The organism is Tahibacter sp. (assembly GCF_032229445.1).
Classification (GTDB): domain Bacteria; phylum Pseudomonadota; class Gammaproteobacteria; order Xanthomonadales; family Rhodanobacteraceae; genus Tahibacter.
Map to the genome: position 1 here is coordinate 1 of NZ_JAVTWC010000086.1, position 45106 is coordinate 45106.

General features: G+C 66.8%; 35 protein-coding genes and 1 pseudogene. 10 read left to right on the forward strand and 26 right to left on the reverse strand.

From position 1 onward, the window contains the following. The 3 genes from RUU78_RS14910 to RUU78_RS14920 form a co-directional block, all read right to left on the reverse strand. Positions 1-806: helix-turn-helix domain-containing protein (locus RUU78_RS14910; protein WP_313917955.1), on the reverse strand; the 806-nt coding region annotated here is incomplete at its 3' end. Between the two features lie 147 nt (positions 807-953). After that, positions 954-3035 carry a winged helix-turn-helix domain-containing protein gene (locus RUU78_RS14915; RefSeq protein WP_313917957.1) on the reverse strand — a complete coding sequence of 694 codons (2082 nt, stop codon included), beginning with the start codon at positions 3033-3035 and terminating at the stop codon, positions 954-956. A gap of 795 nt (positions 3036-3830) precedes the next feature. Beyond that, positions 3831-4088: a hypothetical protein gene (locus RUU78_RS14920; protein ID WP_313917958.1), complete on the reverse strand. Its 258-nt coding sequence runs from the start codon at positions 4086-4088 to the stop codon at positions 3831-3833. Between RUU78_RS14920 and RUU78_RS14925 the strand changes: the two genes are divergently transcribed. Together RUU78_RS14925 and RUU78_RS14930 are read left to right on the forward strand one after the other, a co-directional pair. Next, entirely contained in the window at positions 4069-5229 is a 1161-nt protein-coding gene (locus tag RUU78_RS14925) for a serine hydrolase domain-containing protein (RefSeq protein ID WP_313917960.1), read from the forward strand. The two genes, RUU78_RS14920 and RUU78_RS14925, sit on opposite strands and share 20 nt — an antisense overlap. A 63-nt stretch (positions 5230-5292) precedes the next feature. Further along, complete coding sequence (locus RUU78_RS14930; RefSeq protein WP_313917962.1) at positions 5293-5913, forward strand: GPP34 family phosphoprotein; 621 nt, start codon at positions 5293-5295, stop codon at positions 5911-5913. Positions 5914-6011: 98 nt separating this feature from the next. On the opposite strand, the gene RUU78_RS14935 is transcribed toward RUU78_RS14930, so the two are convergent. The 8 genes from RUU78_RS14935 to RUU78_RS14970 all read right to left on the reverse strand — a co-directional run bounded on the left by RUU78_RS14935 (position 6012) and on the right by RUU78_RS14970 (position 16041). Continuing rightward, positions 6012-7070: a TonB family protein gene (locus RUU78_RS14935; protein WP_313917964.1), complete on the reverse strand. Its 1059-nt coding sequence runs from the start codon at positions 7068-7070 to the stop codon at positions 6012-6014. 294 nt (positions 7071-7364) lie between these two features. Then, on the reverse strand, positions 7365-9647 hold the full coding sequence (locus RUU78_RS14940) for a glycoside hydrolase family 44 protein (protein ID WP_313917966.1): 2283 nt from the start codon (positions 9645-9647) through the stop codon (positions 7365-7367). An 89-nt stretch (positions 9648-9736) separates the two neighbouring features. Then, positions 9737-10780, reverse strand: a complete 1044-nt coding sequence (locus RUU78_RS14945; protein WP_313917967.1) for an SRPBCC family protein — start codon at positions 10778-10780, stop codon at positions 9737-9739. A 354-nt stretch (positions 10781-11134) separates the two neighbouring features. Beyond that, positions 11135-11641 (reverse strand): met regulon transcriptional regulator MetJ, encoded by a 507-nt coding sequence (gene metJ, locus RUU78_RS25680; protein ID WP_343232317.1) that lies wholly within the window; start codon positions 11639-11641, stop codon positions 11135-11137. A 1124-nt stretch (positions 11642-12765) separates the two neighbouring features. After that, the gene (gene gcvH, locus RUU78_RS14955; RefSeq protein WP_313917968.1) at positions 12766-13164 is read right to left on the reverse strand and encodes a glycine cleavage system protein GcvH; all 399 of its coding nucleotides are present in this window, start codon (positions 13162-13164) and stop codon (positions 12766-12768) included. A gap of 82 nt (positions 13165-13246) precedes the next feature. Beyond that, complete coding sequence (gene gcvT / locus RUU78_RS14960) at positions 13247-14332, reverse strand: glycine cleavage system aminomethyltransferase GcvT (protein WP_313917970.1); 1086 nt, start codon at positions 14330-14332, stop codon at positions 13247-13249. A gap of 308 nt (positions 14333-14640) precedes the next feature. Then, positions 14641-15072 (reverse strand): NfeD family protein, encoded by a 432-nt coding sequence (locus RUU78_RS14965; protein ID WP_313917972.1) that lies wholly within the window; start codon positions 15070-15072, stop codon positions 14641-14643. Positions 15073-15084: 12 nt separating this feature from the next. Continuing rightward, positions 15085-16041, reverse strand: a complete 957-nt coding sequence (locus RUU78_RS14970) for an SPFH domain-containing protein (RefSeq protein WP_313917973.1) — start codon at positions 16039-16041, stop codon at positions 15085-15087. A 160-nt stretch (positions 16042-16201) separates the two neighbouring features. On the opposite strand from RUU78_RS14970, the gene RUU78_RS14975 reads away from it, so the two are divergent. Continuing rightward, positions 16202-17497 (forward strand): outer membrane protein transport protein, encoded by a 1296-nt coding sequence (locus tag RUU78_RS14975; protein WP_313917975.1) that lies wholly within the window; start codon positions 16202-16204, stop codon positions 17495-17497. A 145-nt stretch (positions 17498-17642) separates the two neighbouring features. On the opposite strand, the gene RUU78_RS14980 is transcribed toward RUU78_RS14975, so the two are convergent. The 10 genes and pseudogenes from RUU78_RS14980 to RUU78_RS15025 form a co-directional block, all read right to left on the reverse strand. Next, positions 17643-20480, reverse strand: a complete 2838-nt coding sequence (locus RUU78_RS14980) for a hypothetical protein (RefSeq protein ID WP_313917977.1) — start codon at positions 20478-20480, stop codon at positions 17643-17645. 146 nt (positions 20481-20626) lie between these two features. After that, entirely contained in the window at positions 20627-21484 is an 858-nt protein-coding gene (locus tag RUU78_RS14985; protein ID WP_313917979.1) for a hypothetical protein, read from the reverse strand. Positions 21485-21497: 13 nt separating this feature from the next. Continuing rightward, positions 21498-24539 (reverse strand): protein kinase, encoded by a 3042-nt coding sequence (locus tag RUU78_RS14990; protein ID WP_313917981.1) that lies wholly within the window; start codon positions 24537-24539, stop codon positions 21498-21500. Between the two features lie 179 nt (positions 24540-24718). Next, on the reverse strand, positions 24719-26023 hold the full coding sequence (locus RUU78_RS14995) for an ATP-binding protein (RefSeq protein WP_313917983.1): 1305 nt from the start codon (positions 26021-26023) through the stop codon (positions 24719-24721). Between the two features lie 314 nt (positions 26024-26337). Beyond that, a pseudogene (locus RUU78_RS15000) lies at positions 26338-26532 on the reverse strand (hypothetical protein); the annotation flags it as partial. Continuing rightward, a complete protein-coding gene (locus tag RUU78_RS15005) occupies positions 26454-27794 on the reverse strand; it encodes a sigma-54 dependent transcriptional regulator (RefSeq protein ID WP_313917985.1) in 1341 nt (446 codons plus the stop codon). The pseudogene RUU78_RS15000 and the gene RUU78_RS15005, both read right to left, overlap by 79 nt. A gap of 175 nt (positions 27795-27969) precedes the next feature. Then, the gene (locus tag RUU78_RS15010) at positions 27970-29199 is read right to left on the reverse strand and encodes an ABC transporter permease (protein ID WP_313917987.1); all 1230 of its coding nucleotides are present in this window, start codon (positions 29197-29199) and stop codon (positions 27970-27972) included. 180 nt (positions 29200-29379) lie between these two features. Continuing rightward, positions 29380-30687, reverse strand: a complete 1308-nt coding sequence (locus RUU78_RS15015; protein ID WP_313917988.1) for an ABC transporter permease — start codon at positions 30685-30687, stop codon at positions 29380-29382. A 9-nt stretch (positions 30688-30696) separates the two neighbouring features. Continuing rightward, a complete protein-coding gene (locus RUU78_RS15020) occupies positions 30697-31419 on the reverse strand; it encodes an ABC transporter ATP-binding protein (protein WP_313917991.1) in 723 nt (240 codons plus the stop codon). Positions 31420-31478: 59 nt separating this feature from the next. Next, positions 31479-32756, reverse strand: coding sequence for an HlyD family efflux transporter periplasmic adaptor subunit (locus RUU78_RS15025; protein ID WP_313917993.1), 1278 nt, complete (start codon positions 32754-32756; stop codon positions 31479-31481). Between the two features lie 280 nt (positions 32757-33036). Here RUU78_RS15025 and RUU78_RS15030 point away from each other — a divergent pair, with 280 nt between their 5' ends. The 3 genes from RUU78_RS15030 to RUU78_RS15040 are packed head-to-tail and all read left to right on the forward strand — an operon-like array spanning position 33037 to position 35596. Continuing rightward, positions 33037-33618 (forward strand): sigma-70 family RNA polymerase sigma factor, encoded by a 582-nt coding sequence (locus tag RUU78_RS15030; RefSeq protein ID WP_313917996.1) that lies wholly within the window; start codon positions 33037-33039, stop codon positions 33616-33618. Next, positions 33588-34307, forward strand: coding sequence for a hypothetical protein (locus tag RUU78_RS15035; RefSeq protein ID WP_313917998.1), 720 nt, complete (start codon positions 33588-33590; stop codon positions 34305-34307). The genes RUU78_RS15030 and RUU78_RS15035 overlap by 31 nt, the downstream gene beginning before the upstream one ends. A gap of 8 nt (positions 34308-34315) precedes the next feature. Next, complete coding sequence (locus RUU78_RS15040; RefSeq protein WP_313918000.1) at positions 34316-35596, forward strand: PDZ domain-containing protein; 1281 nt, start codon at positions 34316-34318, stop codon at positions 35594-35596. 174 nt (positions 35597-35770) lie between these two features. On the opposite strand, the gene RUU78_RS15045 is transcribed toward RUU78_RS15040, so the two are convergent. From RUU78_RS15045 to RUU78_RS15060, 4 genes are all read right to left on the reverse strand, one after another. Next, positions 35771-36355: a hypothetical protein gene (locus RUU78_RS15045; RefSeq protein ID WP_313918001.1), complete on the reverse strand. Its 585-nt coding sequence runs from the start codon at positions 36353-36355 to the stop codon at positions 35771-35773. Positions 36356-36525: 170 nt separating this feature from the next. After that, on the reverse strand, positions 36526-36726 hold the full coding sequence (locus RUU78_RS15050) for a hemin uptake protein HemP (protein ID WP_313918003.1): 201 nt from the start codon (positions 36724-36726) through the stop codon (positions 36526-36528). A gap of 319 nt (positions 36727-37045) precedes the next feature. Further along, on the reverse strand, positions 37046-37663 hold the full coding sequence (locus RUU78_RS15055) for a glycoside hydrolase family 25 protein (RefSeq protein ID WP_313918004.1): 618 nt from the start codon (positions 37661-37663) through the stop codon (positions 37046-37048). A gap of 132 nt (positions 37664-37795) precedes the next feature. Then, a complete protein-coding gene (locus tag RUU78_RS15060) occupies positions 37796-38626 on the reverse strand; it encodes a PhzF family phenazine biosynthesis protein (RefSeq protein ID WP_313918006.1) in 831 nt (276 codons plus the stop codon). 138 nt (positions 38627-38764) lie between these two features. Between RUU78_RS15060 and RUU78_RS15065 the strand changes: the two genes are divergently transcribed. The 4 genes from RUU78_RS15065 (at position 38765) to RUU78_RS15080 (ending at position 43156) form a co-directional block, all read left to right on the forward strand. Next, positions 38765-39778, forward strand: coding sequence for a hypothetical protein (locus tag RUU78_RS15065; RefSeq protein ID WP_313918008.1), 1014 nt, complete (start codon positions 38765-38767; stop codon positions 39776-39778). After that, positions 39775-40743 (forward strand): hypothetical protein, encoded by a 969-nt coding sequence (locus tag RUU78_RS15070; RefSeq protein ID WP_313918010.1) that lies wholly within the window; start codon positions 39775-39777, stop codon positions 40741-40743. The genes RUU78_RS15065 and RUU78_RS15070 overlap by 4 nt, the downstream gene beginning before the upstream one ends. 320 nt (positions 40744-41063) lie before the next feature. Then, entirely contained in the window at positions 41064-42158 is a 1095-nt protein-coding gene (locus RUU78_RS15075) for a hypothetical protein (protein ID WP_313918012.1), read from the forward strand. Further along, a complete protein-coding gene (locus RUU78_RS15080) occupies positions 42158-43156 on the forward strand; it encodes a hypothetical protein (protein WP_313918014.1) in 999 nt (332 codons plus the stop codon). The genes RUU78_RS15075 and RUU78_RS15080 overlap by 1 nt, the downstream gene beginning before the upstream one ends. Positions 43157-43520: 364 nt before the next feature. On the opposite strand, the gene RUU78_RS15085 is transcribed toward RUU78_RS15080, so the two are convergent. Then, positions 43521-45106 (reverse strand): Ig-like domain-containing protein (locus tag RUU78_RS15085; protein ID WP_313918016.1); only part of this gene is annotated, 1586 nt, incomplete at its 5' end.

Here is a 45106-nt window from a genome sequence, read left to right on the forward strand (position 1 = left end):
TTCTCGAAGGAGCTGGCGCCGGCGATCTCGCTGATCGCCAGCGGCGAGCAGCGCACAAGCCGGCGTGCGCGTTCGAGGCGCCGGTCGACGAGGTATGCATGCGGCGTATCGCCGTAGACCGAGTGGAACGCGCGGATGAAATGCCACGGCGAATAGCTCGCGACACGCGCCAGCTCGGGAATGTCGAGTTCCTGCTCACAGCGGGTGGCCATGAGATTGCGTACGCGCTGCAGACGCAGGAACACATTCTGGCGCTGCGCCAGCGTACGGCCGGGACAGCGTTCGATCATCGCCGCGAATTCGGACTGCAGATCGACCACGCTGCCGAGCAGATCGTCGACTGCGCTCTGCAGCGCGTATTCTCCGCGGTTTTCCAGCGTCGCGCGCACGATGCGCAGCGCGAGCCTCCGCAGCGTCGGTGCCGCCGCATGCCAGGCCGGCACGAGACTGGGCTCCGGCGCGAGCGCGCCGCCGGCGCGGATCAGTGCGCGGCGCCAGACGCTGCGCTGTGCCAGCAGCACGATCCAGAGCGAGGTTCCACGACCCGTCGCCTGCAGGCGCTGGTCGGCTTCGCTGATCAACAGTTGTCCGGGTTCCAGCGTGAAGCCGCTGTCGCCATTGGCCAGACGCAGCTTGCCGCGCAACGGCAGCCAGATGCCGCCACCGTCACCGGCCGTCGCGAGGGTTGCACCGCGACCGCCGCCCACGATCGCGAGCAGGTTCTCGCCGCAGCGCTGTCGCAGTGCATCGACACCGCCGAGTTCCAGTCGCCCGCCATGTCGCAGTGTTTCACCGATGATTCTCATGTCGTCTCCTTCGCCCGAATCTGGCGGCAAGGAATACGGCGGAGCTTCGGCGCCCGTCCCGAAATCGTGTGAGCGGCCGACGAGATTGTGCTTAGAAAGCGGTGAAATATCGGCGGGATTTTGCATCGCCGCTCATCGGCCGGCGTTTCAGTGCTGGCCACGCAAGAACCGCAACAGACCGATATCGGTGTCGTTGCGGGTAATGCGGATGAGGACGAGCCGCCGTGCATCGGCAGAAACGTCGAAGCTGCGATGATCGATCGCGTCCCGCGTGCGCCAGATGATTTCGTCCATGCCGCCGGCGAGCGCGCGGCGGCGTAGCAGTATCTCGTCGGGGTTCTCCTCGACACTGTCGAAGTACCACAGGGCGCCATTGCGCACATGCCACGCAAAGCGGTTGCCGACCAGGGCGAGGACGGGCTCCTGCGCCTCGTCCTCACCGAGTACGCGCACGCCGCCGCCGTCGGCGCGGCTGTAGTAGATGCGCCCGCTCGCGGCATCGGCCTCGACCGCGGCGACGCGCTCGCGCAGCAGGCGCGCCGGCGCGTGCGGTTGCGCAACATGCAGCAGCCGCGGAGTGCGCGTGTGCCGGTCGATCAGCAGATAGCCGGCGCGCGGCGCGTAGGTACCGAAACGCACGTCGATCGTCGGGTCCGACACCACCTGCTGGGCCTGGCTGTCAAGATCGATTTCGACCAGCTGGCCGTGGCCGTCGCGCCGCCGCGTGACCACCAGGCGGCGCCCGTCGATGCTCCATTGTGGATAAAGGAATAGCGCGTCGTCGTGCGTCAGCACATTGCTCTGTCGCGTTGCGGCCTCGTACAGCCATAGCTGCGGGCGGCCGCCGCGATCGGACACGAAGACGATCCGGCTGCCGTCCGGCGACAGGGCCGCGTAGCTGTCGCTACCCGTCGACGGTGCCAGTTCGCTCGTGCCGCGCTCCTGCGTGTCGAGCAGCAGCCCCTGCATGATCGAACGCGTACGCGGCACCTCGTAGGCGAGCGCGTCGCCGCGTGCAGCAATATCGGGCATCTGCGCCGGCGTAACGCCGAGGGCGCTGACGCGGCCGTCGGCGAGATCGACGCGATATAGCGCCTGACTTCCCGCGTGATTGGACGCAAATACGAGGCCGCTACCGTCGGGCATCCAGTCGAAGCCGCGGATCAGCGCGGCGAGATGGGTCAACCTGCGTACCTCGCCGCCGGTCGCGGCAACGACGTAGAGATCGCAGTACGGCGACAGGCCGCGGCGAAACGCGATGCGCCTGCCGTCCGGCGAGTAGTGCGGCGCGAGATCGTGCTCGGCCGTGTCGAAGGCGTAGTCGAACGGCTGCGCCTCGCCGCCTTCGACGGAACGCAGCGCCAGGCGCGCGGTGCCGGGTCCGTCGAAGCTAGCGATCGCGAAGCTGCGGCCGTCCGGCGACCAGTCGAAACTCTCGAACATGCCGGGCGCGCAACGGCCGCGCACACGTTCGACGCCGCCCAGTGCGTCCACCGTGACGATGCTGCAGCGCCGCTCCTCGTGGCGCACGAACGCGAGCTGCGCACCGTCGGCCGACCAAACCGGCCAGGATTCCTCGCCGATGCCCTCACTCGGCAGCAGCGTGGTCGATGCGTTGACGCCGCGCACCTGCACGCGCTGGCGTCCGCTGTCCGGATCGAGTGCGACATAGGCCAGGCGCGAACCATCGGGCGTAAGGCGCGGCGTGGATTCGGCACCGGGTTCGGCCGTCAGCAGCAGCGGTGCGCCGGTCACGGCAGCCGTTGCCGTGCCGTCGCCGCGCCACAGGTGCACCACAGCGACCAGCGCGACCAGCGCCAAAGCGGCACAGGCCGCGACGAGCCAGTACCCAGTACCTGCCGCGCGTGGCGTTGCACCCGCGACCTGCGGCAGCGGCGCAAACGTCACTTCCGGTGCATCGCGTTCCGCGGTTGCGGTCAGCAACAGGCTGTCGTCCCATTCCACGCTGGCGAGCAGGCGATAACCCAGCCGCGGCACCGTCTCGATGAAGCGCGGCGTGGTGAGGTCATCACCGAAGACGCGGCGCAGCTCCTTCACCGCCTGGGTCAGCACGTCGCCGTCGCCGGCCCGCCCCGCCCACACGCGCTGCAGCAGTTCTTCACGCATGCGCGTGACGCCGGGCTCGCGCGCAAGTTCGAGCAGCACACCGATCGCCTTGGGGGTGATGCGCTGTGACTCACCGTCGCCATGAACGCGCAGGGCGCCCACGTCGACGCGCCGCCCTGCGATGCACAGGACTCGGCGCAAACTCGGATCGGCTATCGCTTCGGGTCGCATCGGTCGAATAACGAAGACTTTCGTAGGTTGAACCGAGCATGCCACAAACTCGTGGGTTCGGCACAACTGACGCGCAACGCATGCAACAGACCTGACGCAATACCGCGCGGCGGACGACTCGCCCGCCGTACAGCGCGAACAAAAAAGCGCCACTGCAGCAATGCAGCGGCGCGCAAGCAACCCGATTGCCACGCGGGTGATCGCGCGACCGTCACAGTGTCGCGCACCGCCCGCCAGCGCAGGTTGCGTTTGCTGCGGGCATCGCGGAGTCATGGCCGTTGCTCACGAAACACGCCAGCAAGCACTGCACGTCATGCCCACCGCCTCTGCGTGCGCACAGCGCTGTTGCCACGCTCTCGCGCCGGCTGCGCTTGACCCGCATTTCTCACACCCCTTCTACTGCGGCCGCCGATACGCTCGCCCTGATGCGCGCTGCTCCCTCGTGCCGCCTCGACGTAGCGTCGGCTACGCCTTCGCCGTCACTGAAGTCCGCGGCGCGCACCAGGACGGCGTCTCGACGGCCTCGCTACGAACGGGTGCGAGAAATGCGGGTTAACTCTTTTCTTACCCGTAAACCCGCATGTTGCCGGCATCCTGCGCCGTTGTGACGCGCGCGCATCTGCACGACAATGCCTCCGGCGCGACCAGCATCAGACCAGCCCATGCTTTCGAGTTCGACGTTTTCCGTTTCGCCGTCACGCGCGTTCTGCCGCGCGGGCGCACACTTCATTCCCTGTTTCGGCACGGCCGCATGACGCGGCTGTCGATCCTGTCCGTGTTGGCGGTCCTGGCCTTGAGCCTGGGATTTGCGGGCATCCCGGACGCCCGCGCGGCGGCCCAGCGCAGCGGCACGCGCGCCGCGACCTCTGCCAAAAAGCCGTCCCGGAAAGCACCGGTCCAGAAACGAGCCCCGGCAAAGAAAGCCATCGCACCAAGCAGGCGCGCCCCTGCAGTCGCGGCGGTCATGCCGGTGGTCAGCGGCACGATCTCGCCGAAGGCCGGCCTGAGCGTCGCGGCCGACGTGAATCTCTGGCTCGATTCGATCGAATCCTCGGGACAGGTCGCGGGTCTCGCCGTAGCCGTGGTGCAAGGCGATCAGGTGCTGCTGCAGCGCGGCGTCGGCTTCGCCGATGCGAACAACGGCACGCCGGTGACGCCGGATACGGTATTCCGTCTCGCCTCACTGTCGAAGTCGTTTGCGACCACGCTGGCCGGCATGCTCGTCGACGACGGCTACATCGCCTGGGACAGCCGCATCGGCGGTATCCTGCCGACCTTCGCGCTGAAGGACGCCAGCGCAGCGGAAAAGCTCAGCGTGCGCGACATCCTGAGTCATCGTGTCGGCCTGCCGCACAATTCCTACGATCATCTGCTGGAGCAAGACGAACCGTATCCGCTGCTGGTCGACCGTCTGCGCGAAATCGACCCGATCTGCGGCGTCGGCGACTGCTATAGCTATCAGAACGTCGCCTTCAGCCTGCTCGGCGACGTGACCTACGCGGTAACCGGCGATTTCTTCTACCACCAGGTCGAGAAGCGCATTTTCCATCCGCTGGGCATGACGACGGCGACCTACGGCCGCGACGCACTCGAATCCAGCCGCGAATGGGCCAGACCACACTCCCGCAGCGGACGCCGCTGGCTGCCGTTCCAGCCGCGCGAAAACTACTATCACGTAGCACCGGCCGCTGGCGTCAATGCCAGCATCAAGGACATGAGCCAGTACCTGATCGCACAGATGGGGGGACGCCCCGACGTGTTGCCGGCGAACTTGCTCGATACGCTGCACCGTCCCGTGGTCGCCACCCCGACGGAGATGACCTCGGCACCATGGCGCCGCGGCCGCCTGCGCGACGCACACTACGCCCTGGGCTGGCGTGTGTTCGACTATGCCGGCGAGACCCTGGTCTTCCATGCGGGCGCCGTGCAGGGCTACCGCGGCGTCATCGCCTTCCTGCCGCAACGCCGCTTCGGACTGGTCATGCTGTGGAACTGCGAGACCTCGCTGCCGACCGGCCTGCTGCCGATGGCGATGGACCGCTACCTCGGGCTGCCGCAGGTCGACTGGGCTGGCGTCGAATTGCTCGAGCGCAGCCGCATGGCAGCCGGCGGCGCCGCGCGCTGACGCGATAGCCGGCTCAGCCATTTCTCGCCATACTGGTTCGCGTGGTACGACCAGGGGCTTGCGGTGCTGATCGCTGAACATTTCTTGCTGTTGGCGCTGGATCCCGTGTCCGGCCGCATCACGCTGGCGCATCGCGACACGCGCGTCGACATCGTCTGCGCCGCCGGGTTGCTGATTGATCTGATCGTGCAGCGGCGTCTTGTGCCCTTCGCGCCCGGCCGACTGCAGGTCGATGCGAGCCTGCCGTCCAGCCACGTCTTGCTCAACGCCGCAGCCACTGCGCTGGCCGCAAAACCCGGGGCCAACGCCACGAACGCCTTGCGCCACGTCGCGCGCCGCCTTGCGCCGCTCACCGACGACCTACTCGAAGGACTGTACCGGCGCGACTTCCTGCACCGGGTGCGCGACTGGCGCTTCTGGCGCAGCGACGCGCTGCGCTATCCGCTACGTTCGCTGCAGGCGCGCAACGACGCGAGCGAACTGCTGCAGCAGGCCTGCGACGGTGCCGGCGGCACAGCCGGCCTGGGGCTGCTCGTACTCGCCGACGTCGCTGGCGTCATGACCACGCACCTCGACGCACGGCAGCACGAACGCGCGAACCGCCTGCTGCTGGGTCTCAATGGTGTGGCCTTCGACGAGGAACTCGGTGGCATCGCGCTGATACGCGACGCCCTGCTGGCCTGAGCCGGCGGCCACCACCGGGAATGCGGCAATGGCTCCGATGCTGCAAAAAGAAAAAAGCCGACATAGCCGGCCTTTTTCTGGTGACGCGAAGATTCGCTTTACATCTTGAATTCGATGCGGCGGCGGATCGTCGCCTCGACCGCGGCACCGTTGCGCATGGCCGGATTGAAACTCCAGCGCTGCACGGCGTCGAGCGCAGCGCGGTCGAACGTGCGCGGCGGATCGGCATCGAGCACGCGCGCGTTGGCGACGCTGCCGCTGCTCGTTACGGTGAACTCGACCTGCACCCAGCCTTCCTGGCGACGGCGCAGGGCGGCATTCGGATACTGCGGTGGCACGGACTTGACCAGCACGGCATCGCGCGACTCGCCGACCGGCGCCGCGGCAACCGGTGCGGCGACGGCGGGCGCGGGTGCAGCAGTGTCGGGCGCTGCGGGTGTCGCTGGACGCGATCCGGCGCTACTGCTCGCGGCGGGCGCTGTACCGGCGGTGTCCGGTGAGGCGGTCGTGCCTGCGCCGGTCGCCGGAGCCGCAGCGGTCGCGGCCGGTTCGGCGGCGCGGCGGCGCGCGGCCTCCTCAGCGGCGGCAGCCTGCGCGGTCTCGCGCTCGACGATCTTGCGCTGCGCATCGAGCTTGGAACGCAGGATCGTCAGGGTGTAGTTGTTCGGATCGGCCTTGGTCAGCAGTTCGATGACGCGGTTGGCGTTGTCAATGTTGCGCGCGTTGATGTCCTGCTCGGCCGCGCTCGCGGCGAAGGTGAACAGTTCGCGCAGCGCATCCTGGGCGCCGCTGTTGGTCGGTTCCTTCTCGAGGATCTTGAGATAGAACTCCAGCGCGTTGTTGCCCGGTGGCGAGACCAGGCGCTGCTCGTTGAGCGCCGTGCGCGCTTCCTTGAACAGCTGGTCGACGGTAAGCGTGTTGAGCTTGTCGAGCGTTGCCGGATCCGGCGTCACGATGACGGGACCGACTCCGGGTGTCGTCTGGCCGGTTTCCGTGGGCGGTGGCGCGACCTCGGGGATCACGACACCGGGCGTGCGCAGGAAGAAGTACCAGGCACCAGCGCCGAGCGCTGCGAGTACGACAACTGCACCAAGGACCTTGGGAGCGGCATTGCCGCGGGCGTGACTCAGGGAACGCAGATCGATTCGAGCAGCCATGGTTTCTCGTCGCAACAGAGGTTTACCGGGAATCCGCGCTCCCTCGATGCCACTCCTCTGCGCAGCCATGCGGCTTTCGCCGTGCGATCCCCCATGGCCGCGTCGCGCGGATGACTCCGAATGTAGCGCATTTTGCGACGAGTGTCGCAAGCGTCATGCCAACGGCTTCGCAGTCCGCCGCGCGCCGCCCTGCTAGCCGACGGAAGTGACGATGACGGTCAGATTGCGTCGCTGACGGGCAAAACCCATCGTCTGCGCAGTCGGCGCCCAGGCAGCAGGCTTCGTCGTGACGGGCTACCGCAGCAACTCGAATGCATCGGCGAACAGACGGTCGCTGCCTGCCGGATCGGGCAGCACGACGAGAGTCGCCGAACGTGCCGGAATCGCGGCGAGGCTCAGCGTGGTTCCGCTGATACTGCCGCTGCCAGCCGCCGCGAGATGATGCGAGCCATCGAAGCGCCAGGCATTCCAGCTGCCGCTCATCGGCGCGGATACGCTGACGTTGACGTTCTGCGGTGACGTCGACTTGTTGAACAGCAGCAGGTAGAGCCGCTGGCCGCTGCGATGGATCGCATACGCGGACAACGCCTCGGCGTCGCTCGCGGTCGTGCGCACGTAGTCGCCTTCGACGCGACTGAAACTGCCGTCGTAATTCAGGTACAGCTTGAACGCGTCTTCGGCATAGCTGCCCGCCGCTGGCGCGACCCAGCGCATGGCGGCGTCGACACCCTCGCGCGCGAATATCGCGAGCGCCTCGGCCTGCGCCAACGCACCCGTCGCGCCTTGATCTGGGCCCCAGTTGTATTCGCTGATCGACAGCTTGGTACCCGGACAGGCCTGCGCGATCCATGCTTTGGCGCGCGGTATCAGTCCCGGCTTGCTGTAGTGGTAGCCGTCGCTGTCGCCGAGGTCGGCAATCCAGGATTCCGACACATAGTTCGCGTCATAGAGTTCGCGCAGCGAACGCAGGCGCTTGGCCGCAACGGCCGGGCTCTCGGAGTAGCCGAGGTTCGCGCCATTGAAATCGACGATGCCGTCGCCCTGTGGGTAGTAATGCAGGTCCAGATAGTCGACCAGCCGCACGCCGCTGCTGGCCTGGTAGGCGCAGACCTGCTCCAGGTACCACTGCACGAACGGCTTGCCGCCGTGTGCAGCGCGGTCTGGCCCGGACAGGCAGTTGCAGTCCTGCGCATCGGCAGCCGATGTGAACAGATCCGGATAGCCCCAGGTGACCGGTCCGAAAATACGTGCGCCGCTCTCCTGCTGTTTGATGCGGATCGCCAGATCGCGGCCGCGTGTCCAGACCTCGTCGAAGGTCGGCGCCTGCGGATGCACGTCGCGATGCGTGGAATTCCACAGCATGGGTTCGTTATCGAGCGCGTACAGGCGCACGCCACCGGAGGCCGCAGCGCCGTAGCGTGTTTGCAGGTGCGCGATCCACGGCGCCCAGAATGCCGGCGTCACGTCGAACGAGGTATCGCTGCGCGCGTTGTTGACGATGCGGTGGCGCGGCTGCCCGTTGACCGTGGCGTAGTACTGGCAATAGCGGTTGCCCTGTGGATCCAGGCGCGTGTTCTGCGCCGGATCGCACTCGCCGTTGCCGGCGTCGGCCGTGCACCAGCCCGCCGAGCCGGGCTCATCGCATTCGTCGCGCAGCTGCGGCCCGTATTTCGCCTGCGAGTACCCCCAGCGTTTGTTGCTGCGATCGTCCAGCGGTGCCACGCCGATGCTCGGTATCGACAGCAGCGCTTCGCCGCCGTGCGTACGCGTGAGGTCGATGAAGGCATCGGCCGAATTGCCAACCGGCGGATTGCCGCTGCCACCGGGAGTGTCAGGAATGTTCTGCCAGTACCAGTCGCCGGCAGTGCTGTGCACGTCAGCCTGCCAGTTGTAGCGCGTGGTCGAATTGCCGCCCCAGCGGCGCAATGGATAGCGCACGCGGGACAGCGCCGTACTGTCGCCGTAGCTCACGCCGAAAATCAGCGGACTGACAGCGCGGCGATCCTGCAGCAGATCGATGGCGACGTTCTGCGAGCCGGATGGCGGCGGTGTCGTGCGTGCGCTGAAGCGCACCGTGTCCAGATAGAGCTGCGCCTGTGTCGCGCCGCTGAAATCCATGAGTTGCACGCGGTTGAAGCTGCCGGACGTCAGCCCCGTGGCAGCCGTGAATGGCAGCGTGACCTGATGCCAGGTCGCCGCGACGATACCGCCCGCCGCATACATCGCGACATCCACGTCGGCCAGTGCCGTCGTGCCGTTGAGCAGGCCAAGACGCAGGCTCTGCCCACCGCTGCTGCCGCCATGGATCCAGAATGTCAGCGACGCGTAATTCGCGGCGTCGTAGCTGTTGACCGGATCGGCGAACAGCAGGCCGCCCCAGTTGCGCGGCAGGAAGCGGACCGAACTGCCGCCGCCCTGCACCGGCGTTGCATTGGCGAGCGAATAGTCGGCGGCCGCGGCCCAGCTCCAGTCCTGGAACGCCGGGTTCAGTCCGTCTGCATAAAGATCCAGCGCATTCTGCGCGCACGCGTCCGCGGCAGTCATCACCAGCAGGAACAGACTGACGCGTGCAGACATGATCACCTCCAGGGGACAACGGCCAGCTTAGCGTCCCGCCCAACGGCGTACGTGGCCGCGGTCACATCCCCGCAGGAATTCGCGCACTCTCAGGGTGCGGATGTCGCCTGCAGCGGAATCGCTATGCGCACGGTGCCCTGCAGCAAGTCGGCGCCTTCGGCATATTCCTCGATGAGCAGATCACCGGCCCGCAGGCCCTTGATCTGCATCCATACGCGCAACTGCTCGACTCGCTTGCGCCGCTCAGCGGCGCTGCCGCTGTGCTCGATCATCGCCGCGCGCGTCGCAGCGAGTTCATGACCGCGTATGTCGGTATCGTCGGGCATCACGTCGTAGTGCGCGGGCAGCGCGAGTTCCGCCAGTTCGTCGTCTGCATCGCGCAGACGCGTCACCGTCAGCGGACGGCCGCGGATGGTCAGACCGTGTTGCGCGGCAAACTGCGTAAGCAGAGCAAGTCCGGTTTGCCAGCTACGCTGCGTGGCGGCATCGTCGATTTCTTCGCCGAGGTCGGTGTAGATGAGCTTGCGTGACGGCAGGTCGGCGAGCTGCGGGGCGAGGCCGGCAATGTCGACGTTGGGAAAACTGTCGACGATCTGCTTCAGGTTGGACAGGCCGCGCTCGAAGTCGGCGCCGACGAGGCGATCCATGAACAGCCCCATATAGCGGCCGATTGCATTCCAGCCGAAACGCTGATCGAGATGCAGCGGCAATTCGCTGTCGAGATTCCAGGTCACGCGGGTCTCGCCGCTTTCGGTGCGCAGATCGAAGCGGGCGACAGACTTGCCGCGAACGCCGAAATCGAGATCCAACGTGACCGATTCGTCGGGCACGACGGCGACGATGGCCTGACTGCCGGTGCCCACATCGCTTTGCTGGCTGACCCAGGCCAGCGTCGCACCGACACCGCTGTCGGGGCCGCCGAAGGTATAGCTCGCCGCCGGATCGCGCGCGAACCACGGCGACCACTCGTTGAAGCGGCGCAGATTGGTCAGCAACAGGTGGATCTGCGACTTGGGCCGCGCGATCGTGATCGAACGCTCGACATGGACGCGATCAGGCAGCACGAAGGCGATGCCGGCCAGCAACAGCACGAGCACCAGCAGCAAACCCACCAAGCGCGTGAACAGGCGCATGAAAGACTCCGGAAACCGCGGCGATGACCGATGCTAGCCCTATGTGCAGCCGGTTGTCGCCTGGGCGCCGTGGCTGCGCCGCGACGAATCGGCATAGGACCTTGGAGAAGACCGCCTCCGAGGAGCCCCCTCCGCACGACCGGACATGCGAGTCCGCATTCGGCGCGTGGAACCGCTGGGAGGACTTGCACCTGTTGGAGTGCGCCCGTGCCGGGCGCTTAAACGAAAAACGCCGCTTGCGCGGCGTTCTCGTTCGTCGAGGATAAGTCCACCCCCTGCGCTGGGCACCGCAGGGAGGGCAAATCCGAAACGTCCAGCTGGTTGTACTTCTCGTAACGGTGCAGCGTGAAGCGATTACTTCGCGGCGGGCTTGGCAGCCTTGGTCGCGCGAGCGGCCTTGGCAGGTGCCGCCTTCTTGGCAGGGGCCTTCTTGGCGACTGCCTTCTTGACCGTCGCCTTCTTGGCGACCTTCTTCGCCGCTACCTTCTTGGTCGCCGCCTTCTTGGCGACTTTCTTGGCCGGTGCAGCCTTGGCCTTTACTACCTTCTTGGCCGGGGCCTTCTTGGCAGTGACTTTCTTGGCCGCTTTCTTCGCGGCAGGTTTCTTCGCGGTTGCTTTCTTCATGGCCATACGTCTTAGCTCCTCGTCAGTTGGCAGTGGTTGCCCAGTAAAAGCGTGCAGAAACGCCTCGCACAGCAGATCGCTGTTGGTAGCGTGGCGGAGGTTGGCGACCTGCCGCCGCGTACGTTCGTCAGAGAGCAGTCGGAGTATGTGCATCGGGATCGAAACGGTGATCTTTCGGACCGCTTCCGACTTGCTCCCGTGTTCGACATACGGGTCGATGTACTTGCCTTCCGACATATCTCCATTACGCGCGCGTTTCAACGGCGCGAAAATTATTCCTGTCGTCCGGCACTGTCAACAACTTTTCGATACGCGACAACCACATGCACGAAGACGCGATCGCTTTCAGCATGCGTCGAATGCACATGCGGTGAGTGTGCCGCCGTTGCGCCGCGCGCGCGCGGAGACGTCCAGCCGCCTAAATGGATAGGGTGCCGCCGCGCGTCCGCGTACCGGCAGCTGCAGCGGACGCGAAAGAAAACCCCGTCTTTAGCGTGGCCATATTCGAATCCACTACTATATTTAGTTACCTTGCCATAAATGATGCGTCACGCGCACCAACATCCGGTAGCGCGCGCCCGCCGGACACGCGCCGCGCCCTCGAGCGCGACACCGAACTCGCGATGGCGGTACGACGAAGGCGCAAAAACATTCAGCTTGCGGACTGCTTACCGGGTCGGCGCGGACGGATTTGCGCGAAACTGCGCAGCGTTGTTCGGCGTGCGAGCACACATCGAACGAGCGATCACCAGACCTCGCGCGTCACGCGAACGATGGAGAAATCGTCGAGCGATGCCACGCATGCCGATGATCTCGACGAGGTCGCCGCGGTGGTGCGACATGGTGTGGCGCTAGCCCGCCGTTCTCACACCCGTTCGTAGCGAGGCCGTCGAGACGCCGTCCTGATGCGCGCCGCGGACTGAGTGACGGCGAAGGCGTAGCCGACACTACGTCGAGCCGACACGAGGGAGCAGCGCGCGTCAGGGCGAGCGTATCGGCGGCCGCAGTAGAAGGGGTGTGAGAAAGGCGGGCAAGATGGATCGCTGCGCCAAACGCGATGCTGGCGTGAATGCCCCGGCGAATTCGCGAGTCGTGCCACGACGATGCCAGCCGCGCTCGTCACCCTCCAGCCACGCTCGAACTCCGCAAGCAAAACAGCGCGCGCTTGGGAGCACCACGCGTCGAGCAGCGGCATGCGTCCCGTAAACGCATCCGTGACCGCAGGCGTCATGCCTATCGACGCGCGACGCGTTCTGCAAACGAAAAGGGCGCGTCCTCGATGCGCGACACATCCCCCACCAAACGAAAGGGCGCGCCTCTCGGCGCGCCCCCTGGAAGACCGCAGACCGGAGCGATGCCGATCATTCGTCCTCGTTGTCTAGCTGTTCCCCGTAAGCGTCCGGTGCGAGCAGGTTCTCCATGTCTTCCTGCAAGTTCGTCGGACGCACGACGACGATCCAGCCATCGCCATAGGCGTCTTCGTTGATGGTCTCGGGCTTGTCCGACAGCGCCGAGTTCACCTTGATGACCTCGCCGGCAACGGGCGCATACACGTCGGAGGCGGCCTTGACCGACTCGACCACGGCGCAGCCAGCACCGACTTCGAGGGTGTCGCCGACGTTGGGCAGCTCGACATAGACCAGATCGCCGAGCAGGCCCTGGGCATGGTCGGAGATACCGATCGTGACGGTACCGTCGTCTTCGACGCGCGCCCATTCGTGGGATTTCATGAATTTCAGGTCGCCGGGAATTTCGTTCATGGTCATGTCCTGTCAGGTAGGCACCGCCGCGCGATTCTACACGCCGACGGCGGGAAGCAATCAGTGGAAATTCGAACCGAGCTCAGACGCCTTCGCAGGCCTTGCCATCGCGCACGAACGGAAACTTGACCACGCGCACGGGCACCAGCTTGCCGCGGATATCGACCTGTACCGCACCGGGCTCACCAGCCGGAATGCGCGCGAACGCGATTGCTTTGCCGAGCGTGGGCGAGAAGGTGCCGGAAAGGATTTCGCCGTCGCCGTTAGCCGTCACTACGCGCTGGCCATGGCGCAGTACGCCCTTGTCGTCCATGACCAAGCCAACCATCGCGCGCGGCGCGCCGTCGGCCTTCTGTTTTTCCAGTACAGCGCGGCCGGTGAAGTCACGACCGTCGTCGAGCGCGACAGTCCAGGCCAGCGCAGCTTCGTAGGGACTGACGGTATCGTCCATGTCCTGGCCATAGAGATTCATGCCGGCTTCCAGGCGCAGCGTGTCACGCGCGCCGAGGCCGGCCGGTGCGACGCCCGCCGCGTGCAGCCGGTGCCACAGTTCGACCGCCTGTTCCTGCGGCACGATGATCTCGTAGCCGTCCTCGCCGGTGTAGCCGGTGCGTGCGATGAACAGGCCATCGCCTTCGCACGCGACGAACTTGCCGATCTTCGCGGCCTTGGCCGCCGTCTCCGGCGACAGCAGGCCCTGCACCTTGGCGCGCGCATTCGGTCCTTGCACCGCGATCATCGCGAGCTCGGGACGCTCGGTCACACGCACATCGAACGCCTTCGCCTGCTGTTCGATCCAGGCCAGATCCTTGTCGCGCGTCGCCGCGTTGACGACGAGACGGAACCACTCCTCGCCCTGGAAGTAGATGATGAGGTCGTCGATGACGCCGCCGTCGGCATTGAGCATGCAGGTGTACAGCGCCTTACCCGGCACCTTGAGCTTGTCGACGCTGTTGGCGACGAGGTTGCGCAAGAACTCGCGCACGCGGGCGCCCTGCAGGTCGACCACCGTCATGTGCGACACGTCAAACATGCCGGCGTCGCGGCGTACGGCGTGGTGCTCTTCGATCTGCGAACCGTAGCTGATGGGCATGTCCCAACCGCCGAAGTCGACCATCTTGGCACCGAGCGCGCGGTGGGTGGCGTTGAGTACGGTCTGCTTGCTCATGGAAGGGTCCAGCCGGGGGAGGCGCGCATTATCGCGACGGGGCTGCGCCAATCCAAGCGCATTACGCATGCGGTCGCGCGGCGATTGCACCAGCGCGCGAAGCCACCGTCGGCCATACGCCAACCACGGTCGCCGCATTCGCTGGCGCCGGCCGCATGACCATGCCGTACTTTTGCGGCGGCCTGAGGGCCCGGCAGGCACACCTTACCTATGTCTTCGGCGGGCACACGTTACTCAACGTGTGGCGTTCGCTCCCGCGACTGCATCGGCTTGTTCCGGCCGAACTCGCGCTGCAGGCATCGGCCGTACTATTCCGCCGCTTGCACGTTCAAGGTCGAGCCGTCGACACTGACCACAGCCACACGCGCGCCGGCGGGGAGATCCGGCCCCGCGACCAGCCACAGCGAATCGCCCACGCGTGCCTTGCCACGACCGTTTTCGATCGCAGTGTCCAGCACGTAGCGTTGGCCGATGAGCTGCTCGGCTCGGCGATTCAGCGTGGACCGGGGATCGGGACGCAGCGAACCGCGCGCGAGGCGCCAGTAGCCGATACAGGCGGTGAACGCGAGCACGACGAAGATCACGACCTGGGTCAGCAGATTCATGCCGGGGAAAAGCAGCAGCAGACTGCCGACACCGGCCGCGGCAAGGCCTATCCACAGCAAGAAAAATCCCGGCAGCACGATCTCGGCCGTGATCAGCAGCAGCGCGGCGATCCACCACACATGGACGAAATTCATGCGCACTCCAGTTCAGTCCTGCGGTTTGGCCGGCGGCCGCTTACCGTCGACCGCAGCACCGGTGGTACCGGCCGACCGGGCGAGCTCGGCGATGCCCGCCAGTGAACTGAGAATGCCGGTCGCTTCTATCGGCATCATCAGGATCTTCTGGTTCGGCGCCGTTGCGACCGCCTTGAACGCTTCGACGTATTTGCTCGCGACGAAATAGTTCAGCGCGTTGATGTCGCCCTTGGCAATCGCCTCGGACACCATGATGGTCGCCTTGGCCTCGGCTTCGGCCAGGCGCTCGCGGCCTTCAGCTTCGCGATAGGCCGCTTCGCGGCGGCCCTCGGCCTGAAGTATCGCCGCCTGCTTCTCGCCCTCGGCACGCAGCACTTCGGACTGGCGCGCGCCCTCGGCTTCGAGCACAGAGGCACGCTTGTCGCGCTCGGCCTTCATCTGCCGCGCCATCGATTCGACGAGGTCGCGCGGCGGCTGGATGTCCTTCAGCTCGATGCGGTTGACCTTGATGCCCCAGGGATGCGTGGCGTCGTCGACGACGCGCAGCAGCTTGGCGTTGATCTCGTCGCGCTTGGACAGCGATTCGTCCAGGTCCATCGAACCGATCGCGGTACGGATGTTGGTCATGACAAGCGCGATCGTGGCCTGCTCGAGATTGGATACCTCGTAGGCGGCCTTCGAGGCATCGAGTACCTGGAAGAACACCACGCCGTCGACACGCACGACCGCGTTGTCCTTGGTGATCACGTCCTGGGACGGGATCTCCAGCACCTGTTCCATCATGTTTATCTTGCGGCCGATGGCCTGCACGACAGGAATCAAGATGTGGAAACCCGGCGACAAGGTGCGCGTATAGCGGCCGAACTGCTCGACGGTCCACTCGAAACCTTGCGGCACCGTACGCATGGTCTTGAACAGGAAGATGACCGCAACGACCAGCAGGACCACCGCAACCGATCCACTACCCATGACGTCTTTTCCCCTGTTTCTGCGTTATGGCTGAAGAAGTATAGGCCAGGACGCCGCGTTCGCCGGCTCACAGTGGACATAACTCGGTGTTAACATCCGCCGCGTATGCCGTCGCCGGGGGCGACCGCTGCGCTCTATTCCTTTTGGGGAGATGACAACCATGAAGCGTGTTCTTTGCATGGCCGTGAGTGCCGCTCTGCTGGGCTGCGCGGGCAGCGCGTTCGCAATCACCGACTCGGAGACGAACGCCAGCATCCCGTTCAGCTTTTCCAGCCCCGGCGCCCGCAGTCTCGGCATGGCCGGTGCCTTCCTCGGCCTCGCCGATGACGCAACCGCCGCCTATACGAATCCCGCCGGCCTGACCCAGCTGGTCCAGACCGAGATCTCGCTGGAGGCGCGGCACACGTCGTACAGCACGCCTTTCATCGACGGCGGCGAAGCTCCGATCGCCGGGTTCAACGCAAACGGCCTCAACATCAACGAGGCTGACAGCTCCAACACCAATCTGTCGTACCTGTCCGTCGTCATTCCGCACGACCGCTGGGCGTTCGCGTTCTACCGCCACGAACTGGCCCGCTTCGAGACCGACTTCAGCTCGCTCAACGGCGCGATCGTCGACGAATTCCGCCTGTTCCCATTCCGCTCGATCGCCGACCTGAAAATCGTCAGCTTCGGTGCGGCTGCGGCGTTCAAGGCCAGTGATCGCGTGTCGCTCGGCTTCGGACTGTCGCGTTACGACTTCCGTTTCGATACTGCGACCGTGCGCATCGACGACGTGGACCAGGGCGACCTCAGCATTGCCTCGCGCCAGTTTCAGAATGGTGACGACAATGCCTACGGCTTCAATCTCGGCGCGCGCTTCAAGCTCAGCGATTCACTGAGCCTCGGTGCCACCTATCGCAAGGCGCCGCGTTTCGACTATCGCGCTGTCAACGTGCTGTACAGCGACGTCGACGGCAATCCGCTGCCGTCGCCGCAGGTGATCGCTTCGTTCGACAAGGTCCGCTTCGACATTCCGGATATCTTCGGCGTCGGCCTTTCGTGGCGTCCGACCGATGCGTTTGTCGTCAACTTCGATGTGGACCGCGTGCTGTATTCGCAGCTGACCGACGACGTCAATACGCTGTTCGACATCCAGGACGCCGCCAACCAGCTGAAACTGGAAGACGGCACCGAAGTTCACCTTGGCGCAGAATATACTTTTGCAAACATGTCGGCCCCGTTCAGCCTGCGCGCCGGCATGTGGCACGACCCGCGTCATTCGGTAGGTTTCCGCGGTGCGGTTTCCGACGCCCCGGACGCGGTGCTCGCGACGCTGTTCGCCGGCGGCCGTGGCTCGGAGAATCATTTCACCTTCGGCGGCGGCTGGGCGTTCAAGAGCTTCCAGCTCGATTTCGGCGCCGACATGTCAGACGGCCTCGATACCTACTCGATGTCGGGCGTATACCGCTTCTGATCGAGACGACCTGCGTGGAAACAATAACGGCGCCCCAGGGCGCCGTTATTGTTTCTGCCCTACCGATCGAGCGAAACGACTGCCACCGGGCAGGCCGTGTCGGGAACGCTCGGGAAAGGGGCGCGCCCCCTTTCCCGATGGAGCGTCAGTTCACGCAGGCCCGTCCGGCGAGCTCGGTCAGCCGCACGAGCGAGGCACTGCCGGCGGCATACCCGCTGAGGGCCGGCGCGTAGCTGACGTCGAGCGTGTTGTTCGAGGTGAAGCGCAGCGTTGCGCTGCCCCAGCGCGTCTGCGTGACTGCATCGGCGACGAAGTTGAACGGGAATTGCGCGCCGCTACCGCCGCCTTCATACAGATCCACGCGCACTACACCGTCGGCAGCACTGCCGACGCCACTGAGCCACAGCGGGCTGCCATCGGGACGATAGGTATACCAGTACGTCACGACAGCACGGCTGTTGCCCTGCTCGATGACCTCGAGATTGAAGCCGTAGCCCGAACGTGTCGGTTCGAACCAGACGCCGCTATAGCAGGCCTTTATGGTCTGCGAGGTCACGTCGGACTGCACCAGCGCGGGCGCGGTCAGACGACGCAGCGTCATGCTGCCGGCGGAGAAGCCGAACGCCGTCGGCAGCCACTGCACGGACGCCGTGTCATTGCCGGAGAACGTCATGCGCAGCCGGCCCCAGTTGCTGTTGGTGCCGCCACCCGGACCGACCGGAAACGCGGTCGAGCGCGTACTGAACACCGGAATGTCGAGCACATTGCCGCTGGCCCCGCCGACGCCCTGCAAGAACAGCGGCTGGCCATTAACGTACAGATACCAGGTCAGGTAGTAGCGGCCGTCCGGCAACGCCTCGACCAGGAAGCCGTGGCCGCTCTGTCCCGGATTGAACCAGTTGCCGCTGAAAGATGCGTCGAGTGAAGTCGGCGTGCCGTTGGCAACGTTGCGCGGATCGTCCTGTACGTAGATGTCACTGTTGGCGTTCGGGTCGTTCGGGTCGATGTTGGTCGCAGCGGACTGGAACACCAGCGACGTGCCTTCGCAGTTGATCGCGGGACTCGTCGACGGACCGTTCGCATCGCCGCCGCCGCCGGTGGCCAGCGCACGCCGCGTCTCACCACTCTGCGCGTCGACGAGGAAGACGTCCTTGTTGCCACCGATGTCGCCGGACATAAGGTCGCTCGCGGTGGAGCCGAACGCGACAACGCTGCCATTGCAGGAAATGGCGGGATCGTCCGCGTCGCCGTTGGGCTCGCCGCCGCCGCGATTGCGCACGCCGAACAGACCGTTGCCGATGTCCTTGGGCTGTCCCGCATCCAGACCAATCGCCGCACCGCCCGGCGTGTAATAGATGTATACATTGCTCGCGCCGCTCGTGAGTCCAGCGACGAGGTTGGTCGCGCGCGACGCGAACGTGACGCGCTGCCCGGTGAAAGAAACGGAAGGCTTACCCGCGTCAGCGTTGGCCGCGCTGCCGTCCGCCCCCTGGCTAAGGCGTTGGAGCTGACCGGTCGTGAGGCTCTTGCGCACGAGCTGCCAGGTCGCGGTGCCGCCGAGGTTGGCCGCACGCGTGCGGAACACGACGGACTTGCCATTGCCCGCGATCGCCGCATCGCAGCTCGGGCCGTTACCCGGCACGCCGGCGAAAGTGGCCGACACCATTGTGACCGCACGCGTGCTCATGTTCATGACGAACACGTCCTTCGCGCCGTTGGTGTCACCGCTGACCCAGTTCGAGGCCGACGAGCAGAACGCCATGAGCGAACCATCGGCAGACATGGTCGGTCCTTCGGCCGGGCCGGACAGTGCCTGTCCGTTCGGCGCGGTCGTCGTGCAGATCGGCCGGAACAGGCCGTTCGGCGGCGCACTGCAGAGCTGGCCGGTTTCTCCGGCCTTCGGCAATTCGCCAGCTCGGCTGGCGACGGGCTCGTAGATGAAGGCGAAGGCGCGGCCGTTCGCAGAAATCGTCGGCGAAGAGCTGATGCCGCGCAGTGCGCCGGCGCTACCGACACTGACGACCCGCGCGGATCCATCGCGGCGGTCCTTCAGCACAACGTCGGTGCCGGACGTGTTGCCATCGTCGTCGGCAAGGCCGCGCTGACGCGTGGAAAACAGCACGAGCGAACCGTCGCCACTGATCACCGGCGTGACTGAGTCCAGCGTCGTCGGCGCACCGCTGCGGGTCACGCTGAGCGGACGCGAACGCCGCGCAGTGCCGATCAGTTCGCTCGTCGTCAGCACGAAACTCGACGACAGGATCGAGAACGTCGTACGCGCCGTCGTGAGCACCGATTCGCCGGAGGGAATCGCACCGAGTCGCACCGAAATCTGGCACGTGGCGCTCTCGCCTGCGCCCAATCCGTTGGGCAAAGACCACGTCACCGCGCTGCCGCTGGCACTGGCGCAGCTGCTGCTGACGAAGGACAGCTCCGGCGGCAGCGTCAGCGTGGTGGTCGGGGCGGTCAGGCGGAAACCGCCGTTGTTGTTGAGCGCGGCGGTGTAGCTGAACGGTATGCCGGGCCGCACAGGTCCGGATGTGCTCGCCGACAGACTCAGCGCCACACGCTCAGCGCTCGGCGCCTCGACCACGATCACGTCGATGCTGGAGGTCACTGCAGGTCCGCCGCTGGTCAGGCACGTCACCTGAAAGTGGTAGGCGCCCGGGGTGCCAAGGAAAAAAGTATACGCATGTGGCGAAGCACAGCTCGCAAAACCGCTGCAGGCCGGCGCTGTCGTGCCGGCGCCAGGATCGGTCGGCCAATCTTCGAAGCGAACACCAGACGGAAACGTGCTGCCCGCATAGGTGCAGACCTGGGCCGTAGCCGCCCAGCTGAGATTTGCTCGGGAACCGACCTCAACCGTTCCAGGCGCATCGCCTTCGAGCCGGTCAGTGAAAGAAGCCGGCGGATTGCCCGCGGTCGCCGTGCCGCACAACAGGCCGCCCACAACCACCCAGGCCAACACAATCAAAGCGCGCATAGTGCCTCCCTTGCCAGATTGCCCGCAGACCCCCTGCGCTGGCACCACGCTAGCGCAGACGACGACATACCGCAACGCAACGCGAGACCGCGCCGACTGCGAACACATCAGCCAATACGCACTACGTGGTGCAAAGACGACAGGGATCAGCGCGTCGCGCTGTAGAGGCTGCGGAACCGCGGCGAGAACAGTGCCGGGTCCGGCACGAGGCTGGGATTGGCGGCGCGCACCGCGCGGATGTCAGCACGCGCCGCATCGAGGCCGGTGGCAGAATTGTCGATCTCGGCCTGGATCTGGCGCGCGGCCGCGCGGATCAGGTAGGCCTGGGCGCGAGATCGCGCATCGGAGAACGAATCCGGATTTATACGCGCGACATCGGCGTAGCGGCCGCCGAGATAGTTGCGGAACGCATCGAGCAACGTCGCCGGCACACGTTGCGCAAGCGGTGTTTCCGCCGGCTTCGGCGGCGCCTTTGGTGGCTCGGTCTTGGGCGGTTCGGTCTTAGGCGGTTCGGTCTTGGGCGGTTCGGTCTTGGGCGGCTCGATTTTTGGCGGCGGCGGCCGGGGCGTCTCGCGGCCGCCGTCGGGCGTCGTCGGCGTGGTCGTGCCTGTGTCAGGCCGGGGATCGGTCTTGGGTGGGTCGGTTTTCGGTTGCTGCGCCACGCGCGTATCGCAGGCGGCGGCATTGCGATCCTGCTCGGCCTTGAGATTGGGTACGCCCGCGATGACGCCACTGTTGGCAGATGAGCGCCACTGCGCCAGCGCGGTGGCGCAGTCGCCCTGCTTGAACGCGGCGAGACCGAGGTAGAACTGCGGTACGTACGGCTCCCAGCGCTGGCCATACAGGCGCACGCGAGGGGCCGCGGTCGGGTTGTCCTGGATCGCCTCCTGCATTCGCTGGCGCACCGTTGCCCAATCGCCATCCTTCGCGGCCTCGAGGCCACGGCTGTAGCTGTCCTTGTAGTCGGACAGGGCCGGCGACGCTGCGAGCAGCGTCACGAGCATGGCGACGCCCCCCTTACCAGCCCGCACGTGAGAAATAGTCCTCTGCCGAGATGGTCGGGAACGCCGCGTTGGCCACGGCGCGACGCTGCGCCTCCACTTTGGCGATGACCGTCACCGGCTTGCTCGCCTGCGGATGACGGAACGTGATCACGTAGTTGCCGGCCGGCAGCTTGAGTGCGAACGGCGTGCTTGCCTCGCCCGGCAGTCCGATCGCCTTGCGATTGCCGTCGACGATGGATTCGACCTGTGCCCAGGGCTGCGCGTTGAGCACCAGTTCGCCCTGCAGCGCGGCCAAGCGCTCAGCCTCCACTTGTTCCAGCTTTTGCCTCAGTGCGGGCGCGTCACGCAGCAGCGTGGTGGCGGCCGGCTCGGCGGCGAGCAGTTTCTCGTTGCTGCGCACGAACCCGGTCAGCGCATCGAAATCGATCAGGCTCGTGGTGGCGCGCTGCGCCGCGGCAACCGTTTCGACCAGCCTCGTGCGCAAGGCCAGTGCTTCCGCATCACGCGGATCGGCCGCGAGCAGCGACGCGAGCGAGGCGGCGGCCTGGCCCAGCGCGTCGGCGCGCACGGGCGTCGCACCGATCGCGTTGGCGATGCGCTCGCGCGAGGCCTTGGCGTCGGCCTCGCGCTGTTCGCCCTGGGCTTGCGCCTCGACTCGCACGAGCAAGGTCTTGAGCGCCGCATCCGCCGGAAATGCCGCCGTGCCGCTGCGCGCGAGCGCGAGCGCCGCCGCCGTCTCCTTCGCCGCGGCCTTGGCTTCAACGCCCTCACCGACGCGCCGGGGCAACTCGGCCAGCAGTTCGCGCGCCTCGGTGTTCTGCGGATCGAGCTTGAGCACATTGTCGAGCGCATCGCGCGCGCTGCTGCCGGCCGGACTCAGATAACGCTGCTCGGCGATCGCCTGCTTGGCCTGCGACAGCGCGCGGCCGATATCCACGAGACGCTGGCCCAGGCGTTGCTCGATCTCGGTCTTGAGCGCGGTCGCATCAGCGCGCGAGGGATCGGCGCGCAACGCGAGTTCGGCGCGCTCCAGCGCACGCTGCGGCGCATTCGCCGCGGACTGTCGGGCTTCCGCCACGAGCGCCGCCGCGAGCTGGCCAGCGAAGGTTTTTACGCGCGCATCCTCGGGCGCGATCTCGCGCAGCTGGCCCAGGCTGGCCAGGGCATTCCCCGCACTCGGCTCGACCAGTCTCCCAGCCTTGAGCTCACCTTCGCCGCGCTGCAACAACGCGACGACCTGCTTTTCGAGGCCTGCCGCCTGCTGCGCCTGCGTCGCATCGGCGGACAGCGCAGTGAAGGCGGCCTCCTTGCCCAATTCGGGACGCAGACCGATCAGCAGCAGGTTGGCCCGCTCGCTGTTGCCGGCCGCGAGCGCTTCGCGCGCCGGTGCGAGCTGGGCAAGAATGAAAGCGTCCATGCGCTGCCGGACGGCGGCATCGTCCGGGGCCAGCTCGCGCGCCTTGACCAGCAGCGCGTAGCTGCCGTCCGGACCGAAGGGCTTGCCGACCTTGTCCGCGGCTACGGCGCCGGCGAGCAGTTGCTCCAGCTGTTTCTTGCGTTCGTCCGCCGCGACCGCCGCATCGATGCGCTGCTTGAGCGCGGCGAGGTCCGCGTCTTCCTTGCGCACGAACAGGGCCTGATCGGCCTTGTCGCGAGCCAGGTTGAAATCGCCCTTGGCCAGCGCCGCCTCGGCCTCCGCGCGCATGGCCTGCGCGATGCGGTCGAGCAGTGCCTGGGCGGCCTCGTTCTCCGGATCTTTCTGCAGCACTTTCTGCAGCACTTCGTAGGCGTTGTCGCCGGGCGGCGAAACCAGCTTGCTCTCGGCCGCCATGCGTTCGGCGTCCTTGACCCAGTAGCCGACCAGGGCACGCTCTTCGGACGACAGACCCGAACCCGCCTGCCAGCGCCAGATGCCGACACCGATGAGCCCCACCAGCAAAATGCCGGCTGCCGCCAGCCACGGCCACAGCAGCGGCCGGCTGGGGGCAGACCGTGACGGCGGCGGCACAGTCGCCGCCGCAGGCCGGCGCGGCGGCGGACGCGCCGGCGACGACGCGCCGCCGGTCTTGCGGGCGGCGACATCCTGCGGCCGCGGCAGCGGCGCCGATGCCGACAGCGAGCCGGCGTTGCGCAGGCCGCTGCCCGACGGATCGCTCGCGGTGAAACCGAGCTGGCGCAGTTGCTCTGACGAGGTCATGCCTGGCGTCAGCTGCAGGCGCATGAGCAGCGTGTCGCTCGCGATCACGCGCTGCTTCAGCGCGACGACGAAATCATGCAGGGTCGCGTAGCGCTCGTCGCGATTCTTCGCGAGCATCCGGTCCAGCACGACCTGGAAGTGGCTGAACTCCGCGTCCAGCGGCGGCGCCGGCTGGGTCAGGTGCGCCATCATGACCGCGATGGGCGTGTCGCCATTGAACGGCGTGCGGCCCGAGAGCAACTCGTAGAACATGATGCCGAGGCTGTACAGATCCGAGCGGCCGTCGATGTCGCTGCCGCTGATCTGCTCGGGACTCATGTAGTTCGGCGTGCCTACCAGCATGCCGGTCTGGGTCAGCCGCGTCGCCGCCTGGTCCTGCTGGCGCGCGATGCCGAAGTCGGTCAGGACCGGCGTCGCCGCATCGCGGAACATGATGTTGGCGGGTTTGAGGTCGCGATGGATGATGCCCTGGCTGTGAGCGAAATCCAGGGCGCCGGCGATCTGCACCACGACGCTGACCGCTTCGGCCAACGACAGGCCCGCCTGCATGCGATCCGACAGCGTGCCGCCCTCGAGGAATTCCATCGCGATATACGCGACGTCCTCGGTGGACACGATGTCATACACCGCGACGATATTGCGGTGCGGCAGCTTGGCCATCGTGCGGCCTTCGAGCAGGAAGCGCTTTTCGAACTGGCGCGCGTCGTCGGACGACGAATCGTGCACGCGCTTCATCAGCTTGATGGCGATCTTGCGCTGCAGCGACTCCTGCACCGCCAGCCAGACCGTAGACATGCCGCCCGTGCCAAGCTGGCGCAGGAACTCATATCCAGGGATCTTCACCGGCGTTGGGGGCATGCGAACGGCTTCCTCCGTCGGCCGGATCATAGCAACAGGTGCTGGGTTCGATGCGGATCCCGAGGCAGGCAATGCATTCGCAGCCCCACCGGACCATGCCCGCCTTGCCTCAACGCAAAACAGTGGTCACTGCGGACATCGGCAAAAGCACGTATGGCGAGCTGGCGGCGCGGTTGTCGTCAGCGCGGCAGCACGAGCGTCACACAGAGACCACCGCCATCGCGATTGGCGAGGATGATGCGGCCGCCGTGGGCTTCGGCAATCTCGCGCGCGAGCGCCAGGCCCAGGCCCGAGCCGGAACGCTTGGTCGAGTAGAACGGCAGCAGCGCGTTGGCGAGGACGGCGTCGTTCATGCCGGTGCCGCGGTCGCAGACATCGATGCGGGTCTCGCCCGGACGCTCGCTGACCCGCAGGCTGATGTCCTCGACTGCGCCGCCGGCTTCGTGCGCGTTCTTGACGAGGTTGATCAGCACCTGCTCGATCTGCCCGCGATCGAACCAGCCGGCCTGCACCGGCGCCTCGCCGACCGCGATGCCAGGAAACTGGCGCGCGATCGCGTCGAGCAGGCTGCGCCAGGACACCTCGTCCACGCGCGGCTGTGGCAGCTTGGCAAATTCGGCGTAGCCGTGGATGAAGCCGTGCAGATGGCGCGCACGGTCCTCGATCGTGTCGAACACGGCACCGAGGCGCTGCACGTCGCCCTTGGCCGACAGCACGCGACCGGAGTGGGCCAGCGACGAGATGGGTGCGAGAGAGTTGTTCAATTCATGGCTGATGACCCGAATGACCTTTTTCCAGGTCGCCACTTCCTGGCGGCTCAGCTCGCGCGTCATGCGCTTGATCAGGTACATGCGGTGGAGACGGCCCTGCAACTTGAAGCTGCGCTGGGAAAAGTGGAAGGTTTCGTCCTCGCCTTCCAGCGCGACGGTGAACAGCGCATCGCCACCATCGTCGACAGCGTGGGCGAACGCCGCCGGCGACTCGGCGACGACCGTGGCGAATGCAAGTCCCTGCAGCGGCCGGCCGCCGTTGAGCAGCTGGCGCGCGGCAATGTTCGCGTAGACGACGTGGCCGTTGGGTTCGCTCAGTACGATCGCGGTCGGCGTGTTCTGCACTACCGTGTCGAGCAGCAGCTCTCGCTGGAACAGGCCCTGGCGCTCGTCGCGCAGCACCCGCCCGAGTTCGTTGTGCGCCTGCACCAGTTCGGCCAGTTCGTCGCGCTGGTCGGTGGCGATCGAAAAGCTGAAATCACCGTCCTTGAAGCTCGTGACGCTGCCGGCCAACGCGCGGAACAGCGCCGTCGTGCGCGCGGTCAGGCCGCGCGCGAGGAGGGGCAAGGCAACGGACAGCAGCAATCCGGTCAGCAACAGGCTCAGGGCCAGATCGCCGAGCCAGTGCCGCAGCGCCAGCGCAACGACCGCAGCGGCGACGCCGACCAGCGCGAGCACCAGCGTGAGCTTGCCTTGCAGCGAAAGAAACCGCATCGACTTCCCTGCTCGCTGTCGGATGATCGTCAACTCTCAGGAGGTTCTGAACAAGATTCTGGAGTATCGCTCTTGTGGCCTACACCAGATCTCCACAACCCTGCCAACGCCTGCATTACAAGCGTTCGCGCCCGGCCCATCGGGCGTTCAGAGCGATCAGAACCTGCGGTTCTGAGCGATCACTCTTCGTCCCGGCCCACTGGGCGTTCAGAGCGATCAGAACCTGCGGTTCTGAGCGATCACTCTTCACCCCCTTGACTCAAGGGGGCTCCAGAACCAAAGGCGCATCCTACGTTGTTCAGAGGTTCCCGGGCTCAGCAGGTAGGCCGTGCGGAACCGTGCGCGGCATGCAACGCGGCAATCCTTCGCGACGCGCAGGCCGCATCATCACATCGGTTTTGCGCGCGGCGGTCAGATCGGACCGGCCCGATCAGCCCGGAATACTTATACCGAGCTTTTCGAGACGCCGGTACAGCGCCTGGCGCGACAGGCCCAGCTCGGACGCGGCCTGACTGATCACGCCGCGCGCGCGCGCCAGCGCCGCCTCGATCGCGGCGCGGTCGGGTTCGTCGGCACCGCGCACGGGGGCACGCACGAACGCCGCCAGGCCGAGGTCCGCCGGCTGCACCACGCCGTCGCGGCAGAGCACGCGCGCGCGCTGGATCGCGTTCTTGAGCTCGCGCACGTTGCCCGGCCAGGTGTGCGCGAGCAGCGCCGCGCGGCTGTCGTCGGCGAGTCTTACATCGTCGCCGAGGAAATGGTGCGCCAGCGGAAGAATGTCATCGGTGCGATCGCGCAGCGGCGGCAGGGCAAGTTCGATCACGTTGAGCCGGTAGAACAGGTCCTCCCGAAAGCGGCCTTCGCGGATCATCACCGGCAGGTCCGCGTTCGTCGCGCTGAGCACGCGCACCTTGACCGTTCGCGTCCGGCCCGAGCCCAGGCGTTCGAACTGCCCCGTCTCCAGCACGCGTAGCAGCTTGATCTGGCCCGACAGTGGCAGGTTGCCGATCTCGTCGAGGAACAGCGTGCCGCCGTCGGCGAGCTCGAAGCGGCCCTCGCGCGCCTTGTTCGCACCGGTGTATGCGCCAGCGTCGGCACCGAACAGCTCGGCTTCGATCAGGTCGTTCGGCAGCGCGCCGCAATTGACGGCGATGAACGGTCCGTTCTTCACCGCGGAATTCGCGTGCACGATCTCGGCGATACGCTCCTTGCCGGCGCCGTTCGGACCGGTGATCAGCACAGGCAGATCCGCGCGCGCGACCTGGCAGGCCAGTTCGACGACGCGTTCGGTCGCCGAATCGGCGAACACGAGATGGCGCAGGTCGAAGCGCGCACGCAACGCGTCCTGGCTCTTGTTGCGCGCGCGCTTGAGGCGCGTGACTTCCCGCGTGGACTCGGCAAGCTCCAGCAGATTCTCGACCGTTGCGAGCAGTTTCTGGTCATCCCAGGGCTTGGCCAGATAGTCCGCCGCGCCGGCCTTGACCAGCTCGACTGCGGTTTCGAGCCGCGTCCAACCGGTCAGCAGGATCACCGGCAGGTCCGGGTGGCGCGCGCGGATCGCACGGAACAGCGCGATGCCTTCCTCGCCCGAGGTCGTGTCCAGGTGGAAATTCATGTCGGCGATGACGAGGTCGATCGCCTCCTGCTCGAGCATGGCCAGCCCCTGCTCGGGCGACAGCGCAGAGACGCTGCGGATCTCATTGAGCGACAGCAGGACTTCCAGGGCCGTGGTCACGGCCGGGTTGTCGTCGATCACCAGGACGGTGCGCATGGGCTCACGATGGGATAGGGGTTTCGGGCTGCGCATGGGCTGCTTGGATGCAGCCCGGCGCGCGTTGGTTGCGTGAGTTTAAGCGAGGAATGAGCGAAGAGAAGTGAGCAGCGAGTGCGCAGCGCCGGCCCGGCCCTGACACACGTCGCTCGCTCCTCTCCCCTCTTTGCTGCTTTCAAACACTGCGCGTCGCGACCGCCGGCGGTACGCGCGAAGCGCGCGTGGCCGGGCCGAATACTGCGGCCTGGCCCAGCACCAGCAGCGCGATCACGCCGCCACCGAGATAGATCAGCGGCAGGCGCTGCGCCTCGTAGTTGGCCATGAGCCAGTAGTTGAGTCCGTAGGTCAGCACGATGCCCAGGGCCAGGCCCAGCGAGGTGATCAGAAAATTCTCGGTCATGAAGTAGCGCAGGATCGATCCGCGCGTCGCACCCAGCGCGCGTCGCGTGCCGATCTGCTTGGTGCGTTGCGTGACCCAGAAGCTGGCCATGCCGACGATGCCCAGCGCCGTCACCGCGAGCAGCGCCACGATGACGCCGATCAGGATGATGGTCATCGCGCGGTGTTCCTGGTAACCCTCGGCGCGGATGCCCTCTACCGAGCGTGGCTCGCGCACGATGCGGCTGTGGTTGGTCTCGGTCATCTTGGCTTCGGCGGCCTTCATGACTTCGTCGCGGCGGCCGGGCTCCGCGCGGATCAGATAGCGGCCAAAGTTGCTGAAGGCGATGCGCTGCGGCACGAACGAGGAATAGAACTCCGCGTCAGGCCCCTCGTCGGAGGCAAAGCCGATCCACGGCGCCTGCATGCGTTCGACGACGCCGACGACGGTCTGCGGCGCGCCTTCGTTGTCGAAGTAGATCTGCTTGCCGACGGCCGACTCGCCCGGGAACAGCTTGTTGGCCAGCGCGCGCGTAATCACCGTGACCGGCGGCCAGGTGTTGTCGCCGCGCTCGCGGAACGTGATCTCGTCGGCCGTGAAGAAACGCCCTTCGGCGAGCTTGGCGCCGAATGCGTCGAGGCCGTGCTCGTCGACGAAGTACATGGCCGACGGCGCGGTAGATACCTTCTGCTCGGGCTTGAGGCTGATGCCGGTAGACCAGCCGCCGTTGGACATCGGCACCGTGTTCGTCGGCGACGCGGCTGCGACACCTGGCAGTCCGCGCAGCATGGCGATGTCCTCGTCGATGCTGGTCTTGACGTTGAAGTCGGCGCCGAAGCCGAGGCTGCCGATGGTGAAGGTGTCAGCCTCGTTGATGCCGCTGTCGCGGCCCATGAGCTGCAGGCGCTGCGAGATGATGAACAGCGCGTTGCAGACGATGGCCAGGGTCAGCGCGATCTGCAGGCCGATCAGCACCAGGGCCACCTTGCTGCGCATCAGCGCCGAGAGGATAGGACGGATTTCCATGATTCCACCTGTATAGCGTTAGCAGGTTCCGAGAAAGTCGGAGCGGCTTTTGCTTTGTGTTTTCTAAAGGCCCCTTGAGTCAAGGGACCGGCCGGATGCTCGCAAAGCGAGTGTCCGGCGGCGTTGTAGAGATCGGGTGCAGGACACAAGAAGGCAAAGCACCAGATCAGGTATCGCCGGTCATTGCGTCTTCAGTTGCACTGCCGGCGTGATCTGGCAGGCGCGCCAGGTCGGGAACAGACCGGCAAGCACCGCCGCGACGACCGACAGCGCGATGGCGGTCAGCACCATCACCCAGTCCAGCCGCGCAACGTTGTTGAGACCCGCATACAGCGCGCGCACCGCCATCAGGCCGAACCAGGTCAGCAGGAGCCCGATCAGGCCGCCGCTGATGCCGATGACCCCGGCCTCGACGAGATGCTGCGCGAACAGCTGACGGCGCGTGGCGCCGAGCGCGCGGCGCAGACCGATCTCGGTCGACTTGCGCATGAACTTCGCGAGCAGCAGGCCGACCGTGTTGACGAGGCAGACGATGAGGAAGGCGAACGACAGGCCGACCTGGATCTGCGCGTCGCGCGAGACCACGCCCTGCGCCTCGATCCATTCGTTGACGTCGGGCAGGCGGTTGTTGAGCGGGCGCGGGAAGCGGCCGAGCTTCTTCTGCTCGCTCACGTAATTGTTGAGGAAGGTCATGTACTCCTCTTCGCGCGCCGAGGATTCGAGCTGCACCCAGAACTGGATCCAGACGCAGTCGGACGCGAGATAGCCGTCCCAACCCGGCTTGGAATTGGCCCAGCAGGAATTGTTGCCGCTCGGCTGGGTCTTCAGCTCGATCGCCGTGGTGAACGGCACGTAGTATTCGTCGGGATCGTTGAACGCGCCGATGGTCAGGTCGTAGTACTTGACGCGCGGCTTCCAGGTGTCGAGCACGCCGACGACCGTGTACTCGATCTCGTTGAGGCGCACGCGCTTGCCGGTGCTGTCCTGGCCGCCGAACAGCTTTTCATTGATCTCCTTCGACAGCACCGCGACCCGGCCTTGCTGGGTGTCCTGCGCGGCGTCCCAGGCGCGACCGTACTTGAACGGCGGCTCGAACATCGCAAAGAAATCGGTATAGGTCGCGCGTCCCAGCGACGAGAACGGCTTGATCTCCGGGTTCTCCGGCTGCACCGGCCAGGCCACCTTGTACATCGCGGTCTGCAGGTCCGCCTTGCGCGCTTCCATCAGCGCCTTGGCTTCGAGGTAGGTGATCTGGTCGGGCGGCTCGTTCGGCGGCTGGTACGGCTGCTCGGCGCTCCAGTTGTCGAGCTGCACCGCATGCAGCTTGTCGCTTTTCCACGGAATCGGGTCGCTGCCCATGAGGTAGAACACGGTCAGGCTGGTCATGCTGGTGCCAATGCCCAGCGCGATGCCGAAGACCATCAGCGCGGTCAGCAGCGGATTGCGCTTGAGGCTGTGGAATCCCAGTTGCAGGTAATAGGTGAACATCGGCATTCCTCAGGCCAGGGCCACGGCAGCGTCGTTACCGGCCGGCACGCGCAGCTGCGGCTCGGCGTCGAAATCGGTGACTTGCCCGTCGATCACGTGCACGTTGCGCTGCGCGCGCGCGGCCAGCTCCGGATCGTGCGTGACCATGATGATGGTCGTGCCCTGGCGGTTGATCTCCTCGAGCAGTTCCATCACGCCGCGCGCCATTAGCGAATCGAGATTGCCGGTGGGTTCGTCGGCCAGCAGCAGGCGCGGCGTGCCGGCCAGCGCGCGCGCGATCGCGACGCGCTGCTGCTGGCCGCCGGACAGCTCCGCCGGGTAGTGCTTCATGCGCGAGGCCAGGCCGACGCGCGACAACGTTTCCTCGATGCGGCGCTTGCGGTCGGCGGCGGAAAAGCCGCGGTAACGCAGCGGCACGTCGACGTTGTCGAACAGATTCAGGTCGGGAATCAGGTTGAAGCCCTGGAAGATGAAGCCGATTTTCTCGTTGCGCAGGCGCGAACGCTGGTCGTCGTTCATGCCGCGCACGTCCACGCCGTCGACCCAGAACTCGCCGCCGCTGAACTCTTCCAGCAGGCCGGCGATGTTGAGGAACGTGGTCTTGCCCGAGCCGGACGGCCCGGTCACCGCGACGAATTCGCCTTCGCGCACATGGATGGAAAAATCGCGCAGCGCATGAGTCTCGATGAGGTGCGTGCGGTAAACCTTGGACAGGTGGTTCATCTTGAGCATGGCGTTGAGTCCCTGGCGTGGAGCAAAAATGGAAAGGTGACAGGCGGGAGCGGCACGGTTCAGCGCGCGAGCGCGATTCGCTCGGCGCCCTTGAATTCGTCGAGGCTGGAGATGATCAGGCGGTCGCCTTCCTTGACGCCGGAAACCAGTTCCACGGCGTTGAGGCTGGTCGCGCCGACTTCGATCGCGCGGCGCTCGGCCATGCCGTCCTTACCGACGACGTAGGCGACGCGGCCGGCGCCGGAATCGACGAAAGGACCGCGCTCGACCATCAGCACGTTCGGGTGTTCGTCGATCAGGATGCGCGTGGACATGCGCTGGTTCTGGCGCAGCCCGGCCGGCTGTTCGCCGGTGAAGCGCACGCGCGCGGTGACCTGGCCGTTGACCACTTCGGGGCTGACCGCGGACAGTTCGCCGGTCAGGGTCTGGCCGGCGTTCTGGATCTGCGCGGGCATGCCGATCGCGAGTTCGCGCGCAAAGGTTTCCGGCACCGGCACTTCAACTTCCATCGCCGAAAGATCCACGACGGTCAGGATGCCGGCGTTGGCTGCGACGTTGGCCTTCTGCTGCACCAGCAGCTGGCCGACCTGGCCGGCGACCGGCGAACGCAGTTTCAGTTCGTCCACCTGCCGCTGCAGGTCGGTGACGAGCAGGCGCTGGCGATCGCGCGTGAGGCGCGCAGTCTTGAGTTCGAAATCCAGGCTTTCGCGTTCGAGCGCGACGTCTTTCCTGGCGTGTGCGAGGGTGATTTCAGCTTTCTGCAGCGCATCCTTGGCGCGCATCACGTCCAGCTGCGGCAGCGCGCCGAGCTGGAACGCCTTCTGCGTGCGCTCGACTTCGCGCGCGGCGGTCTGGCGGTCGATCTCGGCCTGATCGACGGCCTTCTGCGTGGTCAACTGCTGCTTGCGGTTGTCGATGCTCGTACGTTCGGCGGCAAGCTCCGCGCTCTGCAGCGATGCCTGTTCCTGCTGTAGCCGGTTGCTGAGCTCGGGGCTGACGACTTCGGCCAGCACCTGTTCCTTCTCGACCTTGTCGCCGGCCTGCACGGTCAGCGTGACGATGCCGCCGTTCGGCGCGTAGAGGGTCGGGCTGACCGCGGCGACGAGGCGGCCCTGGGCGGAGATGTCACGGGTCAGGTTGCCGCGCTTGACCTCGGCGAAGCGCAGGCGCTCGCTGCTGAAGGAAGCGCCCGAACCCAGCATGCGGGTCATGCCCGGCAATATCCACGCCGCGAGCAGGACGACGACGCCGGCGGCGACGGCGTATTTCCAGTAGCGCCGGGTCGGCGCTACGGCGTTGCTCATGGCTCTGTCCTGGGCCGAGGTATCGCGAATCATCTGAGGTGCTCCGGGTCGAGTCGGTGTCCGCCGCAGCGGAACGGTTCGGTATGGACCCGTTTCAGCAACACCCGTGCCAAATCATTATTTCATTATTTATCAAACAATTACGCGAAAATCGTGGGACGTACGCCTGTCCGCGGACAGGCCGACGGACAGCGCGGCCCGGTATCGAGGAAGATGCGGACGGTGCCCGTAGCGCCCATGGCTTTGGCTTCCGGGCCCCACTACGCGGACTCCGCCTGCGACCATTGCGCGGCCACCCGCATCCAGACCGACCGTGGACCGATCAAACTTCGCCATCGATGTGCCGGACAGCCTGCTGCAACGCGCCCAGCGCGGCGAGCTGCGCGCCTTCGAGCAGATCTACCGCCTGTTCGAGCGGCCCGTCTACAGCCTGGCGCTGCGCCTGCTCAATGACGCGGACGCCGCGCGAGAGATCCTGCATGACGCGATGCTCAAGCTGTTCCAGCGCCTCGACCAGTTCCGCGGCGATTCGCCGTTCTGGGGTTGGCTGCGCCAGATCGCCCTGAATGAAGCGCTGATGCGTCTGCGCAAGGACCGGCGCATCGAATTCGACGCGAGCTACGACGAGATCGAAACGGAAGCGCCGCCGCCCTGGGTGCATGCCGACGGCCTCGTGCTGGAACAGGCGCTGAGCCGGTTACCGGCGCTGACGCGCAGTGTGCTCTGGCTCTATCACGTCGAAGGCTATTCCCATCCGGAGATCGCCGATGCCCTGGGCAAAAGCGTCAGCTTCTCCAAATCCCAGGTCGCCCGAGGCACTGCACGCCTGCGCGGTTTCCTGGACAGCACCACGGAGTCGAACCCATGTCTGATCGCCAATCCGCAACCGACCTGAACGCCGCGACGGTCGGCCGCGCCCTGCGCGAGTTGCCGCTGGCGACGCCGCCAGACGGCGGCTGGGATGCCCTCGCCGCAAGCCTGCGGGCGCAGGGACTGGTGCGCGACACCGCCACGGTCGGTGAGCTCCCCGCGCTCGAAACTGTCCATGCCGATGCGAGCGGCGATCCGGCCACACGCCGCAGCGCGGCCGCCCGGACGCGCCCGGCTAGCCCGCGCCGCGGCAGGCTCTGGGTGCCCGCGGCACTGGCCGCGGGACTCGCGCTGCTCGCCATCGCGCTGGTTCCGATGAACCGCGACGCGGTCGCACCACCACCCACGACGTCCACGGGCAGCATCGCAGCCACTTCCGGCGCGAACGTCCCGACAGACAGCACGGCCGAACTGGCCGCACTTCGCAGCGAATCCGGCCGCATCGAGGAATGGCTGCGCACGCTGAAGGCCGACGAGACCCCGCTGGATGGTCGCAGCCTCATGGCCGCGACCGAGATCGAAGACATGATCGGCCTGATCGACCTGCAACTGGCCGCCGGCAGCGACACCGGCAGCGACACGCAAGCGCTGTGGCGCGATCGCGTGGAACTGCTGCGCGATCTCGCCGCGGTCCGCACCACCTACAGCCTGGCTGGCACCGGCGTGGCCGCGAACGGATACGCGGCCGCGCCTGACACCTGGAATACTTTGTGAGGAATGCCATGAAATCCATTTTTCCGATGATTGCCATGACCCTACTGGGCGTGGCGCACGCGGCCGAACCGGCCACCCGGGCCGAAGCGGCGGCAGCGGCGCGACCGGCAGCAAAAGCCCGCGCCGAGGCACACGCCGAGGCTGCGGCGACACACGCCGGCGCCATGGCAAATGCCGAGGCGTACGCAACGCCTGCCGCGGAAGCCGCCGCCCGCGCGGAACTCGACGAATTGCGCAAGGAGATGCGCGAACTCGGCCGCAGGATGGGCGACATTTCCGTGCGCCTGGGCGACGGCGGACCGCGCAAATTTGCCTGGCGCTACCTGGGCGACACCGATCGCGCCATGCTCGGCATCGTCATGCGGCCTGTCGACAAGGGCGTGCAGATCGCCGCGGTCACGCCGGGCGGCCCCGCCGACAAGGCCGGTGTGCGCAATGAAGACCTGCTGCTGTCGATCGACGGCAAAACACTCGGCCGCGACGAACTCGATACTGCGCGGCAAGTGCTGCAGGACCTCAAGGTGGACCAGAAGGTCAAGCTCGCGCTGTCGCGCAACGGCAAGAACCTCGACGTCATCGTCACTGCCGCGCGGCGCGAAGCGCTGAACTGGCCGCAGGTCATGACCGGCGTCGACATGGATCTCGACCTGGACATCGACATCGACCCGGAAAAGATCCGTCGCGAAGTCGAGCGCAGCGTCAGGGATGCGCGCGTACACGTCGATCATGTGCGCAGTGCGGGCAATCTCCAGCAGCTGCGCGACCTGCGCATCAAGCTGATGCCGTGGTGGGGCATCAACCTCGCGCCGCTGAATCCCGATCTGGGCAACTACTTCGGCACCCAGCAGGGCGTGCTCGTACTGTCGGCGGATCCGGACGACATGCCCGAACTGAAAGGCGGAGACATTCTGCAAAGTGTGGCCGGCAGCAAGGTCGATTCGCCATCCGACGTCATGCGCCGGCTGCGCGACGCGGATGCGGGCAGCGAGGTCCAGCTCGGCGTGCTGCGGCAGAAGAAAACGCTGACCGTGAACACCAAGGTGCCGCAGTACAAGAACATGTTCCCGCTGCCACCGGCGCCACCGGCGCCGCCCGCCCCCCCTGCCGCGCCAGCTGAGCCCACACCGCCGCAGCCGCCGGCTCCGGCAGCTCCGCCACCACCCGTGCCGCCGGTCGCTCCCGCGCCGCCACCGCCGCCGTCGATCGGCTATGCGCCGCATCCGCTGCGTGCGCCAGCGCCGCCGGCTGCGCCGAAGCCGCCGCGTGACGCTGAGGCGAACACGCTATAGGCCTGTAGCTCCGTACACGGCGCCGAACGCTAACGACTCCGCCGCTTTCTCCGGGAGCCGATCGACGGCGCAGCGCTGGAAGCGATCCGTCCCTGGACTGCACGAGCGGCCGTTCCCCGACGGCGTACCGCGTAGCCAACGCACAGCGCGCATCGACATCGCACGCTGTACCGGTCAGCGCATCAGCGTCGCATCGAGGCCGCCGCAGATCTCCAGCGCACGCCGCCGGCCCGTCGCCGAAACCGCGGCGGCGGCTTCCGCCAGCAGCCAGGGCCGGCCCGCATCGACGCCGTGGCAGAAGCGCACGATTGCGCCCTGCCAGGCATGGCCGGCGCGCGACCAGGCGGCGTCGCGCAGGCGCTGGTGCAGTCCGCGCGGCGGTTCCGGCACGCTGCATGGCACGCAGTGCAGTAGTTGTTCCCAGACGAGATAGTCGCTGTCGGGCAACAGATAGAGACGGGCCTGTTCGCGACCGTCATCGCGGAAGAAGCGCAGTGCCTCGCAGATGCCGTCGGGTTCGATGCGATGGATGCAGTTCCAGCCGGCGATCGCACTGAGATCGGCCGCGCAGCCGGCCGGCGCGCGCCACAGCCACAACACCGGTCCAAGCGCATGCCAGCGGCGCGCCAGCGCGACCAGGGGGTTGTCCGCTGGCAATACGATGGCCTGTAGCAACGCAGCGGTCGCGGCAGCATCGCCGCAGCGCTCGGCCGCTGTACGCGCTTCGCCGGCTGCGCGCAGAAAGGGCAGCTTGTACATGCGAGCCTCGATGGGGAAGGCTGGCGCCGCGCCGGAATGGCGCAACGCGGGAGTCTCGGAGCTGGCTGGCAAGGGGCCGGGATGGCGGTCGGCCGAGGCTGGCTACTCTGACGTGGACGCGGGGGGCAACGCGACGCCGGTCCGGCAACGCCGTACCGCGTGCCGCGCGCTTATTTGGTCAGGATCAGCTTGTCGTTACGTGTACGGCGCAGGCGATATTCCTGGCCCAGGTGTTCGATCACGAGTTCGCGCGATTCGCGCAGCAGCAGACGCGAATCGACGCGGCGCTGTGCCGGCGTCGTCGTCGTCGGCCGACTCGCCGTCGTGGTGCGGTCAGCCTGAAGTGCAAGAGTGGACGTCATCACCGACATGGTTGGCTCCGGTTCCCGGGTGGGTGACCAGATGATAATGATTCGCATTTGAGTGTCAAGCAGCCGTAACTATGTGGCGCCGTTCTTCTACGATCACGCCGCCGGTGCGCCGGCTGCGCACTGAACCGAACTCCGCAATCGCGCAATGCGCCACCACCGGACGCATGTGGAAGTGGCGCAGAGCGCGCTGGAGATTCGTGCCTCGCGGACGCACTGACGCACGGACGCAGCGACGCAATCGGATGAGATAAGCCGCAGGCGCGCCCAAGCACCGAGGCATTGCCGCGCGCCGCCCTGCGAGGCTAGCCGGCGCAAACGGTCAGCCCGGCAGCCACCAGCGCTGCAGTCCGGCGAGGTCACCGTTGTAGAAATCGCGGTCGCAATTGCCGACACCGGCGACGCCGTGCGGACCGGGACCGAGGTTGCCGTCGGTGTACTGCCATAGCGTCCACTGCGGCCATAGCGGCGCGATCACCGGCGCGCTCGCGTATTCGGAGATCCACAGCCAGCAGTTGCCCAGCACCGACGTGGTCGAACTGCCGAGCAGCTGCTTGAGATAACTGCCGCCATAGACGCCGGGCCAGCGCCCGGTGCGCTGGAACACCGACTGCACGAAGGCTTCGGCCTGGGTCAGCGTCATCGAGCTGCCCTGCGTGTTCTGTTCCACATCGAGCGCCAGCAGATCGCCGGCGGCGGGATTCGCGCTCGCGAGGAAATGCCCGGCCTGGGCCTGCGCGTCGCTGCCGTCGCCGAAATGGTAGGCGCCCCAGCGCAGGCCGGCTGCACGCGCCTGCGCCTGGCGCGACGTGTAAAGCGGATCGACATAGCTCGCGCCCTGGGTCGCCTTGTGCAGCACGCCGATGATGCCTGCGGCGCCGAGCTGGGCGAAATCGACGCTCGCGTTGTGATGCGAAAGGTCGACGACGACGTTGATCATGCGAGCTCCCCAGCAGGCCGCGATCGGCGCTTGTGGAACTGTACATGAAGCACGGTGGCGCGCCACTGCGCGTTGACCACACGCACGGCCCTGCGCAACCGCCGCTACGGCGGCAGAGGAAGCCAGGCCGCGCTAGCCCATCACGCGGGCCACGCCGGATACTTCCACCGGGCTGCCCCCAAGCGCCGGAATTCCGACGCGCAGCAGCGAACGCATGCCCATGTCCTCGCCCTGCACGATGTCGATCGCGCCTGCATGCGGCCACTGCCTGTCGCGCAGATAGCCGGCGAACGCCGCGGCCGCGGCACCGGTCGCCGGGTCTTCGTAGACGCCGCCCGAGGCGAACGCATTGCGCGCATGGAAGCGCTGCGCCGACTCCGCCCAGACCAGCGCGATCGTGATCCAGCCGGCATCGTCCATGAGCGCGCGGCCGGCGTCCTGCACGTAGTGCATGGCCGCCAGCGCCTCGCGCGAACGCAGGGCCAGCAGCAGATGGTCCGCGCCAGCATGAATATGCGCCGGCGGCAGGCGCGGGTCGAGATCGTCTTCACCCAGACCGAACAGGTCGAGCGCGCGCTGCCGCAGCGCCGGATCGGCGTCACGGCTGTGCGTAGTCGGCGACTGCAGCGCTGCCGCAACGACAGCGCCGTCACGGCGGCCCTGCACGCGAATGCGCGCCTGATTGAGCTCCAGCGCGTAGTCGCCGTCGCCGTGATGCAGCGCGAGCGCAGCGCCCAGCGCGATCGTCGCGTGGCCACAGAACGGCACTTCGCTCTGCGGCGAGAAATAGCGCACGCGCCAGCCGTCCGCGGTCGGCGCCGCGAAGGCGGTTTCGGAAAAGCCGACCTCGGCCGCGATGCGCTGCATCTGCGCCGCATCGGGCAGGGCTGCGCCGAGCCAGACGCCGGCGGGATTGCCGCCTTGTTCACCATCGGAAAATGCGGCGATGCGCAACACGTCCATGATTCGTTCCTGATCGGGTTCGAACTGCTGCGGTTGGGGACGATCCTGGCCAACTCAAGTCATTACTGATGCATCACTGGCAGTGTTTCCGGCGCACGGCTACTGTATGCCCGGGATCAGGGACATCGCGGGAGAACGATGCAATCGAATCGGGGTTTCCTGCTCCTGGTTGCCGGCGGCTTCGTCGTGGGCATCGCCATCGGCAGCGTGCTCGCGCGCGGATCGTCGGTCACGCCTTCCGCGCCGATCGAAAGCCCTGTCGCCAGCCACGCCGCAGTTGCTGACGCGCCGACGGCATCCGCACGTGCGGGCACGCGACCGGCGCCACGGGCGCTGTCGCCGCGACCGATGAGCACAGAACCGCTGCCACCGGCCGATGCTCCCGTTGCCAGCGTCTTCGACGAGCTCGCCGCGCGCGCACGCGTTGGCGATGCGGCCGCGGCACGGCGCCTCGCGGACGACCTGTTGCGTTGCGGACATGGCGACGATGTGTTGCTGACCGTCAACGCCACGCTCGACGTCCAGGCGGCCAATGCGCACGAGGCGAGCGCCGTACACAACGAGCGAATGCTGCAGATGACGGATGCGATGCTGCAGCAGTACCGCGAAGGCAAGGAGCGCTGTGCCGGCATCGACGCGCAGCCGGGCAGCGCGAGCGAGTGGCTCGAACAGGCCGCGCGCAACGGCGATCCCGCCGCTATGCTCTGCTACGCGCTGTTTCCGAACGACTGGAACCGCAACGTGCTCTCGCCGGCCTGGCAGCGGCACGCGGAACAGGCCTACGCGCAATCACCGCAACTACTGCGCCGCGCGTTCGATGCCGGTATGCCGGAAGCGGCCGCCGTGCTGTCGCAGATGCATACGCGTCCCGAACTGGGTGGACGCTGGTTTGGCCGCATCGGCGATGATCCTTACTGGGCCTACGCCTACGCACTCGTCGCAGCCGACGTGCTTCCCGGCAAGCGGCGGGACCGATGGAACCAACGCGCGCAGAAGCTCGCGCTGCCGCTGTCGTCCACGCAGCGCGCACAGGCGTCCGAGTGGGCCGCCGCTCAGCACGACCGAATGATGCTGCCGCCCCTGCCCGATTCCGGGCGCGGCGGTTTGCCTGCCGACTGCGCACGGCTCGGCTACCTGGCGTCGTGGCCATGAGGCGCGCCATTGTCATCGTGATCGCCGTGGCCGCCGGAATCGCTGTCGGCTTCTTCTGGCCGAAGTCCGCTGCGGATCCCGACAGACCGGCCCTAACACCGGCGGACAACGCGCCGCTGGCTGAGCGGACGTCGAAAGCGCCGCCACGGACAGCGCGTGTCGCGCCGCCGACCATGACACCACCGGGCGGAAATGCCGAACAGATCGCACTGCAGCAGCGCGCCATGGCCGGCGACGGCGCCGCAGCGCTGCAATGGATGGATCTGAATCGCGCCTGCCGCTATGTCGAGCGCTTTAGCGCCATCGTTCTGGTGGAGTACTTCGACGACGAATCGGAGCCGCCGGAGCGACCGCGGTTTGCGCAGATCAGCGCTGAGGAGCACGCATACCTCGCTGACCGTTCCATCGACGCCGCGCAGCGTCAGACGCGCGCACGCGCGATCGAAGCGCGCCTGCATGCGTCCTGCAACGGATACCGCGCGAGCAACGACGCCGAACGCTACGCGATCGCCCAGATCGCCGCGCAGCACGGTCCTCCCGAAGGGCTGCGCCGCTTCATCGCCGAGCCGCCGTTCTTTGAGGACCTGTCGATGAACCAGGGCGGCAATGCCGAGCAGCTCGCACATATGCGCGACTGGTCGAGCCGTGTGCCGGCGATGCTGAGCGAACGTGCCGGACGCGGCGACGCCGACGCCGCGCTGGCGCTGGGCCTCGCGTACGCGCTGGATGCCGACGATGAGCCGGCCGGACTCGACGCCTACTTCCTGCTCAATGGCGCACTCGACAATGACGCCGCACAGTCCTACCGATGGCTTTCGCGCTACCTGCAGCTCGCGCCGGACGGCGCGCATGCGGCATTCGCGCGCGCGGCGCTGGTGCAACTGGCGGGGCGCCTCGATCCGTCGGAGCGGGCGGCGCTCGAGCGCGAGCTGGGTACGGCGATCACGAAGTCCACGTCACAGTGAATGTGATGAATGGTGGCGTTTCCTGAAGGCGCTTCGCCGATTCGCGCGACGTCGGCCGATGCGACCCGGCGGCGCAGGGTCGTTGCAGCTTGAGCCCTCTCCACCACGCGCATTTGCGCGGGGGGAAGATGCTTTTTCTGCGGCTCTCGGGAAATCCGCCGCACGCAATCAAGCCGCAGACGTCAAAGACAATCCGAAAGACAGGCGGCGATGCTTCGACACCGCACTGCCGCAAAGCTGAACACTTCGCCGCGCGGCATCTCGCCAGCAGCGCGCGGGGTAGGCATGATCAGGACGGATTGCAGGCACGAGTCATCATCATGGCAACAGCGAACGGTCGCCGTGCAGCCCTGCTGCTTGCGGCCTGCTTTATCGGTGGCATCGCAGGTGGACACGCCATCGCGCGTCTGACCGGCGCAGCCGCGCCGGAAACGTCGCTCGGCGATGTGGAGACGCCTGCCACCAACAGTCGCGCAGCGGCAGCGACCGCAGCCTCGACGGAAACGGTGGCTGCCGCGGCGAAGCCGTCCTCTGCCGCACGCACCACGCCGCTGCCCGCGCGCGACGTGCCCATCAGTTCGTACTACGAAGAACTCGCGCAACAGGCACGCGACGGCGACGCCCAGGCCGCGCGCCGCCTCGCCGACGATCTCTACGAATGCGCCACTCAGGAACGTCAGCTCGACATCGCCGAGCGGCTGATGGACCGCGGCAGCCGCGGCGGTCGTCGTGGCCGCGGCGGGCCTCGCGTGCCGGGCGCCCCCGGCGGTGCGGCAGGCGGCAGCGAAGCGGGAGAAGAAATCAGTCCCGAGGAAATCATCGACCGCCGCCTGCAGGCCGCCGAGCACTTCGTCGCGAACGCGGTCCAGGCGCAGAAGCGCTGCGAGGGTGTCGATCCTACGGCATTGTCCAGAAGTGCAGAATGGATACGCCAGGCCGCGGCCGCCGGCGATCCGGAGGCGCAGCTCTGCTACGCACTCGCACCCAACGAATGGAACCGCGAGATCATGTCGCCGCAATGGGTCGACTGGAGCGAGCGCTGGAACAGCGAATCGCCGGCCTTCGTGCGCCAGGCATTCGAAAGCGGCTTGCCTGAAGCGGCCGCCGTGCTGTCGGGCATGTACTCGACCTGGCAGCCGCGTGACGCGCGACCCTGGACCGGCCGTCTCGGCGACGATCCCTACTGGGCCTATGCCTATGCGGCGGTCGCGCAGCAGACGCTGTCGCCGGACCAGGCGACGCGTTGGTCGGAAATCCAGCGCAGCAACGCGGCCCGCCTGAGTGCCGAGCGCATCGCCCAGGCCGACGCCTGGGCCGCGGCGGCGCGCGCGCGCATCCGTTTCCAGGCGCCGGCCGTCGGCCCTTCACCCGACAATTCGCTCTGCGGCAACGTGCGCCGCGCGGGAGCGCGTTGATGCGCACGGCCTACGCACTCGCCGCCGCGCTGCTTGGCGCGACCTGTGGCTATGCGGTAACGCGCCTGGCCGACACGCGCGCGTCGCAGGTCGTCGCAACGGTTGCGCCAACCGCCGAAGCGACGACGGCGCCCGCGCCACCCAGCGAAAGCGCACGCCGCCTGCCGCGTGCGCCGCGCAGCGCGAACGCGGCGCACCATCCGCTGCTCGCGCGCAGCGCCGCGCTGCCGCCACCGCCGCTGCCGGCGCAGACATCGTCCTGGTCGCCACTGCTCGACAGCCTGCGCGAACGCGCGGAGAACGGCGACGCGGCCGCGGCCGCGGAATGGCTGCAGCGCGACGCGCGCTGTTTCTCGATGATGCCGCTGACGCCCGAGGCCGGGAGCAGCCTGCCGACGCCGGGCTTCCTGCGCGCGACCACGCGCGGACGCTCGCGTCTCGCCTCGCTCGATACGGATGTCGCCGCGGCCGCCACGATCGAAGACCAGGAACAGCGTCGCAGCCAGCTCGGCGCGGTGCAGCAGCGCCTGCTCGACGAATGCCGCGGCTACGTGCCGCAGCCGCCGCAAGTGCGCTATGCCCTCGCGGAAATCGCCGCGCGGCTGGGCAGCGACAAGGATTTCTGGCGCTTCATCGACGACCCGCCATTGGCGCCCGGCTACAGCCGCGACATCGAGCAGGCCATCGACTGGGCCCGGCGCGCGCCCGGCCGGGTGTACGAGCGCGCCGCCGGCGGCGATGCCGATGCGGCCTACGTCCTGGGCCTGGCTTACGCGATAGACAGCGGACGCGAACTCGACGGCAACGGCCGCCGTTCGCGCCTGCTGCTCGCCGCGGCGATCACGAACGATCCGCTGCAGGCCTATCGCTGGCTCAGCGTCTACCTGCGCAGCAATCCTGACGACGAACGCGCGGACACGGCTCGCGCGGTGCTCAATCGCATCGGCGCGGAACTCAGCGCCGAGCAGCGCGCGGAAGCCGAGCGCTGGTCGCCCTAGAGCTCGCGGCTCGGATTGGCGCGGGGCGCGGCCCTTCCTTATAAAACGTCATCTTTCCACTTATAGGAAAAGTCATCGCAACTCGCGGTAGTGGCAAGCGAATACACCGGCTCCACATGCACGACGAACACCATCCCCACCCAACCCTCCCCTTGAAGGGGAGGGAAAAAACGGCTCGGCTAGATAAGCTCAACTTCCAGCGGGTGAAAAGCAGCCGCTCAGAAGTGCAAGGTTCTGGGAGTCTTGAACGCCCCAACGGGCCGGATGGTTTGGGTGGGGATGGTGTAGTTCTTCCTCGCAAATTACGACGCACCCCAGGCCTCTCCCCGCAAGCAGCTCGCGGGCCGGGACCGATTGCGCGCACCTACTGCGTCAGCAAACTCACATCGTCGACGATGAACGAGGTCGCCACCTGCGAGCCTTCCACGCCCTTGAAGTGGACGCGCAGTGTCTGGCCCTTGTAGGCGATGAGGCTGAAGTTCTTCTGGCTGTAGCCGCCGGGCGCGTTGAGGTTCGAATACGTCGCGAGCGTCGCGACCACCGCGTTGCTGGCGTTGCGCAGCTCGACGGCAAGCGTGTCCCAGGCCTGCGTGGTCGAGGTCTCGTCGGTGGTCACGTCGAGCCAGAACGACAGCGTGGCCTGTGTTGCCGTGGCCGGAATCGTGACCGACTGGTAGACCGTGTCGGTATGCGCGCTGCCGTAGCCGTTGAGCCAGGCTTTCCAGCTGCCGCCATGCGCGGCCGCGCCACTGTCGTTCGTGATCACGCCCGACGTCGCGGTCCAGGAAGCCGTTCCCGACTCGAAACCGCCGTTGACGATGCGCTGCACCGGGGTACCGCCGCCGGAATTGTTCACGCTGAAACTCACGGCGCTCGAATCCCTGCTGTTGCCGGCCGCGTCGAACGCACGCGCGACGAGGCTGTGCGTGCCGTTGCTCAGGCCCGTCGAGTCCAGTCCGAGCGCATACGGCGAACTGCTGTCGCTGCCCTTGAGCGCACCGTCGACGAGGAAGTCCACGCGGCTCACGCCGACGTTGTCCGACGCGGTCGCGTTCAGGCTGATCGTGCCGCTGCTGCCGCTGACGCTGGCCGACACCGTCGGCGGTGTCGTGTCGCCTCCGCCGCTGCCCTGCGTGACCCATACCGGCGCGGACCAGAGGATCTTGCCGTCGTCCTGGGTCACCTTGGCGTAGTAGAAATGCGCGCCGGCACTGGGCGTGACCGTCACGCTCGCGCTCGCCGCGAGTTGCGTGACGGTGCCGTTGCGCCCGGGCACGCCCTCGTAGATGCGCACCTGCGACGCGCTGCGCCCCGCGCTGTTGGCGAAGTTGGCCACGAGGTTCAGCGCGCCGCTGTTGCTGAAACGCTCGCCCATGACCTTGCCGTTCGCGGTCAGGATCAGCTGCGAGTTCTTGTCCATCGTCGCGAAGAAGCGGCGCGCCTTGAGCGCGGCGACGAAGTTCGCCTCGTTCAGCGCGGTGCCGGTAGGCAGCAGCACGCCGGTGCGGTTGGTATACGACGCGCCCCAGTTCGCACAGTGATTGTCCTGGTTGCTGGCCGGCGCGATATGGAAGCCGCGTTCGAGCAGCTTGTTGTAGGCACTCTCGTAGGTGCTGCGGCTGGTCTCGGTTTCCGTGGTGTTGGACGAGAACGCCGAGGTGTTGAGGATTTCCGCCGCGACCATGACTTCGTCGCCGTCGGCGCTATAGCCCATGACCGTGCCGCCGACCGGGAACTGGTCCGAGGTGTCCGGATGGTTGAACTGGCCGACCCAGCCGCGGCTGCGCATGGTCGTATACAACGATGCATAGTTGCTCTTGGGCGTGGAGACGTCGCCGAGCAGTTGGCCAGAACTGTTGGTCTCCCAGTTCGCGAGCAGGCTGCCGTTGATGATGTTGAGATGCCCGCCGCCGGAGATCACGCCCCACTCCATGCCGTACAGCGCGAGGA

Bases quoted from the DNA above. Each gene is read 5' to 3' on its own strand.
- RUU78_RS14935 (WP_313917964.1), bottom strand. From the start codon at position 7,070: ATGGCTGCTCGAATCGATCTGCGTTCCCTGAGTCACGCCCGCGGCAAT.
- RUU78_RS14945 (WP_313917967.1), bottom strand. From the start codon at position 10,780: ATGCGCCTGTTCACGCGCTTGGTGGGTTTGCTGCTGGTGCTCGTGCTG.
- RUU78_RS14970 (WP_313917973.1), bottom strand. From the start codon at position 16,041: ATGGGTAGTGGATCGGTTGCGGTGGTCCTGCTGGTCGTTGCGGTCATC.
- RUU78_RS15035 (WP_313917998.1), top strand. From the start codon at position 33,588: ATGTCTGATCGCCAATCCGCAACCGACCTGAACGCCGCGACGGTCGGC.
- RUU78_RS14925 (WP_313917960.1), top strand. From the start codon at position 4,069: ATGCCGGTGGTCAGCGGCACGATCTCGCCGAAGGCCGGCCTGAGCGTC.
- RUU78_RS14980 (WP_313917977.1), bottom strand. From the start codon at position 20,480: ATGCGCGCTTTGATTGTGTTGGCCTGGGTGGTTGTGGGCGGCCTGTTG.
- RUU78_RS15005 (WP_313917985.1), bottom strand. From the start codon at position 27,794: ATGCGCACCGTCCTGGTGATCGACGACAACCCGGCCGTGACCACGGCC.
- RUU78_RS14965 (WP_313917972.1), bottom strand. From the start codon at position 15,072: ATGAATTTCGTCCATGTGTGGTGGATCGCCGCGCTGCTGCTGATCACG.
- RUU78_RS15010 (WP_313917987.1), bottom strand. From the start codon at position 29,199: ATGGAAATCCGTCCTATCCTCTCGGCGCTGATGCGCAGCAAGGTGGCC.
- RUU78_RS14940 (WP_313917966.1), bottom strand. From the start codon at position 9,647: ATGTCTGCACGCGTCAGTCTGTTCCTGCTGGTGATGACTGCCGCGGAC.
- RUU78_RS14995 (WP_313917983.1), bottom strand. From the start codon at position 26,023: ATGCGGTTTCTTTCGCTGCAAGGCAAGCTCACGCTGGTGCTCGCGCTG.
- RUU78_RS15045 (WP_313918001.1), bottom strand. From the start codon at position 36,355: ATGTACAAGCTGCCCTTTCTGCGCGCAGCCGGCGAAGCGCGTACAGCG.
- RUU78_RS15060 (WP_313918006.1), bottom strand. From the start codon at position 38,626: ATGGACGTGTTGCGCATCGCCGCATTTTCCGATGGTGAACAAGGCGGC.
- RUU78_RS14975 (WP_313917975.1), top strand. From the start codon at position 16,202: ATGAAGCGTGTTCTTTGCATGGCCGTGAGTGCCGCTCTGCTGGGCTGC.
- RUU78_RS15020 (WP_313917991.1), bottom strand. From the start codon at position 31,419: ATGCTCAAGATGAACCACCTGTCCAAGGTTTACCGCACGCACCTCATC.
- RUU78_RS15025 (WP_313917993.1), bottom strand. From the start codon at position 32,756: ATGATTCGCGATACCTCGGCCCAGGACAGAGCCATGAGCAACGCCGTA.
- RUU78_RS15050 (WP_313918003.1), bottom strand. From the start codon at position 36,726: ATGTCGGTGATGACGTCCACTCTTGCACTTCAGGCTGACCGCACCACG.
- RUU78_RS15080 (WP_313918014.1), top strand. From the start codon at position 42,158: ATGCGCACGGCCTACGCACTCGCCGCCGCGCTGCTTGGCGCGACCTGT.
- RUU78_RS15040 (WP_313918000.1), top strand. From the start codon at position 34,316: ATGAAATCCATTTTTCCGATGATTGCCATGACCCTACTGGGCGTGGCG.
- RUU78_RS14990 (WP_313917981.1), bottom strand. From the start codon at position 24,539: ATGCCCCCAACGCCGGTGAAGATCCCTGGATATGAGTTCCTGCGCCAG.
- RUU78_RS15015 (WP_313917988.1), bottom strand. From the start codon at position 30,687: ATGTTCACCTATTACCTGCAACTGGGATTCCACAGCCTCAAGCGCAAT.
- RUU78_RS14985 (WP_313917979.1), bottom strand. From the start codon at position 21,484: ATGCTCGTGACGCTGCTCGCAGCGTCGCCGGCCCTGTCCGACTACAAG.
- RUU78_RS15065 (WP_313918008.1), top strand. From the start codon at position 38,765: ATGCAATCGAATCGGGGTTTCCTGCTCCTGGTTGCCGGCGGCTTCGTC.
- gcvT (WP_313917970.1), bottom strand. From the start codon at position 14,332: ATGAGCAAGCAGACCGTACTCAACGCCACCCACCGCGCGCTCGGTGCC.
- RUU78_RS15055 (WP_313918004.1), bottom strand. From the start codon at position 37,663: ATGATCAACGTCGTCGTCGACCTTTCGCATCACAACGCGAGCGTCGAT.
- RUU78_RS15075 (WP_313918012.1), top strand. From the start codon at position 41,064: ATGGCAACAGCGAACGGTCGCCGTGCAGCCCTGCTGCTTGCGGCCTGC.
- metJ (WP_343232317.1), bottom strand. From the start codon at position 11,641: ATGTCGGAAGGCAAGTACATCGACCCGTATGTCGAACACGGGAGCAAG.
- RUU78_RS15070 (WP_313918010.1), top strand. From the start codon at position 39,775: ATGAGGCGCGCCATTGTCATCGTGATCGCCGTGGCCGCCGGAATCGCT.
- gcvH (WP_313917968.1), bottom strand. From the start codon at position 13,164: ATGAACGAAATTCCCGGCGACCTGAAATTCATGAAATCCCACGAATGG.